The sequence below is a fragment of the Streptococcus sp. E24BD genome (assembly GCF_041807825.1).
Lineage (GTDB): Bacteria > Bacillota > Bacilli > Lactobacillales > Streptococcaceae > Streptococcus > Streptococcus entericus.
In genome coordinates this window covers 57,468-114,197 of record NZ_JBGTZB010000001.1, presented here as the reverse complement: position 1 = coordinate 114,197, position 56,730 = coordinate 57,468, and the positions used below count along the sequence as shown (strand labels likewise).

At 38.0% G+C, this 56,730-nt stretch carries 50 protein-coding genes and 9 pseudogenes (1 of these 59 cut by a window edge); 43 read left to right on the top strand and 16 right to left on the bottom strand.

Features of this window, described 5'->3' with window-relative positions; genetic code table 11:
- Positions 1–147: 147 nt before the first annotated feature.
- From ACERC5_RS00575 to radC, 5 genes are all read left to right on the top strand, one after another.
- Complete coding sequence (locus ACERC5_RS00575; protein WP_373658785.1) at positions 148–849, top strand: recombinase family protein; 702 nt, start codon at positions 148–150, stop codon at positions 847–849.
- Positions 846–2,411: a recombinase family protein gene (locus ACERC5_RS00570; RefSeq protein WP_373658786.1), complete on the top strand. Its 1,566-nt coding sequence runs from the start codon at positions 846–848 to the stop codon at positions 2,409–2,411. Before ACERC5_RS00575 ends, ACERC5_RS00570 begins: the two co-directional genes overlap by 4 nt.
- A 115-nt stretch (positions 2,412–2,526) precedes the next feature.
- Positions 2,527–3,351, top strand: coding sequence for a Cof-type HAD-IIB family hydrolase (locus ACERC5_RS00565; RefSeq protein ID WP_373659907.1), 825 nt, complete (start codon positions 2,527–2,529; stop codon positions 3,349–3,351).
- Between the two features lie 16 nt (positions 3,352–3,367).
- Positions 3,368–4,480 (top strand): AI-2E family transporter, encoded by a 1,113-nt coding sequence (locus ACERC5_RS00560; RefSeq protein WP_373659906.1) that lies wholly within the window; start codon positions 3,368–3,370, stop codon positions 4,478–4,480.
- 41 nt (positions 4,481–4,521) lie between these two features.
- Positions 4,522–5,205, top strand: a complete 684-nt coding sequence (gene radC, locus ACERC5_RS00555) for a DNA repair protein RadC (protein ID WP_373659905.1) — start codon at positions 4,522–4,524, stop codon at positions 5,203–5,205.
- Between the two features lie 229 nt (positions 5,206–5,434).
- Here the strand turns inward: radC and ACERC5_RS00550 are convergent, their stop codons facing one another.
- Complete coding sequence (locus tag ACERC5_RS00550) at positions 5,435–6,133, bottom strand: gamma-glutamyl-gamma-aminobutyrate hydrolase family protein (RefSeq protein WP_373659903.1); 699 nt, start codon at positions 6,131–6,133, stop codon at positions 5,435–5,437.
- Positions 6,134–6,300: 167 nt separating this feature from the next.
- Positions 6,301–6,942: a redox-sensing transcriptional repressor Rex gene (locus ACERC5_RS00545; protein ID WP_373659902.1), complete on the bottom strand. Its 642-nt coding sequence runs from the start codon at positions 6,940–6,942 to the stop codon at positions 6,301–6,303.
- Between the two features lie 150 nt (positions 6,943–7,092).
- Here ACERC5_RS00545 and ACERC5_RS00540 point away from each other — a divergent pair, with 150 nt between their 5' ends.
- The 5 genes from ACERC5_RS00540 to ACERC5_RS00520 all read left to right on the top strand — a co-directional run bounded on the left by ACERC5_RS00540 (position 7,093) and on the right by ACERC5_RS00520 (position 10,720).
- Positions 7,093–7,911 (top strand): Rgg/GadR/MutR family transcriptional regulator, encoded by an 819-nt coding sequence (locus tag ACERC5_RS00540; RefSeq protein WP_373659900.1) that lies wholly within the window; start codon positions 7,093–7,095, stop codon positions 7,909–7,911.
- Between the two features lie 308 nt (positions 7,912–8,219).
- Positions 8,220–8,603: a hypothetical protein gene (locus ACERC5_RS00535; protein WP_373659899.1), complete on the top strand. Its 384-nt coding sequence runs from the start codon at positions 8,220–8,222 to the stop codon at positions 8,601–8,603.
- 50 nt (positions 8,604–8,653) lie between these two features.
- Positions 8,654–9,442, top strand: a complete 789-nt coding sequence (locus ACERC5_RS00530) for a hypothetical protein (protein ID WP_373659898.1) — start codon at positions 8,654–8,656, stop codon at positions 9,440–9,442.
- Entirely contained in the window at positions 9,426–10,088 is a 663-nt protein-coding gene (locus ACERC5_RS00525) for a hypothetical protein (protein WP_373659897.1), read from the top strand. The genes ACERC5_RS00530 and ACERC5_RS00525 overlap by 17 nt, the downstream gene beginning before the upstream one ends.
- A complete protein-coding gene (locus ACERC5_RS00520) occupies positions 10,085–10,720 on the top strand; it encodes an ATP-binding cassette domain-containing protein (RefSeq protein WP_373659896.1) in 636 nt (211 codons plus the stop codon). The genes ACERC5_RS00525 and ACERC5_RS00520 overlap by 4 nt, the downstream gene beginning before the upstream one ends.
- A 173-nt stretch (positions 10,721–10,893) precedes the next feature.
- Here the strand turns inward: ACERC5_RS00520 and ACERC5_RS00515 are convergent, their stop codons facing one another.
- The 6 genes and pseudogenes from ACERC5_RS00515 to ACERC5_RS00490 all read right to left on the bottom strand — a co-directional run bounded on the left by ACERC5_RS00515 (position 10,894) and on the right by ACERC5_RS00490 (position 14,955).
- The gene (locus ACERC5_RS00515) at positions 10,894–11,115 is read right to left on the bottom strand and encodes a DUF4649 family protein (protein ID WP_373659895.1); all 222 of its coding nucleotides are present in this window, start codon (positions 11,113–11,115) and stop codon (positions 10,894–10,896) included.
- Between the two features lie 12 nt (positions 11,116–11,127).
- Positions 11,128–11,475 carry a DUF1831 domain-containing protein gene (locus ACERC5_RS00510; RefSeq protein WP_018367885.1) on the bottom strand — a complete coding sequence of 116 codons (348 nt, stop codon included), beginning with the start codon at positions 11,473–11,475 and terminating at the stop codon, positions 11,128–11,130.
- 3 nt (positions 11,476–11,478) lie between these two features.
- Positions 11,479–12,594, bottom strand: a complete 1,116-nt coding sequence (locus ACERC5_RS00505; protein WP_373659894.1) for a cysteine desulfurase family protein — start codon at positions 12,592–12,594, stop codon at positions 11,479–11,481.
- 1 nt (position 12,595) lies between these two features.
- Entirely contained in the window at positions 12,596–13,576 is a 981-nt protein-coding gene (locus ACERC5_RS00500; RefSeq protein WP_373658798.1) for a ribose-phosphate diphosphokinase, read from the bottom strand.
- A 238-nt stretch (positions 13,577–13,814) separates the two neighbouring features.
- Positions 13,815–14,372, bottom strand: a pseudogene (locus ACERC5_RS00495) (GNAT family N-acetyltransferase).
- Positions 14,373–14,382: 10 nt separating this feature from the next.
- Complete coding sequence (locus ACERC5_RS00490; protein ID WP_373658800.1) at positions 14,383–14,955, bottom strand: CYTH domain-containing protein; 573 nt, start codon at positions 14,953–14,955, stop codon at positions 14,383–14,385.
- Between the two features lie 96 nt (positions 14,956–15,051).
- Between ACERC5_RS00490 and ACERC5_RS00485 the strand changes: the two genes are divergently transcribed.
- Genes ACERC5_RS00485 through pta form a run of 4 tightly spaced genes read left to right on the top strand, consistent with a single transcriptional unit; the run spans position 15,052 to position 18,446 of the window.
- Complete coding sequence (locus ACERC5_RS00485) at positions 15,052–15,720, top strand: GTP pyrophosphokinase family protein (protein WP_018367890.1); 669 nt, start codon at positions 15,052–15,054, stop codon at positions 15,718–15,720.
- Positions 15,695–16,525, top strand: coding sequence for an NAD kinase (locus ACERC5_RS00480; RefSeq protein WP_373659893.1), 831 nt, complete (start codon positions 15,695–15,697; stop codon positions 16,523–16,525). The genes ACERC5_RS00485 and ACERC5_RS00480 overlap by 26 nt, the downstream gene beginning before the upstream one ends.
- The gene (locus tag ACERC5_RS00475) at positions 16,522–17,433 is read left to right on the top strand and encodes an RluA family pseudouridine synthase (RefSeq protein ID WP_373659892.1); all 912 of its coding nucleotides are present in this window, start codon (positions 16,522–16,524) and stop codon (positions 17,431–17,433) included. The genes ACERC5_RS00480 and ACERC5_RS00475 overlap by 4 nt, the downstream gene beginning before the upstream one ends.
- 23 nt (positions 17,434–17,456) lie before the next feature.
- Entirely contained in the window at positions 17,457–18,446 is a 990-nt protein-coding gene (pta, locus tag ACERC5_RS00470; RefSeq protein WP_373658803.1) for a phosphate acetyltransferase, read from the top strand.
- Between the two features lie 41 nt (positions 18,447–18,487).
- Here pta and ACERC5_RS00465 read toward each other — a convergent pair whose 3' ends face one another.
- Both ACERC5_RS00465 and ACERC5_RS00460 read right to left on the bottom strand, forming a co-directional pair.
- Positions 18,488–20,098 (bottom strand): ABC transporter permease, encoded by a 1,611-nt coding sequence (locus ACERC5_RS00465; RefSeq protein WP_373659890.1) that lies wholly within the window; start codon positions 20,096–20,098, stop codon positions 18,488–18,490.
- 1 nt (position 20,099) lies between these two features.
- Positions 20,100–20,837, bottom strand: a complete 738-nt coding sequence (locus ACERC5_RS00460; RefSeq protein WP_373658806.1) for an ABC transporter ATP-binding protein — start codon at positions 20,835–20,837, stop codon at positions 20,100–20,102.
- A 126-nt stretch (positions 20,838–20,963) separates the two neighbouring features.
- Here ACERC5_RS00460 and ACERC5_RS00455 point away from each other — a divergent pair, with 126 nt between their 5' ends.
- Positions 20,964–21,710, top strand: a complete 747-nt coding sequence (locus tag ACERC5_RS00455) for an SDR family NAD(P)-dependent oxidoreductase (RefSeq protein WP_373659889.1) — start codon at positions 20,964–20,966, stop codon at positions 21,708–21,710.
- A gap of 37 nt (positions 21,711–21,747) precedes the next feature.
- On the opposite strand, the gene ACERC5_RS00450 is transcribed toward ACERC5_RS00455, so the two are convergent.
- The gene (locus ACERC5_RS00450; RefSeq protein ID WP_373659888.1) at positions 21,748–22,350 is read right to left on the bottom strand and encodes a DUF3862 domain-containing protein; all 603 of its coding nucleotides are present in this window, start codon (positions 22,348–22,350) and stop codon (positions 21,748–21,750) included.
- 141 nt (positions 22,351–22,491) lie between these two features.
- Between ACERC5_RS00450 and rlmD the strand changes: the two genes are divergently transcribed.
- The 14 genes from rlmD (at position 22,492) to ACERC5_RS00380 (ending at position 37,728) form a co-directional block, all read left to right on the top strand.
- Complete coding sequence (gene rlmD / locus ACERC5_RS00445; RefSeq protein WP_373659886.1) at positions 22,492–23,847, top strand: 23S rRNA (uracil(1939)-C(5))-methyltransferase RlmD; 1,356 nt, start codon at positions 22,492–22,494, stop codon at positions 23,845–23,847.
- 516 nt (positions 23,848–24,363) lie between these two features.
- Positions 24,364–24,621 (top strand): thiazolylpeptide-type bacteriocin, encoded by a 258-nt coding sequence (locus tag ACERC5_RS00440; protein WP_373659884.1) that lies wholly within the window; start codon positions 24,364–24,366, stop codon positions 24,619–24,621.
- Positions 24,622–24,703: 82 nt separating this feature from the next.
- Positions 24,704–25,849: a hypothetical protein gene (locus ACERC5_RS00435; RefSeq protein ID WP_373659883.1), complete on the top strand. Its 1,146-nt coding sequence runs from the start codon at positions 24,704–24,706 to the stop codon at positions 25,847–25,849.
- A gap of 21 nt (positions 25,850–25,870) precedes the next feature.
- Positions 25,871–27,112, top strand: a complete 1,242-nt coding sequence (locus tag ACERC5_RS00430; protein WP_373659882.1) for an aminotransferase class III-fold pyridoxal phosphate-dependent enzyme — start codon at positions 25,871–25,873, stop codon at positions 27,110–27,112.
- Complete coding sequence (locus ACERC5_RS00425; RefSeq protein WP_373659881.1) at positions 27,109–27,840, top strand: SDR family oxidoreductase; 732 nt, start codon at positions 27,109–27,111, stop codon at positions 27,838–27,840. The genes ACERC5_RS00430 and ACERC5_RS00425 overlap by 4 nt, the downstream gene beginning before the upstream one ends.
- A 15-nt stretch (positions 27,841–27,855) precedes the next feature.
- Entirely contained in the window at positions 27,856–28,545 is a 690-nt protein-coding gene (locus ACERC5_RS00420) for an ABC transporter ATP-binding protein (RefSeq protein ID WP_143935231.1), read from the top strand.
- On the top strand, positions 28,538–29,275 hold the full coding sequence (locus tag ACERC5_RS00415) for an ABC transporter permease (RefSeq protein ID WP_373659880.1): 738 nt from the start codon (positions 28,538–28,540) through the stop codon (positions 29,273–29,275). The genes ACERC5_RS00420 and ACERC5_RS00415 overlap by 8 nt, the downstream gene beginning before the upstream one ends.
- Before the next feature lie 131 nt (positions 29,276–29,406).
- Positions 29,407–31,917 carry a hypothetical protein gene (locus tag ACERC5_RS00410; protein ID WP_373659879.1) on the top strand — a complete coding sequence of 837 codons (2,511 nt, stop codon included), beginning with the start codon at positions 29,407–29,409 and terminating at the stop codon, positions 31,915–31,917.
- Positions 31,918–31,929: 12 nt separating this feature from the next.
- Positions 31,930–33,033 carry a hypothetical protein gene (locus tag ACERC5_RS00405; RefSeq protein ID WP_373659877.1) on the top strand — a complete coding sequence of 368 codons (1,104 nt, stop codon included), beginning with the start codon at positions 31,930–31,932 and terminating at the stop codon, positions 33,031–33,033.
- A gap of 28 nt (positions 33,034–33,061) precedes the next feature.
- A complete protein-coding gene (locus tag ACERC5_RS00400) occupies positions 33,062–33,970 on the top strand; it encodes a hypothetical protein (protein ID WP_373659876.1) in 909 nt (302 codons plus the stop codon).
- A 1-nt stretch (position 33,971) separates the two neighbouring features.
- Positions 33,972–35,870, top strand: coding sequence for a YcaO-like family protein (locus ACERC5_RS00395; protein WP_373659875.1), 1,899 nt, complete (start codon positions 33,972–33,974; stop codon positions 35,868–35,870).
- A 23-nt stretch (positions 35,871–35,893) separates the two neighbouring features.
- Positions 35,894–36,772: a lantibiotic dehydratase C-terminal domain-containing protein gene (locus ACERC5_RS00390; RefSeq protein ID WP_373659873.1), complete on the top strand. Its 879-nt coding sequence runs from the start codon at positions 35,894–35,896 to the stop codon at positions 36,770–36,772.
- A 1-nt stretch (position 36,773) separates the two neighbouring features.
- A complete protein-coding gene (locus tag ACERC5_RS00385; RefSeq protein WP_373659872.1) occupies positions 36,774–37,544 on the top strand; it encodes a SagB/ThcOx family dehydrogenase in 771 nt (256 codons plus the stop codon).
- Positions 37,545–37,563: 19 nt separating this feature from the next.
- A complete protein-coding gene (locus ACERC5_RS00380; protein ID WP_172643155.1) occupies positions 37,564–37,728 on the top strand; it encodes a hypothetical protein in 165 nt (54 codons plus the stop codon).
- 230 nt (positions 37,729–37,958) lie between these two features.
- Here ACERC5_RS00380 and ACERC5_RS00375 read toward each other — a convergent pair whose 3' ends face one another.
- The 3 genes and pseudogenes from ACERC5_RS00375 to ACERC5_RS00365 all read right to left on the bottom strand — a co-directional run bounded on the left by ACERC5_RS00375 (position 37,959) and on the right by ACERC5_RS00365 (position 39,237).
- Positions 37,959–38,168, bottom strand: coding sequence for a helix-turn-helix domain-containing protein (locus ACERC5_RS00375; RefSeq protein ID WP_373658827.1), 210 nt, complete (start codon positions 38,166–38,168; stop codon positions 37,959–37,961).
- A pseudogene (locus tag ACERC5_RS00370) lies at positions 38,158–38,439 on the bottom strand (DUF2326 domain-containing protein); the annotation flags it as partial. The pseudogene ACERC5_RS00370 and the gene ACERC5_RS00375, both read right to left, overlap by 11 nt.
- 126 nt (positions 38,440–38,565) lie before the next feature.
- Positions 38,566–39,237 (bottom strand): S24 family peptidase, encoded by a 672-nt coding sequence (locus ACERC5_RS00365; RefSeq protein ID WP_373658828.1) that lies wholly within the window; start codon positions 39,235–39,237, stop codon positions 38,566–38,568.
- 87 nt (positions 39,238–39,324) lie between these two features.
- On the opposite strand from ACERC5_RS00365, the gene ACERC5_RS00360 reads away from it, so the two are divergent.
- Entirely contained in the window at positions 39,325–40,857 is a 1,533-nt protein-coding gene (locus ACERC5_RS00360) for an ImmA/IrrE family metallo-endopeptidase (protein WP_373659871.1), read from the top strand.
- A 54-nt stretch (positions 40,858–40,911) separates the two neighbouring features.
- Here the strand turns inward: ACERC5_RS00360 and ACERC5_RS00355 are convergent, their stop codons facing one another.
- Positions 40,912–41,604, bottom strand: a complete 693-nt coding sequence (locus ACERC5_RS00355) for a helix-turn-helix domain-containing protein (RefSeq protein WP_373658830.1) — start codon at positions 41,602–41,604, stop codon at positions 40,912–40,914.
- A 192-nt stretch (positions 41,605–41,796) separates the two neighbouring features.
- Between ACERC5_RS00355 and pezA the strand changes: the two genes are divergently transcribed.
- The 5 genes and pseudogenes from pezA to ACERC5_RS00330 form a co-directional block, all read left to right on the top strand.
- Positions 41,797–42,273: a type II toxin-antitoxin system antitoxin PezA gene (pezA, locus tag ACERC5_RS00350; protein WP_256770380.1), complete on the top strand. Its 477-nt coding sequence runs from the start codon at positions 41,797–41,799 to the stop codon at positions 42,271–42,273.
- Positions 42,273–42,389 (top strand): annotated as a pseudogene (locus tag ACERC5_RS00345) (toxin PezT); the annotation flags it as partial. The gene pezA and the pseudogene ACERC5_RS00345, both read left to right, overlap by 1 nt.
- Positions 42,390–42,707: 318 nt before the next feature.
- Positions 42,708–42,986: pseudogene (gene tnpA, locus ACERC5_RS00340) on the top strand (IS200/IS605 family transposase); the annotation flags it as partial.
- A 37-nt stretch (positions 42,987–43,023) separates the two neighbouring features.
- Complete coding sequence (locus ACERC5_RS00335; protein ID WP_373659870.1) at positions 43,024–49,833, top strand: ZmpA/ZmpB/ZmpC family metallo-endopeptidase; 6,810 nt, start codon at positions 43,024–43,026, stop codon at positions 49,831–49,833.
- A 227-nt stretch (positions 49,834–50,060) separates the two neighbouring features.
- Positions 50,061–50,324, top strand: a pseudogene (locus tag ACERC5_RS00330) (transposase family protein); the annotation flags it as partial.
- Between the two features lie 32 nt (positions 50,325–50,356).
- Here the strand turns inward: ACERC5_RS00330 and ACERC5_RS00325 are convergent.
- Positions 50,357–51,487, bottom strand: a pseudogene (locus tag ACERC5_RS00325) (ISL3 family transposase).
- Positions 51,488–51,612: 125 nt separating this feature from the next.
- Between ACERC5_RS00325 and ACERC5_RS00320 the strand changes: the two are divergent.
- From ACERC5_RS00320 to ACERC5_RS00285, 8 genes and pseudogenes are all read left to right on the top strand, one after another.
- A pseudogene (locus ACERC5_RS00320) lies at positions 51,613–52,410 on the top strand (transposase); the annotation flags it as partial.
- Positions 52,388–52,555, top strand: a pseudogene (locus tag ACERC5_RS00315) (IS3 family transposase); the annotation flags it as partial. The pseudogenes ACERC5_RS00320 and ACERC5_RS00315, both read left to right, overlap by 23 nt.
- A gap of 46 nt (positions 52,556–52,601) precedes the next feature.
- Positions 52,602–52,970, top strand: a pseudogene (locus ACERC5_RS00310) (helical hairpin domain-containing protein); the annotation flags it as partial.
- A gap of 48 nt (positions 52,971–53,018) precedes the next feature.
- Positions 53,019–53,774 (top strand): DeoR/GlpR family DNA-binding transcription regulator, encoded by a 756-nt coding sequence (locus tag ACERC5_RS00305; protein ID WP_373659868.1) that lies wholly within the window; start codon positions 53,019–53,021, stop codon positions 53,772–53,774.
- Positions 53,775–53,956: 182 nt separating this feature from the next.
- Positions 53,957–54,385, top strand: coding sequence for a galactose-6-phosphate isomerase subunit LacA (gene lacA / locus ACERC5_RS00300; protein ID WP_373659866.1), 429 nt, complete (start codon positions 53,957–53,959; stop codon positions 54,383–54,385).
- 23 nt (positions 54,386–54,408) lie between these two features.
- Complete coding sequence (lacB, locus tag ACERC5_RS00295; protein WP_373658474.1) at positions 54,409–54,924, top strand: galactose-6-phosphate isomerase subunit LacB; 516 nt, start codon at positions 54,409–54,411, stop codon at positions 54,922–54,924.
- A gap of 61 nt (positions 54,925–54,985) precedes the next feature.
- Positions 54,986–55,303 (top strand): PTS lactose/cellobiose transporter subunit IIA, encoded by a 318-nt coding sequence (locus ACERC5_RS00290; RefSeq protein WP_373658473.1) that lies wholly within the window; start codon positions 54,986–54,988, stop codon positions 55,301–55,303.
- On the top strand, positions 55,303–56,730 hold the 5' portion of the coding sequence (locus tag ACERC5_RS00285) for a lactose-specific PTS transporter subunit EIIC (protein ID WP_373658471.1). 273 nt of this gene lie beyond the right edge of the window; 1,428 of the gene's 1,701 nt are visible here — the first part of the coding sequence; the start codon lies at positions 55,303–55,305; its stop codon lies off the right edge, out of view. The genes ACERC5_RS00290 and ACERC5_RS00285 overlap by 1 nt, the downstream gene beginning before the upstream one ends.

Here is a 56,730-nt window from a genome sequence, read left to right as displayed (position 1 = left end):
AACAATTTGTTGCTTAAAGTCATCACTAAATTGACGACGGATTTTTCTAGACATAGAGTTCTCCTGTTTTCTTTAGTGTAGAACACTTTATAAATTCTGTCTAGTTTAGTGTAACCGATTCAAGGCTTACCTCATAGTCCACAGGACATGTATGGTTATCGTTGGAAGGGCGAAGAGTATGTCATAGAACCTCATGAAGCTGAGGTTGTGAAAGAGATTTTTTCATGGTATTTAGATGGTCGGTCTGCCTCAAGTATTGCCAAAGAACTGGAAGGTAGAGGAGTGTGTACTAGAAGAGGAAATCGGTTTACCAAGCGAGTCATCCACAATATCTTGAATCAAGAAGCCTATACAGGACAGTTGGTGTTACAGAAAACCTACCGTCCAGCATTTGGTCATCGTTCGGTAGAGAATAAGGGGCAAATGAGCAAATATTTGGTAGAACAAGCCCACGAAGCGATTGTTTCTCAAGCACTTTTTAAGGCGGTTCAAGAAGAAAAACGTCAGCGAGCCAGCCGTAGACGTTCTAAGCATGAAGGAGTCGGTCTTTTTCAGGGGAGAGTCTATTGTGGACAGTGTCAATTAGATATGATTTATAGTCTTGAGAAGAAAAAGGATGGAGCAAGAAGGATTCGCTATTCTTGTCGAACACGAGCTAAAAGTGGAGTGACGGCTTGTTCTAATCGAACGATTACTGAAGAAGCTATTGTTACTCAGCTTCAGCAACAAGGCATTTCACCTCAAGAAATCAAGCGATTGGCATTTAATAATAGGACAAAGGAGTTGATTATCACTTATCGAGATAATCAAACAGGTGTCATACCACTGACGGAAAGGACAAGACCATGAAGAAAGTGACGAAGTTAGAGCCAGTTAAACAAGTCAGTCAACACTTGCCTATTCCAACACTTGCCAAACGCCGAGTGGCAGGATATGCCAGGGTGTCTACTGACCATGATGACCAAGCTACTTCCTATGAGGCTCAGGTTCAGTATTATACGAGCTATATTACAGGACGAACAGATTGGGAGTTTGTGGGGATGTATTCGGATGAAGGGATATCAGGGACATCAACCAAGCGTCGCACAGGATTCCGACAGATGGTGGACGATGCCTTGAAGGGAAAAATTGACCTTATCATTACCAAATCTGTCAGCCGATTTGCCAGAAATACTGTTGACTCTTTGACAACGGTTCGTCAACTCAAGGAGGCTGGGGTTGAGATTTATTTTGAGAAGGAAAACATTTGGACCTTTGACGCCAAGGGAGAGTTGCTTATCACTATTATGTCAAGTCTAGCTCAAGAAGAGAGTCGTTCCATTTCGGAGAACGTGACTTGGGGACGCAGGCGACAGTTAGCACAGGGCAAGGTCACCTTTTCCTACAGCCAAGTAATGGGCTTTCGTCAGAAAGAAGGAGGAGGGTTTGAAATTGACCCAGAAGAAGCCAAGATTGTCCGTTATATTTTTCAACAGGTTTTATTGGGGATAAACCCCAATAGAATCGCCTCAGACCTAACCCAGCAAGGCATTCCTACGCCAGCAGGCAAGAGTCGTTGGAGCTATGGCACTGTCAAGCGAATGCTTCGAAATGAAAAGTACAAGGGTGATGCCCTTCTTCAGAAACATTTTACAGTAGACTTCCTTACCAAACGTCAGAAAGCTAATGAGGGAGAATTGCCTCAGTATTATGTGGAAGATAGCCATGATGCCATTGTAGACCGAGAAACCTTTGACGCCGTTCAAGTTGAGCTTGATAGACTAGAGCAGAAACGGCAGACAGGCAATCATTTTTCAGGTAAGTTAATCTGTGGAGATTGTGGATCAAGTTTTGGTAGTAAGGTTTGGCATTCGACCAGTAAGTATAAGCGAACTATTTACCAATGCAGGTCCAAGTATAAAGGAAAAGACAAGTGTTCGACACCTCATTTCACTGAAACCCAAATCAAGGACTTATTTGTACAAGGGCTTAATCGCCTGCTCGTTCATCAGGAAGAAGTGTTGTCTAATTTATCTGCCTTGCTTCAGATAGTTGGGGATTGTTCTACGTTTGAAAGCACCATTTCTACTCTGGAGAAAGAATTGTCAGACCAGCATTATGCCCTGGAGTCCCTCATTGACCGACACGCTCGTACTAACTTGCCACAGGAAGACTTTCAAGAACGGTATGAGTCTTTAGCTCGCAACTACTCAATAACAAACGATAATCTCTCACAGGCTCAAGAAGAATTAGCCAGTCAAAAGCATAGAGAAATAGAGCTGAAACAGTTTATTGATGGGTTGGCGAATACCCCTCACTTAGTGGAGACCTTTGACTTAAAACTATGGCAGACAATGGTTGATAAAGTTATTATTAGAGATAAGGAACACGTCTGCTTTCATTTCAGAGATGGCAGTCAGATAGACCTATAACCTTGAGCGTACCGAGCAGGTACGCTTTTTTTGCGTTTTGTGGTATAATTTTAGAGAGATATGGGAAGTTTTATCTTATTTTTGCACCCCCTTGAAAGGTAAAAGGTTAGATTGTATGATTAAGGTAATTGCGACAGATATGGATGGCACATTTTTAGATCATAGGGGACTTTATGATCGTGAACGATTTGAAACAGTCTTAAAAGAGCTAGATCATCAAGACATCCGATTTGTTGTGGCTAGTGGGAATAATATGGGACGTTTGTCCTTGATGTTTGAGGGTTTTTTAGATAGGATTGCCTTTGTTGCAGACAATGGTTGTCATGTGATTGATCGTGGTGAAGAGCTGGTGCGCAGGACAATGGACAGGCAGTTAGTTGCTGATTTTCTAGCTTATTATCAGGACAAGCAGGCTGATTATTGCATTTCTATCACCACTGCAAACGGTCTTTATCTGTTGGAAAATGCTCATTTTCCGTTTAATCATTTCGCTATCGAAGCTGAACAAATGTCGCTCTTTTTATCTCGAATAAAACGTTTGACCAGTTTTTCTGAGTTGCCTGATGAACCGATATTAAAACTGGGCATGATGTTACCAGAAGAACAGTGTGATGACATCATTACGGTCTTTAACACTCATTTCTCAGGAAATTTGACTGCCACAACCAGCGGATATGGATCAGTTGACGTTATCGAAACAGGTTTACACAAGGCTTGGGGTCTGCAACATCTCTTGGATAAATGGGGTATTTCAGCAGAAGACCTCATGGCATTTGGTGATGGGGGCAATGATATTGAAATGCTTCAACTGGCTCATCATTCCTATGCAATGGACAATGCTCCAGATGCAGTGAAAGACGCAGCTCATTTTCTAGCGCCAAATCATCGTGATCATGGCGTTCTGAGTGTTATTGAACGAGAAGTGCTCACTAAAATTTAAGTGTGAAGGAGATGCTATGAATTTTAATAAATCAGTTGTGCTAACTGTTTTTCTATCTTTTTTATCTTGCTTTTTGCTATGGACCTATTGGTCAAGTGCGGCAGGCTTAGTTGATACAGGCTTCAAGGCTGCACAGCCCTTCTTGCTAGGAGCTGGTATTGCTTATATTGTCAATATTGTCATGAAAGCCTATGAGAAATTATGGCAGATTCTTTTTAACCAAAAAGCCCCTAAGTGGCGACAGTCTGTCTCTCTTTTACTGTCTTATCTCAGTTTCATCTTACTTGTATTCATCATTTTTAGCGTGGTTTTGCCCGATTTGATTTCAAGTATTAAGACCTTACTAACAGTGGATATTGACCATATTAGAGAGGTGATTGCTGATCTGCAGGAGAAACCTTGGGTGCAAGAGTTGCTTGAAAAAACGGGTGCGAATACGGATTTGAGCCAGCAGATTGCTAATTATAGCCAGCAACTCCTGAATCAGGTCTTAAACATTTTAACCAGCATGTTGACGTCTGCCACCTCCATTGCGAACACTGTCATGACTGTTTTTATCAGTTTAATTTTTTCCATCTATGTTCTGGCAAGTAAAGAGAGTTTGGGACGCCAGTTTTCCTTGCTGATTGATACCTTCACCGGAAAATTTGCTAAGACCATTTACTATTTGATTGGCATCTTTGACCAGCGGTTTCGTGGCTTTTTTGTCAGTCAGAGCTTAGAAGCGGTGATTTTGGGAAGTTTAACCTTTATAGGCATGAGTTTCTTGAAACTCCCTTATGCAGGGACGATTAGCCTTCTGATTGCCTTTACAGCGATTATCCCGGTTGTTGGTGCTTATATTGGAGTAACCATCGGGACCATCCTGATTTTGACCCAGTCTGTTCAACAGGCGATTATCTTTGTTATTTTTGTAGTCTTGCTCCAACAATTCGAGGGCAACCTTATCTACCCACGTGTGGTGGGCGAGTCAATCGGTCTACCTGCAATTTGGGTGTTGGTTGCGATCACTATCGGTGGTGCTGTTGCAGGGATTTTAGGTATGCTAGTTGCTGTTCCGGTCGCAGCCAGTTGTTATCAAATCTTGAAAGATTACATTCATAAAAAAAATAAGACCACCTTGTCTTAAAATCAGTCCTCCATTGCGAATAATCGTGTGGAGGAATTTTTATGTATTCTGTTGAATTTGCGCAGAGCCCTTTACTACCCAGAGAGCGATTGTTAGCTTACGGTGCTGAACAGCTGAGCAATCAAGAGCTGTTAGCTATCTTACTGCGAACAGGCACACGAGGCGAACCTGTTTTTAATATTGCTAATCAAATCCTGGCGCGCTTGACCAATCTGGCTGACCTAAAAACCTTATCCGTTCAAGAATTACAAGCTTTGCCAGGCATCGGGCAAGTCAAAGCGATTGAGTTCAAGGCGATTATCGAGCTTGCTAGCCGCATCAAAGATGCTGAATTTACTCGCTTAGATCGTGTTCTCAGCAGTCAAGGGTTAGCTAAGAAAATGATGGCAGAGCTAGGAGATAAGAAGCAGGAGCATTTAGTAGCTCTTTATCTGGACAGTCAAAATAAGATTATCCATCGCGAGACCGTTTTTATTGGTGGTGTGAGGCGTTCCGTTGCTGAGCCGAGGGAAATTCTCTACCATGCTTGCCGTAGCATGGCGACGTCAGTAATTGTTATTCACAATCACCCATCCGGTGTCTGCACACCTAGTCCTGAGGACAAACAATTCACCCAAAAATTAAAACGCTGCTGTGATGATTTGGGGGTTATTCTACTAGATCATTTGATTGTGGGTAAACGACAGTATTATAGCTTTAGAGAAGAAGGAGATGTTTTAAACTAAACAAGAAACCTTCTGAACCTAGTTAGTCTTATCATGATAACCTTTCAAAGTGGTTGGTATTCTTCAACTGTCAAGTCTCATCCCTAAAATCTGGAAGGAAATCAGACGTAATAGCCAGTAAAAGTAGTCAATAAGGCTGTTAAGTCATGATCCTTACGCTTTTTTATCTTGACTAATCTAACTGCCATTGAAAAAAATGTGACTGAATAGATAATCCAGTCACAGGTATTTATAATTGGTTAACGACGTAATCAAACAACCGCTCGTCTTCTTGGCTGACCTCGTGCAGCAACTCGGGGTGCCACTGGACGCCTAGGAAACGGAAATTCGGCAGGCTAGACTCGACAGCTTCGATGGTTTGGTCATCCACAGCACGTGCCACCACGCGTAAGCCATCGGCGAGTCTGTCAATGGCTTGACGATGATAAGAATTGATGTGCGCACGTTGCCCATAGACCTTGCCCAGCAAAGAATCCTGTTCAATCGCAATCTGGTGTGTCTTGACATGAGGTAAGTCACTTTGCCAGTGGCTAACAATATCTTGATGGAGATTGCCACCAAGAGCGACATTGACCAGTTGAGTACCACGGCAAACCGTAAACAGAGGTTTCTGGTGTTGTCTGGCTAACGCGATGATTTTCAACTCGCAGAGGTCACGTTCCAAACTGTAGTCATCTTCAAAGGCATCTTTTTCTTGCCCGTAGAATTTAGGGTCAATATTTTGCCCACCGATGAGAATGAGTTTATCAACCAACTGCACATAAGTTGATAGAAGATCGTTTTGTGTGGTCATTGGAAAGACGAGAGGAATACCGCCAACTTTTTCAACCCCTTTAGCAAACCCTGTTGGGACATAGGTCCACGGAATATTATCAAGTGCGGTGTTGAGGCGTTGATTGGCAAAAATACCGATGAGAGGTTTTGTCATAAATTATCCTTATCTTGTGAGTTATTTGTCCAGTATAGCATAAGAGTTGACGTCTGTAAAATAGCGATTTATGATAACAGTGATAGGAAAATGTAAACTAAAAAGGAGTAAGACGCTCTTATCAGTCTTGGGGTGATAGGCGTCACACTCCTTTTGTCAGGATAGGCTTAACTCTCTTTTTGACGGTTCATAAAGTAGAGCAAGGTTTGAAGTTCGCTCGTTAAGTCCACATACTGGACAATCACGTCATCAGGGACATCGAGATTAACTGGTGAGAAAGACAGGATGCCTTTAATACCAGCATCGACTAAAATATCTGCAATTTCTTGTGACTTCACACTTGGAACAGTCAAAATAGCAGTCTCAATATCTGTGCCCATCAGATGTTTTTGGATGTCTGAAATCCCGTAAATCGGAACATGGTCACCAATGGTTCCTCCGACCATGGGATTCTCGTCGGTATCAAATGCCATGGTAATTTTCATCTTGTTGCGGTCATGGAAACGGTAGTGCAAGAGAGCTCTACCGATATTTCCAACACCGACAATCAACACGTTTGTCACGGCCTTGTCGTTGAGAATATCTGCAAAGAAATCGGTCAATTTTTTGACATCATAGCCAAAACCGCGGCGCCCCAGTTCACCAAAGTAAGAGAAATCACGGCGGACAGTCGCAGAGTCAATCCCCATAGCTTCGGCAATTTGCTTAGAGTTGGCGCGTTCGATTTTTTCAGCATTAAATCGTTTGAAAATACGGTAATACAGGGACAGTCGCTTAGCTGTCGCATTTGGAATCGTCTTATCTGACATCACAAGCTCCTTAAACATAATCTATGTCCTATTATAAATAAAGTTTGTGAAAAAAGCAACGTTGAAATTCACAAAGTTGTATTAGTGATTGATGTTAGCCTGTTTTTATGGTACACTAAAACAAAGCGAACAAAGAGAGATAATTTTATAGTGAACAATAGACAAAGAGAATTAGGAGAATTTTATAAAGAGTTGCGTTTAGCGCGAGGTGTCAAGCAAAAAGATGTTGCAAGAGGCAATCTGACAGCTTCGCAGTTATCAAAATTTGAGCAGGGGCAATGCATGTTATCAGCAGATCGTCTATTGCAGGCAGTCGAGGGCATAAACATGACATTTGCTGAATTTGGTCATGCTTTGAATGGCTACAAAGATAGATCTTTTATGATTTTTGGCCATCGTCTTAGCCAAGCTTTTTTTGAAAAAGACCTCCTTGCTCTTGAAGTTTTATTAGCGGAATTGGATAATGATAGCATTCACCAAAAGTTACTTCAAGTTATGGTCAAAAATGCTATTTTTTCACTTGATCCATCAAGAAAGATTTTCGAAGAAGACATTGAGCTGTTGACGACCTATCTCTATGATGTTGAACAGTGGACAGCTTTTGAACTCTACCTGTTTACGAATACCGTATCGGTCTTAGATGTTTCAGACATTATTTTTTTAGGAAGAGCTTTGATTAAACGGTCGATTCTTTATCACTCCTTACATAATAATAAGAGGATGTATAAATTCGCTTTATTAAACATCGTTTCAACATTATTGGAGCGCAAGGAATTGTCTTTAATTGAGTACTTTATATCAGAGTTTTTAGAACAGTTTTACAAGTATAGTGTTCTCGGAACGATTGACCTAGAAGACCTTAAAGCTTACCTGGATGCTTTGGTGATTTTGAAAAATCCCGAATTATTAGGAATTTTACATCTAAAATTAGAGCAACTCTTAACTATCTACGATAAAACCACTGATTAGATGGAGTAGGTCGTGTAGAAGCTGGACGGATGATTGCAATATTTAGTGTGATAACGCCTAGAGTAACTAAGGCAAAGAATTTTTTAAAACTCATGTTGGTTCACCTGACTAATGATTTTTATTGGTATACTATCATTATCATTATATAGTAATTTTAGAGTGATGATTAAAAATCGCATATTTGAAATTTTTCATCTATAAAATTTCAAATATGCGATTTTTTCGTTTGGCTAATAAATAGTGTTAAAATGGAATTAAGGAAAAGCGGAGTTGCTGATAAACTCTAACACAATCTTATCTTTGTACAGATGAAAAAACTTATTAAAACACTTGTTGCCATGTCTCTTTTGGGACTGAGCTTAGCTGGTATTGTAGAAGCGAAACAAATCGGTTACTTTCACCGTTTCACAATAACAAGGGATTATGCCAGAACTTACTACGTTCAAAAAGATCATGCAAATTATCCCTATATTCAAAACCTAGAGGATAGTGCTGGTATGGGTATAAGGGTTAGACATCGTCTAGTAAACTCTAATGGTGAAGCTCGTAGCCATGAGTATTTGACTTGGTGTGGGGATCGTACAGAGCATGGCAACTGGGCGACTGCTGGCTATATTTATGCTCTTGATATGTCAAGAGAAAATCGGATAGACGGACCTGCCTATATCACTGGTAGCTGGTCTCCAAACTAATATATAATCTCCGACTCCGCTTTTCTATTTTTACTATATTGGAGGTTACGATGTTTTATTGGAAGTTAGTACGTTATAAATGGTTATATCTGCTTTTAGCAATTTCTTTTTTGTTACTATCTTTTTATGATCCTGTCAGCCATTATATATTTTTTAATCCTAATGCCCCTGATTTGGCCAATTTTGATGGAGTCAAAATTAGACAAGAAATTCTTGTATCAGGATTAAGAGTTGAAAATATTTTATTTGAATTTAATCGACAAAGTAGTACATTAATTCCACTACTTATCACGTTAATCGGATATGATTATGCTAGTATAAAAGATAAATTTATCAAACTAAGCATAGGAAAAAATACAGCTTATTACCAGATGAGAAAATCATTGAAAATTCAGTTGGGATTGGTAACCAGTTTAATTTATCTATCTATTTTTTGGGTGGTACTTGCGATTTCTAAAGTCCTAACAGGAAGTAGTTTAGAAGATCGGCACCTTCATGGTTTTTTAGATGGCACTTTTTTAGACCATTTTTTTTCTGGAAAAATCACTTACTTGGTCTTTTTCTCAATTTTGGGAGCTATCGGTATTTTTGTCAATTGTTTTGTCTACTTCAAAATCTTAGATGTGGTAAAAAACTTTTTACGTGGGGCAGGACTTTACCTTGCTTTTCTGATTCCTTTATCAATGCTTCTTTATTATGTTCTACCCAAACCATTGGTGCCATTTACAAGCTTACTCGCCATTACTTATTATGAATGGACGTTGCCAAAAGTTTTTTCAATTTTCATCCCTTATCTCATTAGCTACGGAGTGCTTTCTTATTATGATAGAGACATTTAAACGCAACGTTTTGATCAAACATGTGTTGTTTTTTGGGGGGCGAGTCGGGCTTTTGCAGGTGTTTGTATGGCTTTTATTAGGCAGATTGAGCCGACAGTTTACGGTTTCCATAACGGGTACAACTTTTTTTAGACAAGGGCTGTGGACATTCTTGGGAATTGATGACTTTGGTAATCCTTATTTTGATTTAATTAAGTTATTGCTTGTTTTTTCTATTTTGGGGATTGGTTTTTTAAGTACGATTGCCTTTACCAGCGAGCTGTCGGAGCAGTTTTATCATGTTATCAAGTATCATAGTGCTAATCGGTTTACTTATCTATCTAAACGATTGCAGTTTCAACTTAAGTTTTTCTTGGCTGATGTTATGGTTTGGTTGCTGACATCGCTAGTGATTTACTTATATACCAAAGACTTAGGCATCGTTGTCTTGCTGGCTCAGTTTTTAGTTGTCAATTTCTTGGGAGCTTGGCTAATTTCTCTTTTAGCACCAAATACCATGTACAGTTTACTAGGATTTGTGCTACTTATTTTTAGCCAAGAGTTTTTATTTAATAATATTCTTTTAACCCTTATTCTATTTATCGTAGGTATTGGGGGATTATTCTTACTGCCTTTTGGCAGTCAATTACGAGGTGATGAATCATGACATTAACAATTTTGAATGGAAGTAAGCGTCTGGCGGATAAGGTCATCCTTGATGATGTCACAGTTACATTTGACAATGGCTATATCTATGGTCTTAAAGGCGATAACGGTTCAGGCAAGACTGTTATTTTAAAGCTATTAGCAGGTTATTACAGATTGGATACAGGAGAAGTTTATCAAGATAAAACCCTCATCAGAAAGTCCAACAACTACATCACTGATGCAGGGCTAGTGATTGAACATGTCGAATTTTTACCTTATCTGACCTTGCTAGAGAACTTGAAACTCTTAAAACACCTCTCTCCCAAGATTACAGACGAGAGCATCGACTACTGGATTGATTATTATGGTCTAGGAAAATTTAAGACAATCGCTTATAAAAATCTCTCCTTGGGAACCAAGCAAAAGCTAGCGCTTATTCAAGCTTTTATCCATCAGCCAAAGATTTTACTGTTAGATGAGCCGATGAACGCTTTGGATGAGAAAAGTGTTGCCTTGACAAAGGACCTTATCCGTTCTTATGGACAAGCAGCTGACCGATTGGTCATTATGACTTCCCATATCTCAGAAAATATTTCTGACTTATGTCACGTTACTTGTTTACTTAAAAATGGTAAACTTTATAGACAGTAAAAATAAGCGATATAGAACTAGGCCAGCTAAAAAAACGTCGTTGTCAAAGTCTTGCACGGCCTAGTAGGACAGTCTAAATCTTAAAAGATGGAAGCATAGGGTACTGTGTTTTGTTTAAATATCGAATAGGATTAATGTTAAATAGGCTGGGACAAAAAGTCCCAGCCTATTTACTAATTATATTGACTTCTGTCCAGTTTCATCAGGTAGAAGTAGAGGTCGCCAAATTGACCAGTATAGTCGATGTCATGACCGTTTAAGGTAACTTTTGTGACCTTGTAATGGTCAGCTAATGGTGTAGAGCAGGTCAATTGAGAGCGCTCATAGTCCTCATAGCTGTCATATTTGAGTTCAAAGGGTTGTTGTGACGAGTTGAGGTAAGTAATAACTAGCATGTTGTCACCTTTCTATTGTTCTGTTTTAGTAAAAATACCACGTTCCACTAAGCTATCCATTAAAAAGTAGAACTTGTCTTGGTGCATTTTGTGCTCAGGATTTTTGAAAATATTAACCAGACGAAGACCCGAACGGTCAGTGATGTTCAGCTTGGCTCCGGTCAAATCAGCATTGATGATGAGCTTGAGCGGAAAACCATTACCTGAATTTGGCAACTCTTCCAGCAAACGGGTGAGTTCATAATTGCCGACTTTGGTTTGGGTAAAGGTCGTGTCTCGTAAGGTATAGGGCTTGACCGCTGGGTTGATGGTGTAGCGGTACTTGCAATCTTTTAGGGAAATAGTTTGTTCAAAAGCCATAAGTTATCCAATTACTTTCTTTAAGGTAGTGGCAAAAGCGGTTATCTCTTCTAAGGTGGTGTGATGAGATAAGCTGATGCGGATGGACTGTGTGATCTTTGGTGACTTGTCACCGTATAGGGCGATTAAGACATGGCTGGGTTCGACATTCCCAGCAGTGCAGGCTGAGCCACTCGAGATGGCAAAACCTGCCAAATCCATTTGCGTGAGCAACAGGGCGTTGTTAGCTCCATCAATCGATAAGTTAATCACGTGTGGCAAGGCCTCTTCAGGACTGTTTAACGTTATGCGCGGATGACTCAGTTGTTGCAATAGTTCCTGTTTGAGATGGTGAACAGTAGCTAGATGTTGATCTAGTTGTTCCGTGCAAGCTGCTAGGGCAGCAACCATGCCTGAGATGCCGATTAAGTTTTCAGTTGAGGCCCTGCGACCGGCTTCTTGATTGCCACCGTGTAGGAGTTTGTCAAATGACTTTGTTTTGGCGTAGAGAAAACCGACACCCTTTGGTCCATAAAATTTATGAGCAGAAGCAGAGAGGAAGTCAATCGGTAAACAATTTAGGGAAATCGGTAGTTTGCCAACGACTTGAACAGCATCCACATGAAAGGCTGCTTGATGGTGGACTAAGAGGTCGCCTATCTCACGAATGGGATTGAGATGCCCAGTTTCGTTATTTGCCCACATGATGCTGACTAAGATGGTATCAGGTCGTAAGGCTTCCTCAACCTGTTGAGGAGAAATCGTACCGTCCTCAGATGGTGGTAAAAGCGTTACGTCAAAGTCAAAACGTTCCTGTAGATAAGCCAAGACATCAAGTACAGCATGGTGTTCCATCTGACTGGAAATGATATGTTTACCTTTGTTTTGATTAGATAAAGCATAGCCCTTGAGGGCGAGGTTATTGCTTTCTGTTCCACCAGAGGTGAAAATAAACGCATCAGCATTAGCGTCAAGCAACTGTGCAAGTAACTGCCGGCTTTCCCTTAGTAATTTGCTTGCCTGTCGTCCAAGAGCGTGTAAGCTTGATGGGTTGCCAAAAGTTTCAGACATGGTGGTTGTCATCGCTTGGATGGCAGCTTCTGACAAGGGACTGGTTGCGGCATAATCTAGATAAATCATCTTAGTAATCCGTATCCTCATCGTCATAGTAGACAAAGAGAGGGCTGAGAGGTTGGCGTTCGTGGATGCGGATAATGGCATCGGCAATGAGCTCACTAGCCGTCAAATAAGTGATGTGTTCTGGTACTTTTTCTTTTGTCTTAACAGAGTCGGTCACTAAGATTTCTTTAATAGGAGCAGCATTAAGGATTTCAGCTGCACCGCCAGCAAACAAGCCATGGCTAGCCACAGTATAAATTTCTGTCGCTCCGCCACGTTCGACAATTTTGGCAGCTTCCGCAAAGGTCTTACCAGTATTCAAAATATCGTCAATCAAAATAGCTTGCTTACCAGCAACATCTCCGATAATATAGCCTTCTTCACGCATCGCATCATCTTGAGCATAGTCGATAATGGCTAAAGGTGCTTCAAGAACTTCAGCCAGTGCCCTTGCCCTACGGATACCAGAGTTTTTAGGACTTACCACGACCACCTCATCGCCCCTTAGCCCCATATCGATGTAGTGTTTGGCAAATAGCGGAGCAGTTAGGAGGTTATCTACTGGCACATCAAAAAATCCTTGGATTTGCACGGCGTGCAGATCCAGTGTTAAGACGCGATCGACACCAGCCTTAACCAGCATATTAGCAACAAGCTTGGCAGTAATCGGTTCACGGTCTTTGGCGATACGGTCTTGACGAGAGTAGCCAAAGTATGGCAAAACCACGTTAATCGAATTGGCACTGGCTCGCTTGCAGGCATCAATCATAATCAAGAGTTCCCAGAGGTAGTCATTGACAGGACTGTTGGTCGACTGGATGATGTAAATATCGTCTCCACGAACACTTTCTTCAATGTTAATCATGATTTCACCATCGGAAAATTGACGCGAAGATAATTTCCCCAAGGGAATCCCTGCTGCGGTAGCAATTTTTTCAGCAATCTCAGGGTTTGAGGTCAGGGAGAAAAGTTTTAATTGTTTATCAGCATAGCGCTCTGCCATAGTCAACTCCTTTTGTTTCGATTAGTTTTATTTTACCAAAAAAATCTGATTTTGTCTTATCTTTTCTTGGGAGAAGACGACAAACACATGAAGAAAAAGACTTGCACCACAGGTGACCTGGCAAGTCTTTTATATAGAGTATATTCAGAAAAATTCATGATATTTGGCAGACAAACGTATTGCGTAAGCACTTGTGACATCACGTTGTCCTGTTAGGAGCAGGAGCTTGTCCTGCATCTCAAGACCTCTGATCGTCTTCTGCAAGGATAGCACACATCGCCAGTTTGACAAGCACTCCTTTGACTAACCGTACTTGTCGCATCACACCTTCATGTGTCATCCCTAGTTTCTCCATCATGCGCCCAGAAGCAGGATTGCGCACATCATGAACAGCCTGAATGCGGTTAAGCCCCATCTCATTAAAACCAAAGGCAAGCAGGGCTTGTCCAGCTTCTGTAACGTAGCCCTTGTTCCACCAGTGTTTACCGATACAGTAGCCGACCTCAGCCATGCTGTCTCGTTTAGAGACGGCCACAAAACTAAAGGTGCCAATAAGCTATCCAGTTTCCTTGATAACCATGCCCCAGTTATAAAAATCGGGCCTGTCGTACTGTTTGGTCCAGAGAGACAGGAGTTCTCGAGTGTCTGCTGGACTGGCGTGGGTGTCCCAGGTCACGAAGCGTGCAACGTCCTCATCGCTAGCCCAGTTTTTGTACATCTGTTCAGCGTCAACTAGGGTCAATGGTCTGAGTAATAACCGCTGCGTTTCAATCTCAGAAGTTCCTAAATGATGCATAGCTGTCCTCCTAGTATTTCTTTTTCAAGGTGCTAGCAAATCGTGCTACTTTACTTTTGGCGTACTTGAAGTTGATTTGGTGTTTGTCTAAGAAACGTTCAAAATCAGCTCGTCCTTGCTCAGCATCAGTCACCTCAAGTTCCAGCTCATAATCTTTGATGTCAGCGTAAATATTGCTGTCAATAGCGAGCAAGCCGATGTCCAAAGGAACCTCTCGCCGTCTGGTGGTCAAATGCCCCAAGATAGAGAGTGCATCTAAAGGAAGCTTTTTTTCTAATAATTTGTCTCTAATCAGCCCGTCAGGTAGGACAAACTCTTGTTTAAGGGACTTGACAGTCTTTAAGTTCAGCGACTGGTTAAATTCGAGATTTCCAATATCTTGAGGAATTTTCAAAGTTAACTCCGCACGGTCAAGGTAAGTTCTTATACGAAGCGACAGGCGTTTTGACTTGAGGATAAAGTCTGCGCTGTCAATGTAGTAGTTTGTTTGTTGAATCGGTTTGAATTGCTGATACAGGCCATCTAGTCGTCTGAACTCATCGATGGTCAGCAGTGTCTTGTATTCAATTTCTAAATTGGTCATCACTTTCCTCTCGAAAATAGCTAATCTGTGGTATAATAAAGTGTTATGTTCATTTTACTACAAAATGAAGCTCTTGTACATGAAAGGAGTGTCGAGATGTTTGAATGGGAAGAATTTTTAGATCCTTATATCCAAGCGGTGGGGGAATTAAAGATTAAATTAAGGGGGATTCGCAAGCAGTTTCGTAAGCAGGGCTTACATTCGCCTATCGAGTTTGTGACGGGGCGGGTCAAGTCTGTAGAGAGTATCGTCGAAAAGATGGAGCGCTATGAGGTTGACCTAGCTGATATTTCAGAAGGTATCGAGGACATTGCTGGTTTACGTGTCATGGTACAGTTTGTTGACGATGTTTACAAGGTTGTTGAGCTCCTTCGTCAAAGGCAAGACATGACGGTGATTTTAGAAAAAGACTACATCGCTAATATGAAAGACAGTGGCTATCGCTCTTATCACGTGATCGTCACGTATCCTGTCGAAACCATAAAAGGTCGGCGTGAGGTCAATGTTGAAATTCAAATCAGGACCTTATCGATGAATTTTTGGGCGACGATTGAGCATTCCTTGAATTACAAGTACCAAGGCAATTTTCCAGATGAAATTCGCCACCGTTTGGAGGTGACCGCTCGAATTGCCCGTGAGTTGGACGATGAAATGAGTAAAATTAGAGACGATATTAGAGAGGCTCAGTTGCTCTTTGACCCTGTTGTGGGAACATTGAGTGATGGGGTTGGAAATAGTGATGATACAGACGAATTCTACCGTTAAACGTGTGGCAATCATTGCCAACCATAAATTTCAAAGCAAGAAAATTGCCAACAAATTATTTACAACACTCCGTAAGGATGAGCGATTTTACTTGACAAAAAAATCACCTGACATTGTGATCACCATCGGTGGTGACGGGGTTCTGTTATCGGCCTTTCACACCTATGAAAATGAGTTAGAGCATGTGCGATTTGTTGGTATCCATACTGGTCATTTGGGATTTTACACTGACTATCTGGAACATCAGGTGGATGAACTGATTACCACTTTGCGCGAGGATACAGGAGAGAAAATTTCTTATCCAATCCTTCAAGTTTCCATCGCCCTAGCTGATGGTAGGCGCATTCGCGGGCTTGCTCTCAATGAGTCAACCATTAAGCGGATTGAAAAAACCATGGTCGCTGATGTGCTTGTTCATAATGTCAAATTAGAGCGTTTTCGTGGCGATGGGCTATTAGTGGCTACTCCGACTGGTTCTACAGCTTATAATAAATCACTCGGTGGTGCAGTTCTCCATCCGACTATTGAGGCGCTTCAACTGACTGAGATTGCTAGTATTAACAATCGGGTTTACCGTAGCATCGGTTCATCGATGATTGTGCCTAAAAAAGACCATATTGAGGTCTATCCTAAAAAAACTGGGCGCTACATCGTTTCTGTCGATAACAAAACCTATACCTATAAGGACATTGTTAAAATAGAGTATCAGATAAGTCCTCAAAAAGTTCATTTTGTTTCGACCCCTTGGCATACCAGTTTTTGGCAACGGGTTAAAGATGCCCTCTTAGGAGATTTGGATAGATGAGATTCACCTTTACCGCGGATAGGATCTGTCAGGTCAAGACCTTTCTGAAAGCACAGGATATTTCCCGAGGACTGTTAGCCAAAATCAAGTTCCGAGGTGGTGGGATTTGGGTCAATGGCAGAGCCGAAAATGCTGTTTATCATCTGTCAATCGGAGATGTGGTAACAGTTGATATTCCTGATGAGGCCGCTTTTGAAAATTTGGTGGCTATCGAGCACCCTCTGACCATTGTTTATGAAGATGATCATTTTCTAGCCATTGATAAACCTGTCGGCTATGCGTCGATACCGAGTGCTATTCACAGCAACACCATCGCCAATTTTGTCAAACATTATCTGGTAAGCCAAAATTATTCTAATCAGCAAGTGCACATCGTGACCAGATTAGATTGTGATACCAGCGGGCTCATGCTCTTTGCCAAGCACGGCTATGCGCATGCCAGGCTGGACAAACAGCTCCAGTCTAAAACTATCGAAAAGCGCTATTACGCCCTCGTTGAAGGAGAAGCAGAACTTCCAGATGAGGGTGAGATTGTAGCACCGATTGCTCGTGATGAGGAATCTATTATCACCAGACGGGTTCATGACTCTGGCAAGCCAGCCCATACTAGTTTTCAAGTGATTGGGCGTTATGGAGCGGTAAAGTTGGTGGATATTCAACTCCATACCGGGCGTACACATCAGATTAGGGTACATTTTTCTCACATTGGTCACCCTTTGTTGGGAGATGATTTGTATGGAGGAAATTTATCCTATGGCATTCATCGGCAGGCGTTGCACTGTCATTCCCTGAGCTTTTTTCACCCCTTTGAGGAGAAACAAATCAACCTGAGTTCAAACTTGACAGATGATATGGAAAAGGTTATTATAGAAACTGTTGAGAAGCGGATACCCACTGACCAAAGATAAAACATAGGAACAAGGAGTTAGAGATGGAAATTCGGAATTTATTTGGTGAATTAAAGCAGAAAATTGTTGGTAAGCACATCAAGATTGTCTTCCCTGAGGGCAATGACCATCGTGTGGTTCGTGCCGCAGCTCGTATGAAATTTGAAGGTCTGGCTGAGCCAATTATCCTTGGTAATCCTCAAGATGTTCATAGTTTATTGACAGACCTTGGCTTTTCTAACCCTGGTATCGAGATTATCAACCCAAATGACTATGCTGATTTTAATCAGATGAAAGAGCTTTTTGTTGAGATTCGTAAAGGCAAAGTCAGCCCAGGAGATGCTGAAACGATTTTGCGTGATGTGAACTATTTTGGCGTGATGCTGGTGCAAATGGGCTTGGCAGACGGGATGGTTTCTGGTGCTATTCATTCAACAGCGGATACGGTTCGTCCAGCCCTACAAATCATTAAGACAAAGCCAGGTATCTCACGGACGTCAGGTGTTTTCCTGATGAACCGTGAAAATACTAATGAACGTTACATTTTTGCTGACTGTGCGATTAACATTGATCCAAATGCTCAAGAATTAGCTGAAATTGCAATCAGCACAGCTGATACTGCAAAAATCTTTGACATTGACCCTAAAGTCGCTATGCTCAGTTTCTCAACGATGGGAAGTGGTAGCGGTGCTCAGGTTGAAAAAGTTGTTGAAGCGACTCGTCTGGCAAAAGAATCTCGCCCTGACTTGGCCTTGGACGGTGAACTCCAGTTTGACGCAGCTTTTGTTGAGGCTACAGCTAAACTCAAAGCTCCTGATAGCCCAGTTGCCGGTCAGGCAAACGTCTTTATCTTCCCAGACTTGCAATCAGGTAATATCGGCTATAAGATTGCACAACGTTTGGGCATGTTTGAAGCCGTTGGTCCAATCTTGCAAGGTCTTAACAAACCAATTAATGACCTATCACGCGGATCAAGTTCAGAAGACATTTACAAGCTGTCAATCATTACCGCAGCACAAACGTTAGATAACTAAAAAAAGAAGTGACCTCACTTCTTTTTTTAGTTATCCATGGTTTATTCAAATGTTTTCCAGAAACCGCGACCGACAAACCAATAGGCGATGATTAGAATGACGAAAGCGAGGGCGGTCAGTCCTGCGCTAATCAGGTGAGCTGAGACAAAGCTACTCATAATGATTGAGCCAATGATAATGAACATTCCAAGAAACATCACACCAAGCATGGTAAAAGCGACAACCCACTGGCCATGGCCACGACTAAAGAGCTGGTTAATGTTTTGCCAGTTAAGGTCTAAGAGTTTGTAATCTCGTCGGTAAGCCCTTAGACCGACTAAATAAGCGGCTGCCAAATAACCAATGGTGTAAGCAAGGATGAGGAGTGGGGATAGTCTTAGTATCAGTCCACCTAGAATATGAAGTGCGAGAATTGGAACGATTTGAACCAAGAGAAGGGTATAAAATTTTGACTGTAAAAAGCTAATAAAATTAATCGGTAGCGTGCGGATAAAGTTTAGATTTTCCCGTTCGAGGGAGATCCCCACAGACAAGAGGCTTGTCGCACCAGTTGTCAATGCGCCTAGCATTAAGCCTAAAACCAAAGCAGTACCATAGTAACTTGGCGCAATAGCTGAAAAGTTAGCACCCTCAGAGCCGACAATTGGCATCAAGCCGCTAAACCCGACAATCAAAGGCATCAAGAAAGCCTGCATGAGTAAATTACCATCCTTGATTGTGCTAAGATGATGACGAACGATGGCCTCTTTTAGGCTGTATTCTTTTGAGTTTGTTCGTTTTTTGCGTGTCACCTGCCCTTGGTTGGCACTGATTTTTAGCATTTGGTCAAAGTATGTCGGAATAACTCGTTTTAGAATATAGATGACCAAGGCAATCAGGAGGGCATTAGGTAACCAGAAGTGCAAGACGCTGTCGAGGCTAAATGGGTTTGCCACAACATGATAAAATCCAATAAAGTAAGGAATCTTAGCCGTGATTAGACCACCGTCTCCAGCCAAACGAACACTAGTTGAGCTACTTTGCACTAAAAAAATTAGACCAACAGACAGAAGAGTTGATAGGACAACTAGACCTGTTGAGATGATTTTTTTATGGCGACTTTTTTCAAGGACTTGACCAATTCTATCCAGAAGAAGGAGTGACACCGTATTGATGGCCAGTAGCAAGAGTAAAAACATAGGAAGTGTCAATACTATTGCAATGACTGGCGATCCAATCTGCCAGTAGGCGATGGCTAGCAGAGACAAGAGAGGAATGAGGTAGGTCAGAATAGCAGGCTGAGCGGCTAGTAGCTTAGCCAGATAGACTTCCTCTGACTTGACTGGCAAAGAGAGGTAGAGCTTGGTGTCTTTACTGTCGTAAAAGACGGCAAACAGGCTGTTAAAGCCAGTTCCCAGTGCAATCAAGCTAAACAAGGCAAGTTGTATTGAGAAATAGCCTGGTGACTTGCTGTAATCAATACCGATAAACATGGTTGAATAGAGGACAAAGAAAACGAAGCTGAGTATGAGAAATTGGTTACGAACGCCCCTAATCACTGAAAACTTTTTCTTTGGTTTCTGGGCTTGCTTGGCTTGAACCTGTGAGGTGACTTGAGGATGGGCAGATAGGAAGTTAATATTTAAAAGTTCTTTGACATTGTTCCAATTCATCTCAGCTACCTGTACTTTCTTGCTGACGACCAGCCAGCTCCAGATAAATGGTCTCTAAGTCCTTGTCTGGGTAAGTTTGGCGCAAGTCGTCCAAGGTTCCAACAAAGATAAGTTGCCCTTTTTTCAAGATCCCGATACGGTCACACAGTTGCTCTGCTACTGATAAGACATGGGTTGAAAACAGCACGGTATGTCCAGCTTGGGCATGTTCTTTCATGAGACGTTTGAGGTCAAATGAGGCTTGTGGGTCTAATCCAGTCAAGGGCTCGTCTAAAATCCAGATGTCAGGATTTGGAATGAGGGCACCGATGATGATTGCTTTTTGCCGCATCCCATGCGAAAAGCTATCGATGAGATTATCCTGCTTATCAGTCATGTCAAACAGAGCACAGAGGTCACTAATACGCTGCTCTGCCATGTCCTTAGACACTCCATAAATGCTCGCTAAAAACTGCCAATACTCACGTGCAGTCAGATGTAGAAAGATGTCAGGTGAATCAGGCACATAAGCAATTTGTTTTTTAATGGCATCGCGGTGCTGGGTCAGGAGCAGGTCATCAACATAAATCTCTCCATAAGTCGCCTGAATAATGGAGGTTAGAAGGCTGATCGTTGTGGTTTTGCCAGCACCATTGTGACCGATAAGTCCAAAAATTTCCCCGTTGTTAATGGTTAGATTGAGGTCAGATAGTGCCTCAAATTCTCCATAAAGTTTAGACACATGGTCAAAACGAATCATAACATCATCTCCTTTAGATTTAATAGTTCAAATTTATTGTACTGCTATCTCAAAACAAAGTCAAGCCGCAGTCAACTCTCTCACGAAAAATGTGGTATAATACATCGTAGAATAGGAGGATATGACATGACAAGTATTTTAGTAACGGGCGCTTCCGCAGGTTTTGGGCGTGCCATTTGCCATGATTTGGTGAGCGCTGGCTATACAGTTGTTGGTGCAGCGAGGCGTTTTGATAAATTGCAGAGCTTAAAAGCAGAACTAGGAGAACGGTTTATTCCAATTCAGATGGACGTGAGCGATAAGGCTTCTGTGACGGCTGCGCTGTCGGAACTGCGTGAGCAAGGTGTGGTGATATCAGGCTTAGTAAATAATGCTGGTTTAGCCTTGGGGCTTGATAAGGCACAGGAAGCAGATTTTGCTGACTGGGAAGTCATGATAACAACAAATGTTGTTGGTATAACTTATCTGACGCACCAGCTCTTGCCTACCCTTGTTGAACAGAAGGGCTATATCATTAACATTGGCTCTATTGCAGGTACTTACCCTTATCCAGGTGGGAATATTTATGGGGCGACCAAGGCGTTCATGAAACAGTTTAGCCTGAATTTAAGGGCGGATTTATCAGGCACGGGTGTTCGTGTGAGCAACCTTGAACCTGGTCTTTCAGGAGGTACAGAATTTTCGACTGTTCGCTTCAGAGGTGATGCCCAGCGTGCACAAGAACTTTATGACGGCACAAACAGTCTCCAACCTGAGGATATCGCGCAGATGGTCACATGGTTGTTTCAACAGCCACCACATATCAACATCAATCGTTTAGAAGTTATGCCAACTAGCCAAAGTTTCTCTCCATTAGCTGTTTACAGACAGTAAAAAAAGAATGCTGGGTATGCCAGTATTCTTTTTCTAATTAGTCAGAGAGACCTTGTTGATTTTTAGTTTTGAGTGCATTGTTCTCAAAGAGGAGCTGAAGTTGCGCTTGATTGTCTGTTTTCAAGCCACTTACCCAGAGTGCTTGGAGTTCTTCCTTGTCAGAGGATACTCCTTGAGAGAGGACATCAGGTTCACCTAAGAGGTCAACTGCTTGTGTATAGGTCATGCCTTCTTTAAGCTGTTCAAAGGTTTTTGCATCAATCTTGGAATCTCTGATAAAGTAAAAATTAGAGATTGAACGTGCGATGGCGCTGTCTTGGTAGAGTTGGACAAGGACTTCAACATGTTCAAACTGCCAGCGGTACACGTCAAGCGTGACATCTCCAGCTGGTACTTGTTCATGAGAAACAGGTTCGCCAAATAATTCTTTCAGTTTTGCGAGATTTGTCCCGCCTTTAAATTCTTGATCTGCTTTAGCAAGACTAATGTCATTAAATTTTAGTCGAATATCAGAGTGCTTGGCTACAATCTGTTGAGATTCAACAGAAGAAGTTGTGTCATCAGTCTGATTGGTTTTTGAACAGGCCATTAACCCAAGCGACAATATAGTAACAATCATCAGATTAAAAAAGCGTTTCATAAAAAATTCCTTTATCCTATAAACTATAGAGATATTATAACATAGAACTTATTGTTTGTCACTTGTTATAGGAAGGGCTAAATATGGTATAATGGAGGGACGAGACGTTGCTCCAATTTTTATGAATAGAAAAGAGAAAACATGCTAAAAAAGAATGATGTGATTGATGTTGAGATTGTAGACCTGACCCATGAGGGGCAGGGGGTGGCTAAGCGCGAGGGGCTGGTCTTTTTTGTGGACAATGCCCTACCAGGTGAGCAGATTGCCATGCGGGTCTTGAAGGTCAAAAAATCGGTTGGCTTTGGTAAGGTGGAGACCTATCACAGCCTGTCACCCCACCGAAATCAGGCACTTGATACGAGCTATCTACGGACGGGGATTGCAGATCTGGGTCACTTGACCTATGACCAGCAGCTGGTGTTTAAGACTGCTCAGGTTAAGGCTGCTCTAAGCAAGATTGCAGGGATTACGGATGCTCCTATTTTGGATACTCTCGGTATGGCGCAACCTCTGGCTTATCGCAATAAGGCGGCTATTCCTGTCCGCCGTGTCAATGGACAGCTTGAGACGGGCTTTTTCCGAAAAGGGTCGCATGACCTCATACCGATTGAGGATTATTATATCCAGCATCCAGAGATTGACCGCTTGATTAAGGCGACGCGAGACTTGCTTCGTCGGTTTGACCTCAAACCCTATGACGAGGCGACGGGAGCTGGACTGATTCGCCACCTCGTGGTCCGTCGTGGCTATGCGACAGGGCAGCTGATGTTGGTGATTGTGACAACCCGTCCCAAGATTTTCCGTGTTGAGCAGCTCATCGAGCGGCTGACCGCTGACTTCCCTAATCTCGTTTCTATTATCCAGAACATCAACGACCAAGCGACTAACGTGATTTTTGGTCAGGAGTTCATCACGCTTTACGGTCGCGACACGATTGAGGACCAGCTCTTAGGCAATACTTACGCCATTTCAGCCCAGTCCTTTTATCAGGTTAACACGGAAATGGCTGAGCAACTCTACCAGACGGCGATTGATTTTTCAGAGTTGAGTACAGACGATGTTGTCATTGATGCCTATTCTGGGATTGGTACCATCGGCCTCTCTCTAGCAGGTCAAGTCAAAGCTGTTTACGGGGTCGAGGTCGTGGACAAGGCTGTCGCAGACGCTATGAAAAATGCCCAGAACAACGGCATCATGAACGCCCATTATGTCTGTGATACGGCTGAGAATGCGATGGCAAAATGGCAGAGCGAGGGGCTTCGCCCCAAGGTCATTATCGTCGATCCACCACGAAAAGGGCTAACCGAAAGCTTTATCCGTGCCAGCTCTGCCATGTCCCCAGAAAAAATCACCTACATCTCCTGCAACCCAGCCACCATGGCGCGTGACATTAAGCTTTACCAAGAACTCGGCTACCAGCTGACCAAGGTGCAACCAGTGGATCTTTTTCCACAGACGCATCACGTCGAGGTAGTTGGTTTGCTGGTGAAAGCCTAGAAACCTTTGAACGAAAGCAAGCTAAAAAGCCTTGGAGACAAGGCTTTTTAGCTTGGGGTGGGGTAGTATCAGAGTGACTACCTCAGTTGAGGTAGCTGAAGTTCTGGGAAATTTATAAGGTATCTATTTCCGTAGACACAAAGGGGGGACGTGGGTAAAGGAGTATGAGGAAATAGATGTCCCCCCTAAATCCTAGAACGCTTAAATTGTATCAAAATGAGTAACCACACCGAAATCGGAATAAGGTAATTGATACAATAGAATACAAAGAAAGCCTTGGAATAAGCTGTTTCCAAGGCTTTTATACTGTCTATAGCTATATGGGTAAAGTTATTAGAGAGGTTGCTAGTTTAGAGAGGCACCTTGATTTGTAAAAAGTTAAATTTTAGACAATTATCCCCTTTAAAAAATCTATTTAAATCTTAGCTAATTGAAGTGAATTTTTATAGAACATAATTCCAGATTATAATCATTTTTTTCAGAAGAAATGTGTTGTTTCCTCTTCATGAGTACGTTGTGACTTTTTTTTATAAAAAGCTTGACAAACGAAAAGAAATCGTTTACAATGATATTGTAAAAAATAATAAGGAGGATGATGAAATGGATAAACAGAGAGATTTAGATATTTCTTTTCTTGATGACTTTGAATTTGAAGTCATCGAACTTGATGACGTCTCTGTGCTTCCTGAAACTGCTGCTTCAAGTGGTAGTACTGGAGATAACGTTTATTCAACATGCGGTTCTTGCTCATGTTGTTCATCGTGTTGCACATAGTTAGTCGGTATATTTTAGCCGGTTAGCTTTAGTCTGCCTGCTAAGTTTAAAGGTCTTAGCAGGCTTTTCTATTATTAAAACTATGGATAATAATATTTTTTTTAAATTAGAGAATTCAGGATTAGTAAGTGTCTTTGTAAATAATATCCCTATTGAAAAATGTACGTATTATAAAGTTTTAAGTATAGCTCGGAGATTATATGGGGACATTATTATAAAATATCCGAAAAGTTATTCTATAATAAGGGATAATCTAAGCTTTCTCCTGTTTAATGATTTTTTTATTAAATTCCGTAAACATATTATTTGGGAACCGTATGAACATAATTTTGATATTGATTTTTCAGTATTTAAAAATGGTTTTTTGTGTTTTTATACAGGGATATATCCAATAGAAAAGAAATACAGTGGTGTAATTCATTTATCAATTGATAATTTTACAAATGTAGATTTAGACTATCTGCTTTTAAATAGTAATGTAAATAGTTCTTTTATTACTGATAATACTTCAACTTTTTGTAACTTTGGGTTAGTTAATGTAGTGCAATTAGCTGACCAGATACAAATTTGGGATAAATCGAGTAGCATTAAAATTGATTCTTTTCCTATCAGTTATCATAACTTTAAAAACTACAAGAATACAGATGTTAAAGTATATGATGGGAGAGAAGTCTTAGTTGATTTATTTACTTTTCAAGAAAGATATGAATTTCTAGAAATGCTTTTTCAGTTTTATTTAACTGGGGAAATACTCGTGAAATTTATTATTCCATATTATAAAAATGAGAATTTTATTGTAGTAAATAATGAATCTTTCATTGATATCGCACGTTTGTCAATTTCTAGCACAAAAGATTTGATTAATTTGGATCTTTTTAATTATTTAAATTATAGAAAACAAGCTAGTAGATTCGCTTTCAAAGATGGTGATTTGGATAATTGCATGCTTCAATTTGAAGATTTTAATCAATTGAACGATGATAAGAATGAAAATGAACTTATTAATGGAAATAAACATATACTAGATAGTTGGAAAATAAAAAATCTATTAAAAAGTTTGGTGATATCACTTCTAATAAAAAAAGAAATTTCAATAATGGATAAAGTATATGTTGAACCAAAAAATTTTACTGAACAATATTATCGGAGATATATAGTATTTTATATAAATCAAGTTAGATACGTAGTAGACAGAGTTAACTTAAAATATTATATTTCCTCAAAGTAAATTAATTTAGAGGAGGGGGCTATGTCGCAAATTTTTTCATCGGTTGAAAGAGAGAGATATAATAATCTGCTAGTTATTGATGGTCACGATGGGTGTCACGTCTATTCCAAAGGTAAGAAGTATTTAGATTCAATTAGCTGCCTTTGGAACAAAAATTTAGGGTACAATGATGAAGAAATCACTGAAGCAATAACAAACCAAATTAAAGTGTGTGGATCATTGAATCCATGGATATCTACCACTGAAATAAATAAGAGCTATGCAGAAGCCCTTTTGAGGTTTGCTGAATATTTGGATGGTAATGTATATTTTTCTTTATCTGGTTCTGAAAGCATCGAGGTTGCTATCAAGGCTACTCGAAAATATCATAATTTAAATGGAAATGATGAGAAAAAATTGATTGTTTCATTTGATAAAAGTTATCATGGAGGAACGATAGGTGCTTGGAGTATATCTGGGACGCAACGCCGATTATTTGAACCCTACTCTCCATTAATGGGAGGACATGTTTTTATTCCTTTTATACATGATAAAGTAACTTTAGAATTCTTCAGAGAATATGTCAAGCAATATCATAAAAAAACGGCAGCAATTATTATTGAACCTATAATTTGTTATGGCGGAGGTTTTGAAATTCCTAAGTGGGTGATGGAAGAAATTGTGAGTATTTGTAAAGATTATGAAATTCAAATTATTTTTGATGAGGTATCAACTGGATTTTATAGAACTGGTGAAAAGTTTGCATATATTGATTTAGGTGTTAGACCGGATATAATTTGTTTATCAAAAGGTATAAACAATGGTATATTACCATTTGGTGTTACAATCTTTAAAAATACCGTTTTTGAAAAACTATCTACTACGGATACCTTTGAACACTTTTCTACACAGAATTTTAATCCGATATTAACAGCGAGTGCTATGTATGTTCTAACAAAATATAAAGAGAAAAACTACAAGAAGAAAGTTCTAAATTTATCAACTCTATTTAAACAAGAAATCGAAATGCAGTTAGCTCCTTATCTTAGTAGATTCTTTATTAAGGGATTGTTTATAACTTTGGAATTCCATAATATAGTAAATCATGAGGTATTGATGTGCTTTTTTGAAGAACTGTTATGTAATGGATTAATTACATATGTATATAGCAATGATACTAATTATGGAATTACACTTGTCCCTATGTTTATTACGGAAACTGATGAAGTTACTGCAATAGTAAATATAATAAAGAAGACGTATGAGGAGATGTTTAAAATATGAAATTTGTATTAGTCACTGGGGCATGTAGCGAAATTGGGAAAAGAACAATTTTTGATTTAATAAAGGAGAATTATTTTGTAGTTGCTTCTGATTTACCCGCTCGGGAGGAAGAATTTTATAATATATTTCGAAATCAAACAAACGTTGATTTTTTTGGAATAGATATACGCAAAAGGTCTACTGTAAAAAATATTATAAGTAAAATCTTTGAAAAATATAAAATTGAATCTTGTGTATTTATAATTGGTAAGAATTTACTAGTACCCTTTTTTCAGTGGGACTATAATAAATTGTGTGATGTTTTTGAATTAAATTTTATATATGCTTCACTATTTATAAAGGATATTGCAGAAGAATTTATCAGGAGGAGAACAGAGGGGAGTTTTGTTGTAATTTCTTCTCAGCACGGAATAGTTGCAAATACTCAAAGGTTGCCTTATTGTGTCAGTAAGTCTATGCTGAGTCAGCTATGTAGATGTTTAGCTTTGGAATTATCTCTATTTAATATTAGAGTAAATTCAATCTCCCCAACATTCATTGAAACAAAAGATAACTGTGAACTATTAAACAGTTCGTATATGTTATTAGATGCAAAAGAGAAAATACCGTTGCAGCGTTACGCCTCTCCTAAAGACATCTCAGGTGCTATTTTATTTTTAATAAGCAGTAGGGCAAAAATGATAACTGGACATGATTTAGTTATTGATGGTGGATGGACAATTCAGTAACAATTGGAGGTAAAAATGATTGAATTAAAAAATATTAAAATTGCTTATGGGGCAGATACTATTTTGGAGAATATTAATCTTAGAATCAATGAAGGCGAAAAAATAGCAATTATAGGAAAAAATGGATGTGGAAAGACCTCTTTACTAAATGCTATATTAAAATTAAAAAGTCCTAAAGTTGGAGAAATAAAATATTCTTTAAATGATGGACAATTCTATAGAAACTTTGGAGTACAACTACAGGATGCTAGTTTTGATGAAAGATTAACAATAAGAGATTATTGTGATTTAATGGAGAGTATTTATAACATAAAAGGCAAAGCTGATTTTTATTTAGAACTGTTTGAATTAAAACAATTGATTCGAAAAAAAATTGCCAATCTATCTGGAGGTGAGCGACAGAAGTTAAATATTGTGTTTTCATTGTTCCATGATCCGCATATACTTATTTTTGATGAAATAACAACAGGTCTGGATTCACTTAGTCGGTCTAAAATAAGAAATTATATAAAGAAATTTTCAGAAGAGCGAACACTTATTATTGTGAGTCATTATATGGAAGAAATCGAGGAACTCTGCGATAGGGTTGTACTTATCAATAATAGAAAAATTGAAATTGATAAAAAAATATCAGCAGTTATAGAGGAATATGGAAGTGTTAGTAATATGTACGAAGTAGTGCTAGGAGGAACTTTTAATGAATAAATTCTTTGGATTGTTTAAAGTTGAATTTTTGAAATTAATGAGAACACCAGTAATTTTATTTTTTGGCTTCATTGCTCCTCAGTTTTTTTTATGGATGCAGTCGACAAATTTTTCTGAAATTACTTTGGAGGGGAAAAAAGTTGCAACGGTTGACTATAGTTTCCCAATGTATGTTTTTTTGACAATATTAGTTATTGGAGTTGGGAATGTTGGGGTTGGTATGTCATATAATCGATTAATCCGATTTTTTAAGCGCTTAAAATTATCTGGAGTATCAACCTTTGATTTTATTATTGCAAATTTTTTGTTGCAACTGTTTGTTGTTACTATCTCGGTAGTTTCTCTTCTTTTAACAGCAATTTATATACTGGATATGAATTTAAATGGAAAAGCAATTTTTTCAATGATAGGAGTTTTCTTTGTGGTATGGTGTATGGTTTACTTGCTAGGAATGATATTTGCAAATTTGACAAAAGATGCTAAAACGTCCCAATCAGTTGCACTTGTTTCATATTTCTTTTTGATTTTTATAAGTGGTGCAACATACCCAGTGGAACTTATGCCTGAAATTTTACAAAAGATAAGTAAAGTATTGCCTACTTATCCTGCTCTAAGTTTATTGAAAGATACTTGGATAAATGGAAGCGCTTCGGCTGTGGATTTTGCTGTGGTGCTGACATTTACAGTAGTATTCTTATTTATCGCTATAAAAATTTTTAAATATGACTAAAAATACTATTTAAATAGTCTAGTAGCAGCCATGAAGTATGAAATTTGAATAATCTTTATTAGGTTGAGATTTCAATTTATATTTTGTGTAGGAGGCTTCTAGCTCCTAAATGATAGGTATTAGGGGGGGTTATGAAAGAATTTCCAATAACCATAATGAGAAAAAATCCTTTACGTCCCAATTGGTTATTTCAATTATCTTCGGAGAAACTACAGTCTTTATATATCCTACGAAAGTTAGAACAAAAAGAGTTTGATCACTTGAAAGAACTTTTGTTGGAAAAATTAGAACAAGAGATTGCAACTATTTCAGGGAAAAACAGAAGTGATTTAGTCGGACTTAAAAGAAAAATTTTTAATGACAATATTTCGAAGATACCTTTAGAAGAATTAAGTTTTGATTTAAAGGAAAAGGTAGTTACGCTAAAGGATTGTAAGAAAAAACTGGATTCTATAAAATTAGAGATTGAGCAAGTAATCGAAAATGAATATCTAAAAGAGAGAGAAATTATTTTCAAAGTTAGTAAAAATCCAAATATTCGAAATGGGATATGCTTTCTATCTTCAAGTGCATATAGTCGATACAAACGGTATATTAGTCAATTACCTATTGTACACAACAAAAAAAATCGAAATTTTGATTATTATTTATTAAAAATACTGTGTCGGGCAACATTGAAATTAAGTCCCTTCAGCACTTTGACTAGTAGTGAAATATTATGTCATTCTTCCTTAGAGGGGATTAAACAGAAAAAGAATTCGGTTCAAATTAATTATAAATTGTTGTTAGAAGTCTTTGAAAAATTAAAGTATTTCAATGATTTCCTAGTGACACTGCATTTCTATATGAATGATACTGTGACCTTTAGTGGAAATCAAGTGGTGTACACTGCTTCAAAAAGCAGAAATGACTCATCAAAGGTATTTGAAACTCTTGATACTTTTTATAAATTTCCTAAAACGAAATTTTTAGAAGATTTATATTATAAGATAGGTTCAGTAGAAAAAATATCATACAAGAATTTATTGAGTTTTATAGCAGATTATTATCCTAGTAAAGAATCACAGGTAATACAGTTTTTATTAGAAAATAAAATGTTACTTTCTGTTGAGTATCTGTCTGAATCTCCTCATATTTTAGAGGATTTGCTAAAATGGATTTCTGATAAAAATAGTAAGAACCCTATAGTAAATAAAGTGTCTTTGCTACTTTTAGAATCAAAGCGTCTATTAGAAATAATAAATTATAATTTTTTACATTCTGAAGTTCAGATTCAATCACTCAAAGACTGTTTTGGGCAAATATGTGAACTATTAAATATTAACAATGTTAGTAGTGATAATTTTATTTATCAAGATATTGTAGAGTTGAGGCAAATTGAAGAAGAAAGTTTAAAAGTTGACAATAAGTCAATAAGAAAGCTATTAATTCTAACGAGATTATTTGATAGTAATTTGTTTTTTCAGCTACTATTCGGACAATATTATTATAATAAATACAAGAGAGAACACAAGAAGGTAGGGACATCAGAAGAAATAGTTCAGGATATAGTTAACATAATCATAAAAGAAGCTCCTAGACTCGCTAATGTTAATTTGGAAACATATTATCCAGATGAATATATGTCAAATATATTGAAGCAATTACTACTTTTTAGAGAGGAATTTATAAAAAATATTTTGAATGGGGTTGATGTGGATAAAACAGTAGTAATAAAAAATGATTTTGTAGAAGAGTTGGAGAACTTTTTAAAAGAGAATGATTTGCTAGATTTTTCAAATAGCATATTTTTTCAGTTATCTGGAGATAAAGTAGTAGTGAATAATATTTACCCAGGATATTTAGCATATTTTAATAGGTTCCTTACATTTTATCCGAAAATATTCGCTATTAAAGAAGTTAGAGAATATATTGACTTTTTAAATTTTGAAAAGAGAATTGCGGATATGTTTTATTGTTGGGGATTTAATGCAAATTCTAGAGTATTGACAGCTGAGAAAATAATTGAAATCCCAAATCACCAAATCAATGTTAAGTATATAAAAAAAGTTATAAAAATGAGTGAACTCTTGTTTGGTGTTGATAGTAACAACAGAATTAGGTTGTTTAACAATAGAAGGGAATTGATAAAAACTATTTTCCAAGGTTCTGTAATTAAGTCAGCAATTCCTGCTCTAGCTGCTACTTTGGATACAATCAGTAACAGTGGATCATTTCAAATTTCTTTATCAAAGCAGATAATTAATAATTTAGTATTAAGTGGTAAAGATAAAGTTACAATTCCTAGGATAGAGTTAGACAATGTTGTTCTTTCAAGACAGAAGATTATTGTATCAGTTTCGTATATAAATGATTTTTTGGATTCGAGATTTCCAGATAAAATAGAGTACATTTTAAATTTTTTAGAAGGAGCTGGTTTCAATACTAAAGTAATGGTCTACTTTGGGAAAATTATAGAAGAAGATAAGAACTATTTTGTTAATCTTGAAAAGCCCCAGTATTTTGATTTTACCAGTATACTTTTCAATAAGTTATTCTTTAAAGAATTAAACAAGTTTGATTACATGGTTATTGAAGAACTCATTCCAAATCTTGATGAAGATGTAATGATGACAGAGTATATAAAAGAGTATACTGAATAGGAGCAATCTATTATGATTTCAAGTAAAGTACGTTGTTACATATATAATTCTAAAATTAGAGGTAAAGTTCTGTATGAATTATATGAATTTATAAATGAAAATAAGCAATTGATGGATGCAATTAATTCAATTAAAGTTGATAGTAGTAATGGTTTTAGTATTCAAATATTACATTCAGGAGGACAGCAAACAACTGTCTTATTAACAGATTTTTTTACTAAAATTTTAGGTTTGTTTAAGGAATTTAGGGTTACAAATAAGAATACTCTTGAGCAGGTAAAAAACCAAATTAACATACTAAATCATTCTGGTCCCAAAATGGATTTAACGAATATAAAAACAGATTACTCAATAGTGGAAGAAAAATTAGATTGGCAAAGTAAAATATCTAAAATTTATCCGAATGTTGAATTTATAAAAATTGAAAAATTAAAATTGATTTTGTTGTGTAAATATAGAAATCAAATTATTGACTTAGAGGATGATAAAAAAAGATTGTTACTATTGAAATTATTATATTTGACTTCAAAGCAATTTTGCTATGATGAATTTAAAGGAGCGAAATTTGGGTGTATGTCATTTTTTTCTCATTATCAAGGTTATATGAGCAGATTAGATTCACTCACCTCAGATAAATATGTTTCGGTTAAACAGAGGATTGTTTCCTCTATTTCTAAATTAGTTGAGCAATATTCAGATTATATTATAAATCTGGATAGAACTTTAGTTGATTCTCCAAGTGATACCTTTGAGAATCAGCTATTTGATGATTGGGATCATATATTAAGCGAAATAACGACATATAGCGAATTATTAGCAAAATCAGGATTGTTATATAATTCGCTAGACTATAAGATTGATAACGTACAAAAAGAAGTAGCCAAGCTAAGTGACTTTCACCAGTCTTTATTTAAAATTGAAGGATTTTCAGATTTTTTTGATAGTTGGCAATTTCAAAGATATAGGTCTCTCGTGAACCAAGTTTATGAAATTTTTTCAATGTTACAAGTAAGTAGTGTAGAAAGGACTGTGTTGTGTGGAGCTCTAAGTACTATTGTCTTTAGTAAGTCAAATTTTAACTATCAAGCTTTTTTTGAGTATTTAAAAGATATGTAGAATTCGATTTTAAAGGAGGCTGAAATATATGGATTATGTAGATGTAATATTGGATGAGTATGGGAGTGTTTTTCTGATAAAGGATTACATAAAACTAGAAATTAATAATCTAGAACTATATCGGTATTTTAGTAGCTTTGGAATGAGTCATCTTCAATTTAGAAAAGAAGAGCTTCCAGGAAAATTAAAGCAGTTTGATTTTGAAAAAAATAAAAGTGAAAGTTATTTTTCTAAGAAAAATAGTTTGATTGATTTTATTAAGAGAAATTATTTTTATGATATTAAGTTATATTCTGATAATCCGAAAAATCCGATAGAGTCTTGGGAAAATAAGACAGAAAAAATTAAGATTGCTAAAAGTGCAGAAATTCTTTGGAGTGAAGTAGCAAATTTTTCGTCAATTTCTAAATCTCCTTATTATTGCTTGTTATATAATTTAAAGAATACTGAAAATTACATATTGATAATCAGTAAGACATATTTTTCAGCCATCCAAAAAATGGTTTCGTATAATCTAAATAATTATTTTGAATTAGAAGATGTTTGTTGTAAAAGCATAGTGAGTAAGCGAGAATTGATAGAAAACTCAATTAATATCAACAAAAGCAAAATGAAACTCCTAAATGCTTGCGAAGGTAGTAAAGGTTACACAAGAAGAGTGTTTAAGTACAATAATATTTTTGTGGGGCAATTGGAATTTCACTCTAACATAATCTTTTCAGAAATTGCCTTAAATGAATTAAGTATTGTTAAGCTTTTAGATTCTGTTGAAAGTGTTTTATCTGAGCAACTATTTGGAAAATTAAATTGGGATAATTTATTTGTTGTTTTATCAGATGATTTTAATGATTATCTGGATATAAATGAATCTCAAAAATACTATTCAAATGGTTCTTTGAGAGGACTGGAGCTTGGAATCTTTATGGGAGAGGTTTAAAATGAGAATAATTGAAATTGTTGATGTTGAGGACCAACTTTTACAACTTTTAAGTGCACATACCAATATTGATATTAGAGCACAAGAGTTATCAACACTTAACCCAGATTCAAAAGTTGATTTGATCATATACTTGAAATCTCGACGTGATATTGAAAACATAAATAATATTATTATTAAATCACCTAACAGGAATATCGTTTTTATAATAAATGCTTTTAATATTATATATGCATTGTATTTTCCAAAATCAACATCTAGACCTTGTTTGAACTGTCTATTATTAAAACTTAAAGATAACAACCCTGAGCATAATCTATTATTATTCCTGAAATACGGAACATTACCTAGTAAACATTTTAATCTTGATAATAGGTTAAAATCAAATTTAATACTATTTAATGAGAAGTTAGACCCTAAGGTAGAGGAGTATAGTATTGAGGGGGTAAATACTACAAATTTTACTTTCCATTTTAGTTGTAGCTGTGAAAATAGTAGTTACGATATGTCGGAAAGAATGGCAGATATTCTACTTGGTGAAGGAAAAAAATTATCTCCTAAAAATTATCGTTTAAAAAAGAGTGAGCATCTATTCGATTTTACTAGATATCTAGATAGAAATTTTGGATTTTTTCATCATTCATATGATGAAAAAATTTCCGAATATGCGCCTCTCCATGCAGTAGAGATTAATGTTGATGCTGGTTACGAGTCAGGCTGGGGAAGGACTTTTATGACAGAGGCTGCAACAAAATCTGCTTTTTTAGAGTCATTAGAGAGATACTGCAACTCTAGAAATAGACGCTATAAAAAATTAATTAGAGGGTGTTTTTCTGATTTATCTAAAAAGTACAATACATTAAATCCTGTTGATTTTTGTCTTTCTAATAAAGAATATAGAGATAGTTCCTATAAATTTCATGATTTTGATTCTGAGAAAAATTATGATTGGATATTTGGTAAAAATATAACTACCGGAAAAATTTGCTTATTGCCCTCGCAACTAGTATTTTATAAAGACTTTAGTAAAAGCGAAGAAAATGAAAGGTTTGTTTATGAAACATCAAATGGATGTGCTTTGGGGAGTAGCATTGAGGAAGCTATTTTTTATGGGATTTTAGAAATTATTGAAAGAGATAATTTTTTACTTACATGGTATTTAAAAGAAGAAGTAAAACAATTATCATGGGAATCTTTACCATCTCGCCTACGTATTATTAATGAAAGACTAAAAGAGGATAACTGTGAGCTCAAACTTTTTAATATAACTAAAGAAGTGGGCATACCAGTAATTTGGGCATTGTATATAAATCATAATGAAAATGCTAGTATTCGAAGTTTTTCAGCTGCAGGCTGTCATATTAATCCTTTAAGTGCAATTGAATCAGCAATTTTTGAAGTAATAACCTCTGTGCCAACTTTTGAAAGATTAATTGAAGTTAGAAGTAAAGAGTCATTTATTGAGGAGATTCAGAATAATTTTTCTTTAATACGAGATATTGACGATCATATATTGTATCATGCTCATGCGGATTATAAAAATAAAATGCCCTTTTTATTTAAAAATAATTATAGTGAATATCAAAATGAATTTGATGAGAATAGAATTTTTAATACTTATTCACATGCAACGCTTACCTCAGATTTACAGGCACTAATAAAAATTATTGAAAAAAAATTTGGAGATATATATGTAGTGAATATAAGTGATAAAGTTTCCGAAAAATTTGGACTTTATTGTGTTAAAGTGTTGATTCCTGGACTTCTTAATATGTCATTTGGACATTCAAATCGGCGTGTAAATATAGAGAGGATAAAAAATTATGTAGATTATAGAGGGGGAAATGTAAATAGTATTACATTGAATTCCATAAACCATCTTCCCCATCCATTTCCATAAGATTATATATAAAGGAATAATAAATGAAAAGAGATTGGAAATCAAAGCATTTATTTTATCATGATGTTCAACAATTTGATAAATTGGTAATCTATTTATCAAAATTTATGGATAAATTAGTTAATCAGAATCAGATTGAAAAATATTTCTATATTCGTTATTGGGAAGGGGGGCCTCATATTCGATTAAGATATTTGGTGAGGGATACACAAAATTTCGAAACAATTGATAGTATGATAAATAAGTATGCTTATAAATTTTGGGAGAATAATCCTCCAACGAAGTTATTAAATAAGACCGATTATAAGAAAATTTATAATGAGAGTATTGATAACAACGGAAAGATGGATAGAAAATTGAGGAAAAATGCGACTATTGAAAACATTGCCTATATACCGGAAATAGAGAGATATGGCGGGGAAGAAGCTCTGATAGTAAGCGAAGATCTATTTTGTATCTGTAGTCAGATTTCAACTGCGTTACTTAATGTGGTAGATAACTATTATTACGAAAAAAAATTCTTGTGTAAAATTCTATTGACTTTCTATATTATTTTTGTATTTCATAACGAATGTAATTTAACAAGTGAAGAAATTTTAAAGATGGATTCCTATGCTATTAATTTCTGGGAGAGTAAAGGGGTCGGTATTGACAAAAAAATCTTGGAATTTATTCAAAAAAATATTACAGTTATTAAAAATAAAAATTTTTTGAATAAAGATTTTGATATTTATGTTAAAAAGATTCATAATTTATTCTTTGTCATTTCTACTTTAGTTTCAAAAGAGCAATACATGGGGATAGTTTCTTCCCAAATACATATGTTCGCAAATAGGATGGGAATTTCTCCCACTATTGAAGTTACCATGCTAGATTTTTTTCTGAGGGAGAATTCTGATTAATATGGAAAAATATTTTTTTGATATTTCTATTTTTGAAAAAATAAAAAAAGTATTATCATACCAATCTAAATATTGGGAAATATCGAAGCCTAGGGATAAGTACAGTTTCAAAAGTCAAAATAGAATATCTGGCTCTAATAGCATTAAATTTAAAGATTTTGAGTTAGATTATGAACTGGAGTCACTTGATAAAATACTTTTAAAAAGGAGATCGTCTTTACTAAATGAATTTGATAAGAATGTGAGTTTTGACAAACTGATTTACTTGTTGAAAACTGTATTCTCTCCTACAAATTGCAAGTTTGTATTTGGAGAAGAGGTTCCTTTATTTAGCTATCCTACATCAGGTGCGTTAAATTCAATTACTCCTTTTGTTTATATTGATAATATGGATGAAGTAAAGAATGGTATATATGAAGTAAAGTATGACGGACTTGAATTTAAAAAAAGTATGAATATTATAGACTTAGAAACATTTGCCCCAATAACAAGTAAAAACAGTGACGTACAAAATAATTCATTTAAAAAGGTAAATATGATAATTATGTTATGTTCGAACTATGAAAATATTTTCAATAAATATGGATTATTAGCTTATCGACTTTTGCATTTAGAGGCTGGTCATATTGCACAAAATATCCAGCTTGTTTCTACTGCGCTAGGAATAAAAAGTTTACCGATGGGAGGTTGGTTTGATGATAAAATAGAAACTTTTATTAATGAAATTAGTGATAAAAAAAATATTTATCTCTATGCAATTGCAGTTGGATAAATTTAAGGAGGAAGTGTAGATGAACGCAGAGGATAAATTCCGCGAACTAGAAAATGAAAATAAACTTCTAAAACTTCATAACAAGGAGCTTGAGAATGAAATTCAAAATGGATGGAAATTTTGGATATGGGTAGCTGTCCCTATTTTAGGTTTGATATATGCTATTATTCAAAAAATTTTTTAATTATGCTAGTTTGTCAGGTTGAGTAGTTTTTGTTCAAAATTTAATAAACTTTTTTCAATGAAGATTATCTAAAGATTGCTTCTCAGATGAGAATGGCTTCTCTATCTTATATAAATTATCTTCATAGAGTGTCCTGTTATTCATGTTATCACAGAATAGATAGTTTTTTTTGAATCAATAGAAAAATCAGCCTGAATCATTTAGGCTGATTTTAATATCTGCAGTAACCATCATTCAATATACGGTATAATTTCCATAATATCCCCAATCTGACAATCTAGTACTGTACAAATTTTTAAAAGTACATCAGTAGTGACATTCTCTCCCTTGCCTAACTTTGCAATGGTTGAAGTGCTGATTCCTGTTTTTTGCTTAAGCTTGGTTTTGGTCCAACCTTTATCAATAAGAAGTTTCCATAATTTATTGTAGCTAAACTTCATCTGAGTTTTCTCCTTTGTTCCATGAAATACCGTAGAGTTCATTTCCGTCACTAGAGAGTCTCAATACAATATTTTCTGACAAGAGTTTATTCGCTTCTGGAGAATATGAGCTTGCTTTATCGAAGGCTAAAAATACTTGTTTATTCAATGAGTTTGATTGGTCATATAGTTTTAATAGAGCTTCGGTTGCTTGGTAACTAATATTACTCAAGAGTAATGAGTCGTGTGCCAGTGCTGGCAGGTTAGTGAGATAGAGTATTGCTAAGTCGAATCAAATTACCCTTATATATTATTGAATCCTCATATCTTAAGAATGATTTTTCTTATCATAATGTTAAATTTTTATGTCTTTCGTATAATATGTGAAGTAGGTTCGGAAAAGTTTTGATGAATTATACTATTCTATAGGCATAAAATTCCCAACTATTTTCCCCACAATCCTTGGCTCATCCTCTGCTGGTGCGAACTTATCTGGATAATCTTTGTTGATGGAGACGAGACGGAAGCCGTTGGCTTCAAGGTAGATTTTCTTGATATAAACTTGCTCATTCCATGCCACCGCATAGACGGCTCCGTCGTAATCAAAACCTCCTTCACGGATGAGGGCGACTTCCCCATCTTGGTAGACAGGTTCCATGGAATGACCAGTAATCCAAGTTGCCACATCGTAGAGATATTCCTTGTCGGTAAAGACCTCTCTGGTCTCGTATTCGTCGTAGAAACCAGAGCCATGTCCTGCTGAGAGAGCGATATTATCAAGAACTTGTACACTAAAGAGAGGCATAACTTTTTGTGCCCTGAGAAGGTCGTGAGTTAGCTCATCGACCTTCTTTTTGTTTGTCTTGTTGAGCTGTTTGTAGAGGGTGAGGTGGGGGTGCTCCTCGTACAAGTCTTGGATGTTAATATCTAGGACTTGAGCGAGTTGGTCTAAGTGTTTTTTATTTGGGACAGCTTTCCCAGTTTCCCAGGAAGATAGGGCAGACCTTGTAATCCCTAGTACACTCGCAATAGCAGTCTGGGAAAGATTTTTTTCTTGTCGATGTTGTTTGAGTTTTGTGGGTGAGAACATGGTCTTTTCTCCTTGTTGATTTATAACTTGACAAAATTATACCATAAGCTATAATAGAATTCAAGATAAAAGAAAAGGAGTCCTGCCATGTCCAGACCATCTCTTGAAACCTATATCCAAAAGAAGTATTATAATCTCCTTTTTACTAAGGCCAGGGCGTTTTTGATTGAACACAGAGAGGAGATTGATTTATCAACTAGAAATATCCGAAATCCCAGGAATTATATCGAGTTGATAGATATTGATGTCTATGCTATTTACACCTCTATGTTAGACAATAACCGTTTGGAGATGGAGATTGTGGTGACTGCCTTTGTGGAAGTGAGCGAACGGTATAAGGGAGAATTAGAGGTAGATGAGAAAACCATCTGGCTCTCAATGGTCACAGAAGTTGTCCTAGATAATGGTATTCAGTCTTTTGTGGTTCAATCCGTTGACCTGAAAGAACAAAATAGACGGTGTAGCCGTTTCCTCAGTCGGTCAGGTGTACCCTATATCAAAAAGACAGATTTTGATGAGTTGGCTAACGCTTTTCTAGCCAAATACTATCCACAAGCTCTCAAGTCACCTACCAAGATTGACGTGACTGAACTTGCGGCTGCTATGGGGCTTACCATCATGGAAACCAAGCTCTCTTCTGACTTTTCCATTTTTGGTAAGATGGTTTTTAAGGATACTGAGATAGAGACTTATGATGCTAACAATCAAGCTATTAGGCGATTAATCAAGAAAGGAACAATTTGTGCAGATGAGGAGGTTTCTCAAAAACGAAATATTGGCTCCCTAAACAATACTATTATCCACGAGTGTGTTCATTGGGAGTTTCATCGCATTTATCATGAATTGCGTATGCTTGTGGATGAAACTCATGATTCGGTATCCTGTCGAACACAGGAAAACCTGTCAGATGTGGCCAACTGGACTGATTTAGACTGGATGGAATGGCAGGCTAATAACCTAGCTCCTAAAATCCTTATGCCAAAGAAGCAGACAAGACAGAAAATTGAGGATTTCTATCGTGCCTTATCATCCATTTATAGTAATCTGTCTAAGATTGAAGTCATCACAGAAGTGGTAGATAGTCTGGCAAATTTCTTTGGGGTATCCAGACAAGCCGCAAAAATTCGGATGATTGAGTTAGGCTATAAAGAAGCTCATGGTGTCTATAATTATTTGGATGACCGTTATCTGAGAAACTACAGTTTTGAGCTAGATGCCTTTAAGGACAGGCAGACCTATACGATTTCTTTCACCGAGTTATGCTTTCAATACTTTTCTAATGTTCGTTTTAAGGAGACCATTGATAGTCAGAAGTTTGTCTTTGTGGATAACCATGTCTGCTTAAATAATGATAAGTATATCGAGACTTATGAGAACACTATTATCATGACCGATTATGCTTATGAACACATGGATGAGTGTTGCTTACGCTTTACTTTTTCAGACCGTAATGCTAAGAAGACGATTAGCTCGGAAGAGTTTAGTGATTATGTCCTCAACCGTACAAGAGTCAAATCTGCTTACGACATCAAGGTCGATTTTATGGAGGATATGGGCAATAATGGTTTGGTAGAGAGCTTAGCTCCTGAGAATTTCATGAAAAGGGGTGCCTTTTCATAAAATAGATACGGTTATCTCTGAGATAAATCATTTCTTTAATATTGACTGACATATTTAAGCTCCTATAACAGGCATAAAGTGACTTACGACAAGTCCCACGATACGAGGATTGTCTTCATAAGGAATCCATTTATCAGGGTAGTTATCGTTGAGGGATACCATTCTAAAGCCATGTTCTTCTCGATAAAGTTTTTTGATATAGACAGAGTCATTCCAGGATAGGGCGTAGACGGCACCATCATAATCAAAACCGCTAGCACGGATAAGGGCTACTTCGCCATCAAGATAGATGGGTTCCATAGAATCTCCTTTAATCCAAGCAGCAATATCATAACCATACTGTTCTTCCTCAGCATAGACGGTCTCTGTCTCGTATTCCTCAAAGAGCGATTCCCCAAGACCAGCAGATAGTGAAACATCAGATAAGACCTCAACTGCAAAAAGAGGAATTACTTTCTCTTGTGATTGTTGTTTTTGAAGTAACTCATCAGCATACTGATCAACCTTTCCTTGATTTTCTGATGAGAGCTTGAGGTAAGTATTGACTATATTGTACTCAGATTCAAAATAAGTTTCTGAAACATCCAAGATAGTCGCTAGTTGTCTGAGATTATTTTGATTTGGCTTCGTTTTTCCATTCTCCCAGTTGAAGTAGGAGGAACGATTGATATGAAGTTTATCTGCCATAGCAGATTGTGAATAACCTAAAACTATTCGTCTTTCTTTTAAACGATTTCCTGAAAACATACAACCTCCTAATCCATTTGTTGTTTTATAAACTAACAAAATTATATCAAAAAAATTTAAAGTTGCAACAGAAAATATCACTTCCTAAGTCACTAATATTTTAATAATTATAAATAAAATAGATAACGCACCATTTTTGGTGCGTTATCTATTTTTGTGATATAATAAAGAAAAAATCAAAGGAGACTTTTTATGATTGGAGAAAATATCAAATCGTTACGAAAAACGCATGATTTGACCCAACCTGAATTTGCCAAGATAATTGGAATTTCTCGAAATAGTTTGAGCCGTTATGAAAATGGGACAAGCTCGTTATCAACAGAGCTCATAGACCGTATCTGTCAGAAATTTAATGTATCCTATGTTGATATTGTAGGAGAAGAAAAAATGTTAACACCAGTGGAAGATTATCAATTAACCTTAAAAATTGAAGTTATCAAAGAGCGTGGCGCAGCGATTTTGTCCGAACTATATCGCTATCAAGATAGTCAAGGAATTACTTTTGATGATGAGACTAGCCCTTGGATTTTGATGAGTGATGATTTGTCTGATCTTATCAATACCAAGATTTACCTTGTCAATACTTTTGATGAAGTGGAGCGTTACAATGGTTATTTAGATGGTATTGAGCGAATGTTGGAGCTTGCTCATCATCAGGTGGTGGCTTAATGCGGTTAGAAGAATTTAGCAAAGATGACTTTGACTTAGCCTTAAAACGAACTATTCGTTCCTTAACTCGTGGCAAAACGACATCAGTTACCCCAAAAGCCATCTTACTTGGTGGGGGGGGATTGTGTCATAATAATGACAGGTGCTTAAAACGCTGTTAAATCAAGGATTTGAGCGTTCTACAATCTGTTCTTAAGGAGGATATTATCACATTTAGAAAATATAATTGCTTAGGCAAGAACAATTTAGAGCGTTCTTGCCTTTATTATGTGACTTTAAGTCCGTTACGCTCCGAAGGTGCGTAACCAATAAACCACCCGCTATGCTGGTGCGCATCGAAGGTTATACCAAAAAAACTCCAAACGCGATACAATAAAGGTGTTCAAGCCTATTGTAGAGCGAAAGGAGAAAAATGAAAAGGGTTGCCTTTTCAAAGAATCAGCGTTTCCAGTTTCATGGGCTATTTAAAAGGTAAGAGTGCTCTTATGATGTTTGATAAACCCGCCAATTTGAAATATAAATTTGGCAATCGCCATTTTTGGGCAGAGGGTTATTATGTAAGCACAGTAGGACTTAACGAAGCCACGATTAAAAAATATATACAGGAGCAAAGAAATTATCCAGTGGATGATTTCTTCATGAGCTTAAAAATAAGAAGGCGAATTAACATGACATTGAAAAGGGTTGCCTTTTCACCTTTAATTAGGCTATAATAGAAATAGCAATCAAAAATAACGATATGGAGTTATCATGGAAAGAAAACATAAATTTTCAATTAAAAAATTATCTGTCGGAGTTGTCTCCGTCTGTATTGGTTTTGCCTGGTCAACTCAAACGGTTCAAGCCGAGGGGGTTGCAGAGAAGCCCTTGTCCAATCAAGAACATGCAACGGGTGTGCCTGATTTGGCAAGCGAAAGCCCTCAAATACCTGAGGTGACTACAGTAGTTGTCAGTGATCAGGTCTTGCCCAAAGAATCTGCTGAGGCTAAATCTTATGCAACCAATATGGCGGACTCTGTTATCTCAGAGAATTCAGAAAATGCTACCTTTGAAGTAAAAGTATCAGTAGAAGAGGAAGCAAGCCCAGCCCGAGTAGTGTCAGGAGAGGCTAGAGAACTAGCAGAAGCACCCGAGTCAGTATCTGAACCGTCAGATGATGCCCTCAATGAAACCACAAGAACCGACGACAAACCACGTCTCCGTCGTACTAGAGAAGTCCAAAACGAAGAAAGTTTAGAGAGTTACTTTACCAAGGAAGCTACTGAGCGAGGACAGGAGATCATCACTACTGATTTGGCTAAACAGTATGCTGGTGTCATTCACTCAAAAATCAATACTGAGACTGAAAATTATGCCTTGAGTGAGGTAAAAGAAACAAAAACAAGATTAGCTGTTTCAGATATAGGTAAAGTGATGGTTCCGATTTTAAATCAGTTAAAAAAGGAAGCTGGATTACCACATGCTGTGACAAATTACACTCCTGAACAGCAACGTTTATTACGGACATTAAGTGAGAAAGCCACTCAACTAGCGTTGGATAAGGTTAATGCTGAAATTACTCAAGTTGATGAATATGAAGTCCTCGCTCCTGAAGTGAAAACAATCTTTACCCCAACTTTATTGGAACAGATTATTGCAACACAGCCTATTTCGGTCGGTGAATTTAAGACAAACTTACCCGCTTATTTGCGCGGAATGTTTCACTTAACACAGCAATACCATCTTGAAGAAGGCTTGATTAAGGAGTTGTTGTTAACACCTCAGAACTTGAACCCTACAGTGGCTAATGAAACCCCACTTGAGAGATTAAAACGTTTAGGTGGTACAAGAACTGACAATAACTACCGTACAGGCTCTTATTTATCTCATAATACTGAGCTATTCACTGGTCGTGGCATGAATCGTCTAACTGGATCAGCTAGTCCCGCCGACTTAATTGAAAAGTTAGCAAGACGAAAAAATAAAACTGCTGCTCAATATTTTAAGGAGCAGACGGAAGCTATTGTTTATGAAGCAAAAGGCGAACAGTCACAGGAAAATTCTGCTTATAACCTTTTGAAGAACCATAAGTCTGCTTTTCTCTTACCTTTATTGAGTTCTGGGAAAGGTGTATTCGTCGGCACAGCGACTAATCACTTGACTATTGGTATGACAGAGACTTATGGCGACTTGTACACCGAAGATCAATTGTCTAGTCATAGCAAGGGTACTGCACAATCACAGACACCATTTATCAAGCCTTACATGGATAGTTTTGAACGTTTTATTGGTTTCTTAAATGATAATCCCAAGCAGCCTATTCCGTTTAGCTTTGCGATTGATTCAATGAATCATAATTATACTGCTAATAGTGACAAAGTTACCCGTGTATGGTCAGCTAAAGAAGGAGATACAGCAGCTAATGCTGTTAGACGTTTCCTTGGTCCAATAGGTTTATGGCAAACCTATCAAAACAGTCAAAATTTTGGTGGTGTTTATGATGGCAATGGTCAGTTGAAGGCTTTTGAATCACGTCTGATGCACACTAACTATTCTGGTGTAACGTTGTTTACGCATGAGATGACGCATGCTAATGAAAAAGCGATTTGGGGAACCAATAGAACTGGTCAAGGTGCAGAACTTTATGCCCGTGGTATGTTTGAGGATATTGACAATACGCCTGGAAAAAGTGAATTTGAGCCTGTTTTCAATTTAAATACTTCTATTAGTATTGGGGATGTTCCTAACCGAGTTCAAGCGTCTTCGCCTCAATCAACCAAAGATAGCCTTGCGAATTATCAGAAAAATTTGCTTGAAGTGATTATGTATATGGAGGCTTTGGAAGCTCAAATTTTACAAGAGTCCAAAACACTTGAAAAAGAGCAATACTTCAATCAAGTCAACCAAGTAACGCCAACTAAAAATCCTAATCGTACCATGTCAACCAATGATCAGTTTGCTGATTTTACAGGGCAGTTAGATAGCAGCAATTATGAGGCATTCCTGCGTGGTTTAGTATCACAAAATCTTGTGGCAGGGCAATTTGTACCACATGGTCGTCATCCTTATATTGACGAATTACAGTCAGACCAATATGATAATGTTCCCCTTTTAGAGTCTTTCTGGGCTTCTGCCAAAGCACTTGACAATAAAAATACGACAGGAGATGTTTCCTTTAAGCGTAAAGCCTATGAGGTTCTAGGGTTAGATGGCTGGGATGCTTTCACAAGGTTTTTGAATAATTCTGCAAACAATGACTTACAAGCTCTCAATAATCAAGATTGGACTGATAAAAAAGTTACACAATATCAAAAACTTCTGACTAAAACAAGTGATCACTTTGATTTAGTTGTGTTTAAAGAAAAATTAAAACAAGCTGTTGAGTCAGATTTGGCTATTTTAAAACAATTTAAACAAAATCCAACTCCTAATAATTTAGCGACTTTTGAAAGAGCTACAGCTGTTCGTCGTGCCAAACGAGAGTTATTGACATCACTTCTAAAAAATGATTTGACAACATCTGTTTTTAAAGACAAGACGCCAGACTTACTAGACATTGTCTATGTCAAAAGTTCTGGAAATGGTAATGGAAAAACCCCTGAAAGTCCAGTTAGTCTGTTAGAGGAGGCCTTTCAATTAGTCAAAGCAGGCGGTAAGATTGTTGTTGTGGACAGTTTGGTAGATAGAACTTTTGATACCATCACTAAAGCGGTGACGATTGAAGGTCATACTGAAAATGCTAGCCTGACTTTGAATCGCCCAGAATTAGTAATTAATGCTGCAAGTACGCTTAAAAACCTAAATTTACAGATAAATCCAGACCTATCTGTAATGCCTAAAATAACAGCGAATGCTCCTCTAACTCTTTCAGAGATAACTACTGGCAATCGTCCTCCTGCTATTAAGGCACAAGAACTTATGATCACAGGGACTCGTGATGCTCAGTTTACTACGATTGAAATGACAAGTGGTCAAATTGGCTCAAATGTTACGGCGGAAACCTTAAAAGGTTCTGGTACTAGCAAATCCAATAGAATCATTCAATTTGAACCGACTGGAACAATTACACTAGACGGTGTTAACTTATCCAATGTTACAACCAATGGTGGTAGTTTAGAGCTCACTAACAATGCCAATATCAAATTGAGTAATAATCGTCAAAGTAACAGCGCTTATGTTGTTTCAAGAGATTCTATATTAGATGTTGATAATGCTAAAACAGACGCATGGGATCTTTCGGGAGACGGAACAGTCCGTATAGCTCCTCAAAACAAGTTAACAGCTAAGACAGGTGTTAGCATGAATGGTTTGAGATTTGAAGTAACCGCTCAAGATAGTCAAGCTACCCTTCATAATCATGTTTATTTAGATTTAGACACTGAAAGCACTGCGACGATGGTCATGAAAGGTAATGAGCGCCTTATTAGACAAGATAGTAATAATGACTTTGTCTACAAACATCCTTACGATGTGTATTATGAATTTTATCATAACGACAAAGAGATTGTAGCCCCACATCCCGTAATGGCTATTCTTCCTTCAGAGAGTTTGGATAATGAACAAGAGCCTGAGACTCCGAAAAATCCTTCGGATATCCAAACGGATTCAGGAACTTGGACTTTTGTTAATTGGACTAAAGAAACAGAGCAAGATACTCCAACTATCATTATTTATAAAGGAAACTGGAGATTTGCACCTAAGGTAGTAACGCCGATTTCAAATCGTGTTACCTATGTCTATGCCTTTACTAAGGGTGAGGAAAGTAACTTTAACAAAAATCAAGTTTCAACGGTTCCTGTAGCAACAACTGTTAAACAAGGTGATGTTATTCCTATTCCAGAAGCTCCACAACCGAGTCTGGTTGAGAGTATTGATCGATTAGGAGAATGGCAGTTTAAAGGTTGGACCTCGTCAGATGATGTATCAGAAAACCATGATATTACAGTCACTGGTACCTGGGAGTTTGTGCCTTACAAGCCTGTTGATTTTTCGATTGCTTATGAGGCGGACCAAGAGCGTGACGCAGGTACTGACAATGTTATTAAGATTTCTGGTGTTCCTGGAAAACAATCAGCGATTACGGGTAAGGTAGTTGTTCTACCAACGCTTCAGGTTGTTACCGTTGGTACTAAACCAAAGGTTGAGGTTAGAGAAGCAGCTACAATTCCTGTTACTTATGTTAGAGATGATGCTAAAGAAGCTAATATTAAAACAGAAGTTAACCAAGGTCGCCCTGAAAAAACAACAATCCGAACCACTTTTGACATTGTCGATGGTAAAGCTGTGCCTAAAATCACAGAAACCACGGAAGAAGCGATTCCAACGACGATATCAGTTGGTACTAAGCCACTTGTGACCGAGGAAATATCAAAAATTCGATTGAAATTTGTAGCAAACGAACAAGATTCTGCAGGGCACATGGTCATTACTGATGTGGGTAGCCAGACTAGAACTAAGGTGACAACCCCTTATGAATTAGTTAATGGAACAGCTGTTCTTGATGAAGTTAACAAACAAACCGTTGTTTATGAGGGTTCTCCTCGAATTGTGACTGTCGGTACTAAACCTGTTACCACTCAAATAAGTCAAGATTTAGCAGAAAAAGTGGTTGAGGATTCAAATGTTTTAGCAGGAACACCTGATAAAGTAACACCTGGTCGACCAAAACTAACTGAAATCCGTAAGACTTATACTCTCAATAAGGATACTGGTAAAGTAGTTGAAAAGGTTGAGGAAGTTATCGTAGATGCTGGCCTTGCCCCTGAGCGTATTGTTGGTACTAAAGCAATGGTTATCAATCCAGCAACATCGATTAGACAACCTAGAAATTATCAGATTTCGTATCGCTATAGTTTTGAAAATGGTCAAGAAACTAATTTTGATGTCCAAAAAGCTCCTCTACCTAGTGGAAAAACAGTGGCTGAAAATGAAACTATCTCAGTACCAAATCTTTATACAGATGTAGTAATTGAAAGTAAAGATGCGACAGGTGAGTGGAAATTCAAAGGATGGAATCCGGCAAATGAACAAGTGGTTTCAGGATCACTTACGTTCACTGGAACGTGGGAATATAAAGCTTACTCTATCGTAGAGCCATCAATTCGATATGAGGCAAATGACCAACTCGCTTTTGCTAGCCAGCCTGTTACTATTTTAGGTCAATCTGGTAAAGCCTCTGCGTTCACTGGTCGATTGATCGAAAATCCTACTGATACAGTGATACAAGTCGGTACTAAATCTCTCATTCAAGAGCTGGTGGGAACAGATATTCCTGTTCGCTATGTTGCTGATGATAATATTGAAGCCAACAAACGAGTGACTCGCATTGAGGGAAGTCCTGCAATCACTACGACTCGAACCTCTTATCGTCTTGATGGCGATAAGGCAGTGGTTGTTGATCAAACAACTATTCTAAGCACCAAGCCAGCTGTTGCTAAAGAGATTGTTGTCGGTACTAAACCTAAACTTGTTCGTCAAGAAGAAGTGCTTTCTGAAATGGTTGAGTATGATGGTAATAACCTTGTTGGTAGTCCAGATAAAGTTATTCCAGGACAACCAAGAGTCACAGAAACCCGAACGATTTATAGTGTGGATGAGCAAACAGGTGCTCTATCAAGGCAAGTAACCACTGTGGTCACTGATCAAGGTCTAGCTCCTAAGCGTATTATCGCTAGTAAGGCGCTAACCTTGGCACCAATTCCTTCTCCAACTGTACCGACTATACCTCAACCGTCTAAGGATGTCTCAGAAAGCTACACGATAGTTGTTTCGGCTGATGGTAAAGAGGTTCAAGTATCAGCATTTGATGATGTGGTTTATGCTGTCTTTTTGGAGCATCTCTCTGCCCTTATCGAAGCTAAATTGTCCGAAGGTCTTGTTTATGACTCAGCTGCCCATGAAGACAATACGGTTTATCTCTTCTTCCATCATCCTATGGATGACCAGTCGTCAGGTGACGCTCATGTTGTTTCTTCCGTCAACCCACCAGTGGAAAACTATGAGATTACAATCCTGATTGATGGGAAATTGGCTCAAATATTATCCTTTGATCTGATGGCCCATGCTGTTTTCTTGGAGCATCTCTTTGCTCTTATCGAAGTAAAACTATCAGAAGGCTTAACTTATGTGTCAGCTGATTATAAGGGCAAGGCTGTTACTTTAAGTTTTATAAGGCCAAAGAAAGTGACGAAGGGCACTGCTGAGACAATAAGCTCTCAGTCGTCTTCGACAGACCAGCAGCTAGCGACGATTAAACCGACTCTAGCTGTAAAGGATGCTTTTAAAAAAGAAATGGCTTTAAAACAACATGACGAAAAGTCTCTTCTCAAAGGAGGAAGCGCTGCCGCTGGTGGTTCTAATCAAGGAGAGTCAGCCTTACTGTCATCCAAAAACAGTCAAGGGACGCCTTTGACTTGGAGAAATGGAACTTTTAACAAGCCTAATCAATCATCGGTAATACCTACTTATCAAGCGATGTTACCTAAAACAGGTGCTAGCAACAGGCACTTACTGGCAGTCGGAGGTCTTACTCTGACAGGCCTGACCTTTATGTTTATTTCTCTCAAACGTCGTCAAAGCTAAGTTACTGATGACTTGTAGATTCAGTTTGACTCTAAAACCAGTTCCTGTTGGGACTGGTTTTTTAGATAGGGCGATGGGATTGGCTTATGGAGTCGTAAGATATATAGACTCTATAATTTCTGTAGTGGGTAAATCCACCACGGAGATTATAGAGCCTTTTGAGTATGAAAAAAGCCCCATATGACCTATAATGAAAAGCGACCAAACCATCATTAGAAAGGTGTCATATGGAACAGTTTAATTTTATCACAAGCCTACTGGAAATTAAAGACCCTAACATTACTATTTTGGAAGTCGTTGATGCTGAAAGTCACAAGGAAGTCATTGCTAAGCTGGACTACCAAGCCCCAAAATGCCAACATTGCCAAGGACAGATGGCGAAATACGACTTCCAAAAACCGTCTAAAATTCCTTATCTTGAATGTGCTGGCTATAAAACGTTGATTCGTTTAAGAAAGCGTCGCTTCCGCTGCCAAAAATGCGGAAAAATGGGCTCTTTGTCAACTGTAGTGGGTTGACCCACTTAACACCGAGAGAGGACAGTTCTTGTCTTCTCTCGTTTTATGTTTATGGCAATGAAAATGCGAGTTTTGTCTTTTCAAAGTTTCTGAAACCAAAGGCGTTGCGCTTAATAACCTTGATGATGTTGTTGGTTGCTTCAATCTTGGCGTTAGAGTAGGGCAATTCCAAGGCATTGACAATCTTGTCCCTACCCTTCAACAATGTTCTAAAAACTGTCTGAAAGACAGGATTAACGCTTGAAATCGTCTCCTCAATCAGCCCAAAGAGCTGGTCAGCTTGCTTTTCTTGAAAATGAAACAGGAGCAGTTGATAAAGTTCGTAGTGTTCTTTAAGCTCTTGGGAATAGCCGAGCAGCTTAGCGACAACCTCCTGATTAGTCAAGTGCCTGCGAAAAACTGGACGATAAAAGCGTTTATCGCTGAGTTTACGACTATCCTGCAGAATCAGTTTCCAGTAGCGTTTGAGGGCTCTGTATTCGTGGGAATTTCGATCAAACTGGTTCATTACTTGGATGCGTAGCCTGTTCATGGCCCTGCTCATATGCTGGACAATGTGGAAACGATCGAGAACGATTTTCGCATTTGGAAATAGTTTCTTAGCGATGTCGTAATAAGGGCTAAACATGTCCATGGTGATGACCTTAACACGGCTTCTAACCGCTCTAGAATAGCTAGGATTTTGAGTGAATCAAAGTCCTGTGCGATGAAGCTCATTTTGCCTTTCTTGAAGCTGTACTCGTCCCAGCTCATGTTAGTTGGTAGCCAGTTCAAGTCTGTCTTGAACTGAAATTCCTTTAGTTTTCGGAAGACGGTTGAGGTCGATACGGCTAAGCTTTCAGCGATGGCCGTCATGGCGACTTTCTCCATCAATTTTTGAGCGATTTTCTGATTAAGAATGACAGGAATTTGATGGTTGACTTGACCAGTGACGTTTCAGCGACAGCCATTTTCCCGCAATTTGAGCAACGAAAGCGGCGCTTTCGCAAGCGAATGAGTGTCTTGTAACCAGCACACTCAAGATAAGGTATTTTGGATAGTTTNTCTTTGTGACTCCCAGCCTCCACAACCTCCAAAATAGTGATATTAGGGTCTTTAATTCCGAGTAGGTTTGTGATAAAATTGAACTGTTCCATATGTGTCTTTCTAATGAGTTGTTTAAGCACTTTTCATTATAGGTCATATGGAACTTTTTTTCTACACTCAAAAGGCTCTATAATCTCCATGGTGGATTTACCCACTACAGAAATTATAGAGCCGAAAAATGGCGGTCGCGGAGACATCACTGGTCAAGAAAAACCACCTCTTACTGTTATCCTGAATCAGAAAATTGTCCAGAAGCTGATTGAGAAAGTCGCTATGACAGCCATCGCTGAAAGTTTAGCCGTATCGACCTCAACCGTCTTCCGAAAGCTAAAGGAAGGCCAGTTCAAGACTGATCTGACCTGGCTCCCTGAGAACATGTCCTGGGACTCAAACAGTCTGGGGAGAGACTGTTTGAGGTGCGAGCCTTGAAACGAGAAAGCGAGCAACAGTTTCAAGAAAGGAAAAATGAGCTTCATTGCTCAGGATTTTGACTCGCTTAAAATTGTGGCAATCCTAGATGGTCGAACCAAAGCTACCATTCGCAACCACTTTCTACGCTATTCTAGGGCGGTCAGAAGCCGAGTCAAGGTCATCACTATGGACATGTTTAGCCCTTGCTACGACATCGCTAAGAAACTATTTCCGAATGCCAAAATCGTCCTTGATCGCTTCTACCTCTCGCTTTCAAATTTCTTAGCTCGAGGCTAAAATAGTCCACTGGACTATTTTACTCCAACACATGAGCAGAGCCATGAATCGCCTGCGTGTCCAAATCATAAACCAGTTTGACCGAAAATCCCACGAGTATAGGGCGCTCAAGCGCTACTGGAAACTGATTCAGCAGGATAGTCGAAAGCTCAGCGATAAACGCTTCTATCGCCCAACTTTTCGTACGCACTTGACTAATCAGGAGATCGTCGCTAAGTTGCTCAGCTATTCTCCAGAATTGAAAGAGCACCTACCGCTCTTTCAAACTGGAGTTTATCAACCAGGAGACCTTCCAGTCACTAGAAGAACTAACCCTTAAAACCAAGGACTATGTCCACTGGTGGAACCATCATCGCATTCACGGTAGTCTCGATTACCAAACACCTATGGTTAAGCGAGTTATCGCTTAACAAAAACACTTTATAAAAATTGTACAGAAAAGGGGTGCCTTTTCAAATCAAGGACGGGATGCTCCAAGACCTTGCTCAACTGGAGTTGATGATTACGGATTATCAGGATAAACTTGCTTACCTTAACAAGGTTGCGGAAGTGCTACTCAATCTTGATAACGCAGATCCAGAAAACCGCAGACTAGCCTGGTATGATTATGCCAAGATGAATCTGACCGCAGCTATTGCACTTGAACAGGTAGATCATGAGGTAAAACAATGTCAAGAAGAACTGGGTAAATTAATAGATGATTATGAATATGAAGTGAGACGTGTAGAGAAATTTGTTAATCAAATTGCTGGGAAAGAGAATTTATTTCCAAATCAACAAAAAATGATGGATTTAATATTTTTTGACAATAACACAAACAAATAATGTTGGAAAAGTGATATAATGAAAGTAACAAATTTGAGGAAGTTGAAAATGAAAAAATATAGAAGACACGAAGAAATAGCGCAACTTGTGCAAGAAAAGGGAACGGTTAGGATAGCTGAGTTAGTTGAACGATTCAACATTACAGATATGACGGCTCGACGTGATTTGTCTGAGTTAGAAGAGCAGGGAGTATTGACAAAAATACATGGCGGTGCTCGTAGCAATAATGCTTTTGCCGTGAAAGAGAGTTCTCATCAGGAAAAACACGATAAAAACATTGCAGAAAAGTCTGAAATAGCAAAGAAAGCAGCGGCTTTGATCGAGGATGGCGACACCATCTTTCTGGGTCCGGGCACAACTGTCGAATTGCTAGCAACGGAGATTCAGAATACTGCCTTGTCTGTTGTGACCAATTGCTACCCTGTTTTCAAGCACCTTTATGAGAAAAAGACGGAAACCTTTAAAGTTTATCTCTTAGGTGGCGAAATGCGACAAGTAACGGAATCGTTTGTGGGTGAAATTACAAATACTATCTTAGAAAAGATGAAATTCAGTAAAATGTTTTTTAGTGGCAATGGTGTAAAAGAAGGAGAGGTCATGACTTCTTCCTTTGCAGAAGCTTTTACACAACAAATGGCTTTAAGAAATTCTTTGGAAAAATATTTACTAATTGATACAACCAAGATAGGAAAAGAAGATTTTACAACGTTTTGTCATTTGGGAGAATTAACGGCTGTCATTACAGATTGCATGAGACCAGAACAACTGCAAAAAATTCAAGATTTTACAGAAGTGATTTCTTAGTATAACAAAAAAACCAACAAAAACCACATAAATTGTTTGTTTTTTTATTAAAAAAATCAAAAAAATAAAAAAATAACATTTTTTGAACAAAAAGTGTTGACAAAATGTTACCTTGGGTATATAATCATAGTTGTAAAAAGGTTGGAAACGCTTTTTTATATATTAACTATAAGGAGTACATTATGGCAATTATCATTGGTGCAGATCAAGCTGGACTAAAACTAAAAGATATTATCGTTGACTATCTTAAAGAAAATCAATTAGAGGTTATTGATGTTAGTCAAGGCGAGGTAAGAGATTTTGTCGATACGACTCTTGCTGTTGCCAAAGAGGTTCAAAAGGACGATGAAAACTTGGGTATTGCGATTGATGCTTATGGAGCAGGTAGTTTCATGGTCGCTACCAAGGTAAAAGGTATGGTAGCAGCAGAGGTATCAGATGAGCGGTCTGCCTATATGACGAGAGGTCACAACAATTCTCGGATGATTACAATTGGGTCGGAGATTGTTGGTACAACTCTTGCTAAAAATATTGTTAAAGGATTTGTCTTTGGTTCCTATGATGGTGGTAGACACCAAATTCGTGTAGATATGCTGAATAAAATGGGTTAAAATAGAAGAAGGGGATACTAATTATGAGAATTGCTGTTGGTTGTGACCACATTGTGACAGACGAGAAAATGGCTGTTGTTGATTACCTAAAAAACCAAGGTCATGATGTCATTGACTGCGGGACTTATGACCATGTGAGAACACACTATCCGATTTATGGAAAAAAGGTTGGTGAGGCTGTTGTCAGTGGTCAAGCAGACTTGGGCGTTTGTATCTGCGGAACTGGTGTCGGCATCAACAATGCCGTGAACAAGGTTCCGGGTGTCCGTTCAGCACTTGTCCGAGACATGTCTTCTGCAGTATATGCCAAGGAGGAATTAAATGCCAATGTTATTGGTTTTGGAGGCAAAGTAACAGGGGAGCTTTTGATGTGTGATATTATTGATGCATTCATTGCTGCTGAATACAAAAAAACGCCGGAAAATAAACTGTTGATTGAAAAAATCAGTCAAATTGAAACGCAAAATGCTGAACAAGCTAAACCAGAGTTCTTTAATGAATTTTTAGAAAAATGGAATCGTGGAGAGTATCACGATTAGAACATGGTTACCAATCGTTTAGTCTTTTATAAAAAACACTATCTTTAGGAGGAATTCTCTGATGAATAGAGAAGAAATTACCCTGTTAGGGTTTGAAATCGTTGCTTATGCAGGCGATGCACGCTCACGTCTCCTGGAAGCCTTATCGGCTGCACAAGCGGGTGATTATGACAAAGCTGAATCACTTGTTGAGGCAGCTGGGGAGTGTATCACCAATGCCCATAAAGCTCAGACAAGTTTGCTTCAAAAAGAAGCCCTGGGTGATGATCTGGCCTTTAGTGTGACCTTGATGCACGGTCAAGACCACTTGATGACAACCCTGTTGTTGAAAGATATGATGAAACATATGATTGAACTTTACAGAAGGAGTAATCGCTAATGAATGCTTTGATTAATGCGTTAGAAAAACAAAAGCCATTGTTTGAGAAAATTTCACGGAACATTTATCTCCGTGCTATTCGTGATGGCTTTATCGCCAGCATGCCAGTTATTCTTTTCTCTAGTATCTTCCTGTTGATTGCATTTGTGCCAAACATTTTCGGTTTTACTTGGAGTGATGATGTTGTCAGCATGCTGATGAAACCTTATGGCTATACGATGGGTGTTGTTGCCTTGCTGGTTGCTGGAACAACAGCGAAATCATTAACAGATTCGGTTAACCGTGATTTGGAAAGCACCAATCAGATTAACTACATGTCTACCATGTTGGCATCAATTACAGGCTTTTTGTTGCTAGCTTCTGATTCTATCGAGGGTGGTTTTGCTAATGGCTTTTTGGGTACGAAGGGGTTGCTTTCTGCCTTCCTGGCGGCTTTTATCACCGTTAACATTTATAAAGTCTGTGTTAAAAACAATGTCACCATTCGCATGCCTGCCGAAGTTCCACCGAATATTTCACAGGTATTCAAAGATTTGTTCCCATTCTCGTTCTCAATCTTTGCGCTCTATGGTTTAGATTTGCTTGCTCGCAATACCATTGGAACCAGTGTTGCTGAAGCTATCGGTACACTTCTTGCACCGCTCTTTACAGCAGCGGATGGTTACCTTGGTATTACCATTATCTTTGGTGCTTATGCCCTCTTCTGGTTTGTTGGTATCCATGGTCCATCAATTGTTGAGCCAGCGATTGCAGCTATTACTTACGCTAACATTGAAACGAACTTGCAGTTACTCCAAGCAGGTCAACATGCCGATAAAGTGTTGACTTCAGGAACACAAATGTTCATCGTGACCATGGGTGGTACTGGTGCAACCTTGGTAGTCCCATTCATGTTCATGTGGTTGACAAAATCAAAACGCAATCAGGCCATTGGACGTGCCTCAGTTGTTCCGACTTTCTTCGGTGTTAACGAACCAATTTTGTTTGGTGCACCGCTTGTTCTTAACCCAATTTTCTTTGTACCGTTTATCTTGACTCCAATTGTTAACGTCTGGATTTTCAAATTCTTCGTTGATACCTTGGGCATGAACAGTTTCTCTGTGAACCTTCCTTGGACAACTCCAGGACCGCTGGGCATTATCATGGGAACGCAATTTGCAGCCCTATCATTTGTACTTGCAGCTTTGCTTATTGTTGTTGACGTTGCCATCTATTACCCATTCTTGAAAGTGTATGATGACCAAATTTTGGCTGAGGAAGCGGCTGGTACCAGCAATGATATCTTGAAAGAAAAAGTTGCGGCGAACTTTAATACAGCTAAAGCGGATGCCATTCTTGAAAAAGCTGGTGTGACAGAAAAAGCATCAGAAACAGAAATCACTGAGCAGACTAATGTTCTCGTCCTTTGTGCAGGTGGTGGCACCAGT

Coding starts and splice junctions, on each gene's coding strand:
- ACERC5_RS00485 (WP_018367890.1), top strand. CDS start 15,052: ATGTTTGAATGGGAAGAATTTTTAGATCCTTATATCCAAGCGGTGGGG.
- ACERC5_RS00545 (WP_373659902.1), bottom strand. CDS start 6,942: ATGTCAGATAAGACGATTCCAAATGCGACAGCTAAGCGACTGTCCCTG.
- ACERC5_RS00405 (WP_373659877.1), top strand. CDS start 31,930: ATGATTTCAAGTAAAGTACGTTGTTACATATATAATTCTAAAATTAGA.
- ACERC5_RS00400 (WP_373659876.1), top strand. CDS start 33,062: ATGGATTATGTAGATGTAATATTGGATGAGTATGGGAGTGTTTTTCTG.
- ACERC5_RS00305 (WP_373659868.1), top strand. CDS start 53,019: ATGAAAAAATATAGAAGACACGAAGAAATAGCGCAACTTGTGCAAGAA.
- lacB (WP_373658474.1), top strand. CDS start 54,409: ATGAGAATTGCTGTTGGTTGTGACCACATTGTGACAGACGAGAAAATG.
- radC (WP_373659905.1), top strand. CDS start 4,522: ATGTATTCTGTTGAATTTGCGCAGAGCCCTTTACTACCCAGAGAGCGA.
- ACERC5_RS00525 (WP_373659897.1), top strand. CDS start 9,426: ATGATAGAGACATTTAAACGCAACGTTTTGATCAAACATGTGTTGTTT.
- ACERC5_RS00535 (WP_373659899.1), top strand. CDS start 8,220: ATGAAAAAACTTATTAAAACACTTGTTGCCATGTCTCTTTTGGGACTG.
- ACERC5_RS00510 (WP_018367885.1), bottom strand. CDS start 11,475: ATGGCTTTTGAACAAACTATTTCCCTAAAAGATTGCAAGTACCGCTAC.
- ACERC5_RS00435 (WP_373659883.1), top strand. CDS start 24,704: ATGGATAATAATATTTTTTTTAAATTAGAGAATTCAGGATTAGTAAGT.
- ACERC5_RS00385 (WP_373659872.1), top strand. CDS start 36,774: ATGGAAAAATATTTTTTTGATATTTCTATTTTTGAAAAAATAAAAAAA.
- rlmD (WP_373659886.1), top strand. CDS start 22,492: ATGCTAAAAAAGAATGATGTGATTGATGTTGAGATTGTAGACCTGACC.
- ACERC5_RS00375 (WP_373658827.1), bottom strand. CDS start 38,168: ATGAAGTTTAGCTACAATAAATTATGGAAACTTCTTATTGATAAAGGT.
- pta (WP_373658803.1), top strand. CDS start 17,457: ATGGAAATTCGGAATTTATTTGGTGAATTAAAGCAGAAAATTGTTGGT.
- ACERC5_RS00360 (WP_373659871.1), top strand. CDS start 39,325: ATGTCCAGACCATCTCTTGAAACCTATATCCAAAAGAAGTATTATAAT.
- ACERC5_RS00570 (WP_373658786.1), top strand. CDS start 846: ATGAAGAAAGTGACGAAGTTAGAGCCAGTTAAACAAGTCAGTCAACAC.
- ACERC5_RS00460 (WP_373658806.1), bottom strand. CDS start 20,837: ATGATTCGTTTTGACCATGTGTCTAAACTTTATGGAGAATTTGAGGCA.
- ACERC5_RS00490 (WP_373658800.1), bottom strand. CDS start 14,955: ATGACCAATTTAGAAATTGAATACAAGACACTGCTGACCATCGATGAG.
- ACERC5_RS00550 (WP_373659903.1), bottom strand. CDS start 6,133: ATGACAAAACCTCTCATCGGTATTTTTGCCAATCAACGCCTCAACACC.
- ACERC5_RS00410 (WP_373659879.1), top strand. CDS start 29,407: ATGAAAGAATTTCCAATAACCATAATGAGAAAAAATCCTTTACGTCCC.
- ACERC5_RS00465 (WP_373659890.1), bottom strand. CDS start 20,098: ATGAATTGGAACAATGTCAAAGAACTTTTAAATATTAACTTCCTATCT.
- ACERC5_RS00520 (WP_373659896.1), top strand. CDS start 10,085: ATGACATTAACAATTTTGAATGGAAGTAAGCGTCTGGCGGATAAGGTC.
- ACERC5_RS00500 (WP_373658798.1), bottom strand. CDS start 13,576: ATGGCAGAGCGCTATGCTGATAAACAATTAAAACTTTTCTCCCTGACC.
- ACERC5_RS00420 (WP_143935231.1), top strand. CDS start 27,856: ATGATTGAATTAAAAAATATTAAAATTGCTTATGGGGCAGATACTATT.
- pezA (WP_256770380.1), top strand. CDS start 41,797: ATGATTGGAGAAAATATCAAATCGTTACGAAAAACGCATGATTTGACC.
- ACERC5_RS00505 (WP_373659894.1), bottom strand. CDS start 12,594: ATGATTTATCTAGATTATGCCGCAACCAGTCCCTTGTCAGAAGCTGCC.
- ACERC5_RS00395 (WP_373659875.1), top strand. CDS start 33,972: ATGAGAATAATTGAAATTGTTGATGTTGAGGACCAACTTTTACAACTT.
- ACERC5_RS00560 (WP_373659906.1), top strand. CDS start 3,368: ATGAATTTTAATAAATCAGTTGTGCTAACTGTTTTTCTATCTTTTTTA.
- ACERC5_RS00425 (WP_373659881.1), top strand. CDS start 27,109: ATGAAATTTGTATTAGTCACTGGGGCATGTAGCGAAATTGGGAAAAGA.
- ACERC5_RS00515 (WP_373659895.1), bottom strand. CDS start 11,115: ATGCTAGTTATTACTTACCTCAACTCGTCACAACAACCCTTTGAACTC.
- ACERC5_RS00475 (WP_373659892.1), top strand. CDS start 16,522: ATGAGATTCACCTTTACCGCGGATAGGATCTGTCAGGTCAAGACCTTT.
- ACERC5_RS00355 (WP_373658830.1), bottom strand. CDS start 41,604: ATGTTTTCAGGAAATCGTTTAAAAGAAAGACGAATAGTTTTAGGTTAT.
- ACERC5_RS00290 (WP_373658473.1), top strand. CDS start 54,986: ATGAATAGAGAAGAAATTACCCTGTTAGGGTTTGAAATCGTTGCTTAT.
- ACERC5_RS00365 (WP_373658828.1), bottom strand. CDS start 39,237: ATGTTCTCACCCACAAAACTCAAACAACATCGACAAGAAAAAAATCTT.
- ACERC5_RS00530 (WP_373659898.1), top strand. CDS start 8,654: ATGTTTTATTGGAAGTTAGTACGTTATAAATGGTTATATCTGCTTTTA.
- ACERC5_RS00430 (WP_373659882.1), top strand. CDS start 25,871: ATGTCGCAAATTTTTTCATCGGTTGAAAGAGAGAGATATAATAATCTG.
- lacA (WP_373659866.1), top strand. CDS start 53,957: ATGGCAATTATCATTGGTGCAGATCAAGCTGGACTAAAACTAAAAGAT.
- ACERC5_RS00455 (WP_373659889.1), top strand. CDS start 20,964: ATGACAAGTATTTTAGTAACGGGCGCTTCCGCAGGTTTTGGGCGTGCC.
- ACERC5_RS00565 (WP_373659907.1), top strand. CDS start 2,527: ATGATTAAGGTAATTGCGACAGATATGGATGGCACATTTTTAGATCAT.
- ACERC5_RS00480 (WP_373659893.1), top strand. CDS start 15,695: ATGATACAGACGAATTCTACCGTTAAACGTGTGGCAATCATTGCCAAC.
- ACERC5_RS00390 (WP_373659873.1), top strand. CDS start 35,894: ATGAAAAGAGATTGGAAATCAAAGCATTTATTTTATCATGATGTTCAA.
- ACERC5_RS00575 (WP_373658785.1), top strand. CDS start 148: ATGTATGGTTATCGTTGGAAGGGCGAAGAGTATGTCATAGAACCTCAT.
- ACERC5_RS00335 (WP_373659870.1), top strand. CDS start 43,024: ATGGAAAGAAAACATAAATTTTCAATTAAAAAATTATCTGTCGGAGTT.
- ACERC5_RS00415 (WP_373659880.1), top strand. CDS start 28,538: ATGAATAAATTCTTTGGATTGTTTAAAGTTGAATTTTTGAAATTAATG.
- ACERC5_RS00450 (WP_373659888.1), bottom strand. CDS start 22,350: ATGAAACGCTTTTTTAATCTGATGATTGTTACTATATTGTCGCTTGGG.
- ACERC5_RS00380 (WP_172643155.1), top strand. CDS start 37,564: ATGAACGCAGAGGATAAATTCCGCGAACTAGAAAATGAAAATAAACTT.